General features: G+C 73.6%; 54 protein-coding genes and 1 riboswitch (1 of these 55 cut by a window edge). Of the genes, 31 read left to right on the forward strand and 23 right to left on the reverse strand.

What is annotated here, in order from left to right; all coding sequences use genetic code 11:
• The 4 genes from ACFW3D_RS24935 to ACFW3D_RS24950 form a co-directional block, all read left to right on the forward strand.
• The coding region (locus tag ACFW3D_RS24935) for a C40 family peptidase (protein WP_500507220.1) at positions 1-454 on the forward strand (454 nt) is incomplete at its 5' end.
• Between the two features lie 153 nt (positions 455-607).
• Positions 608-1,663 carry a C40 family peptidase gene (locus ACFW3D_RS24940; protein ID WP_500507222.1) on the forward strand — a complete coding sequence of 352 codons (1,056 nt, stop codon included), beginning with the start codon at positions 608-610 and terminating at the stop codon, positions 1,661-1,663.
• 31 nt (positions 1,664-1,694) lie between these two features.
• Positions 1,695-2,870 carry a hypothetical protein gene (locus ACFW3D_RS24945; protein WP_500507224.1) on the forward strand — a complete coding sequence of 392 codons (1,176 nt, stop codon included), beginning with the start codon at positions 1,695-1,697 and terminating at the stop codon, positions 2,868-2,870.
• Positions 2,867-3,976, forward strand: coding sequence for a M48 family metallopeptidase (locus tag ACFW3D_RS24950; RefSeq protein WP_500507226.1), 1,110 nt, complete (start codon positions 2,867-2,869; stop codon positions 3,974-3,976). The genes ACFW3D_RS24945 and ACFW3D_RS24950 overlap by 4 nt, the downstream gene beginning before the upstream one ends.
• Before the next feature lie 597 nt (positions 3,977-4,573).
• Here the strand turns inward: ACFW3D_RS24950 and ACFW3D_RS24955 are convergent.
• Complete coding sequence (locus ACFW3D_RS24955; protein ID WP_500507228.1) at positions 4,574-5,098, reverse strand: PadR family transcriptional regulator; 525 nt, start codon at positions 5,096-5,098, stop codon at positions 4,574-4,576.
• Positions 5,099-5,209: 111 nt separating this feature from the next.
• On the opposite strand from ACFW3D_RS24955, the gene ACFW3D_RS24960 reads away from it, so the two are divergent.
• Positions 5,210-6,610: an MATE family efflux transporter gene (locus tag ACFW3D_RS24960; protein WP_500507230.1), complete on the forward strand. Its 1,401-nt coding sequence runs from the start codon at positions 5,210-5,212 to the stop codon at positions 6,608-6,610.
• Here ACFW3D_RS24960 and ACFW3D_RS24965 read toward each other — a convergent pair.
• On the reverse strand, positions 6,492-7,742 hold the full coding sequence (locus ACFW3D_RS24965) for a glycosyltransferase 87 family protein (protein ID WP_500507232.1): 1,251 nt from the start codon (positions 7,740-7,742) through the stop codon (positions 6,492-6,494). The two genes, ACFW3D_RS24960 and ACFW3D_RS24965, sit on opposite strands and share 119 nt — an antisense overlap.
• Before the next feature lie 134 nt (positions 7,743-7,876).
• Between ACFW3D_RS24965 and ACFW3D_RS24970 the strand changes: the two genes are divergently transcribed.
• A complete protein-coding gene (locus ACFW3D_RS24970) occupies positions 7,877-9,007 on the forward strand; it encodes a glycosyltransferase family 4 protein (RefSeq protein WP_500507234.1) in 1,131 nt (376 codons plus the stop codon).
• A gap of 55 nt (positions 9,008-9,062) precedes the next feature.
• Complete coding sequence (locus tag ACFW3D_RS24975; protein ID WP_500507236.1) at positions 9,063-10,682, forward strand: GMC oxidoreductase; 1,620 nt, start codon at positions 9,063-9,065, stop codon at positions 10,680-10,682.
• A gap of 85 nt (positions 10,683-10,767) precedes the next feature.
• On the opposite strand, the gene ACFW3D_RS24980 is transcribed toward ACFW3D_RS24975, so the two are convergent.
• Positions 10,768-12,564, reverse strand: a complete 1,797-nt coding sequence (locus ACFW3D_RS24980; RefSeq protein ID WP_500507238.1) for an AMP-dependent synthetase/ligase — start codon at positions 12,562-12,564, stop codon at positions 10,768-10,770.
• Positions 12,565-12,848: 284 nt separating this feature from the next.
• On the opposite strand from ACFW3D_RS24980, the gene ACFW3D_RS24985 reads away from it, so the two are divergent.
• The 6 genes from ACFW3D_RS24985 to ACFW3D_RS25010 all read left to right on the forward strand — a co-directional run bounded on the left by ACFW3D_RS24985 (position 12,849) and on the right by ACFW3D_RS25010 (position 17,823).
• A complete protein-coding gene (locus ACFW3D_RS24985) occupies positions 12,849-13,616 on the forward strand; it encodes a metallophosphoesterase family protein (protein ID WP_500507240.1) in 768 nt (255 codons plus the stop codon).
• A gap of 97 nt (positions 13,617-13,713) precedes the next feature.
• Positions 13,714-14,157, forward strand: coding sequence for an SRPBCC family protein (locus ACFW3D_RS24990; RefSeq protein ID WP_500507242.1), 444 nt, complete (start codon positions 13,714-13,716; stop codon positions 14,155-14,157).
• A gap of 10 nt (positions 14,158-14,167) precedes the next feature.
• A complete protein-coding gene (locus ACFW3D_RS24995) occupies positions 14,168-15,397 on the forward strand; it encodes an ArsA family ATPase (RefSeq protein WP_500507244.1) in 1,230 nt (409 codons plus the stop codon).
• Positions 15,398-15,464: 67 nt separating this feature from the next.
• Positions 15,465-15,866 carry a DUF5304 family protein gene (locus ACFW3D_RS25000; RefSeq protein ID WP_500507246.1) on the forward strand — a complete coding sequence of 134 codons (402 nt, stop codon included), beginning with the start codon at positions 15,465-15,467 and terminating at the stop codon, positions 15,864-15,866.
• A 105-nt stretch (positions 15,867-15,971) separates the two neighbouring features.
• Positions 15,972-16,913, forward strand: coding sequence for an ROK family glucokinase (locus ACFW3D_RS25005; RefSeq protein ID WP_500507248.1), 942 nt, complete (start codon positions 15,972-15,974; stop codon positions 16,911-16,913).
• Between the two features lie 145 nt (positions 16,914-17,058).
• Positions 17,059-17,823: an endonuclease/exonuclease/phosphatase family protein gene (locus ACFW3D_RS25010; RefSeq protein ID WP_500507250.1), complete on the forward strand. Its 765-nt coding sequence runs from the start codon at positions 17,059-17,061 to the stop codon at positions 17,821-17,823.
• 12 nt (positions 17,824-17,835) lie between these two features.
• On the opposite strand, the gene ACFW3D_RS25015 is transcribed toward ACFW3D_RS25010, so the two are convergent.
• Both ACFW3D_RS25015 and ACFW3D_RS25020 read right to left on the reverse strand, forming a co-directional pair.
• Positions 17,836-18,408, reverse strand: coding sequence for a hypothetical protein (locus tag ACFW3D_RS25015; RefSeq protein WP_500507252.1), 573 nt, complete (start codon positions 18,406-18,408; stop codon positions 17,836-17,838).
• On the reverse strand, positions 18,401-19,186 hold the full coding sequence (locus tag ACFW3D_RS25020) for an alpha/beta hydrolase (protein ID WP_500507254.1): 786 nt from the start codon (positions 19,184-19,186) through the stop codon (positions 18,401-18,403). The genes ACFW3D_RS25015 and ACFW3D_RS25020 overlap by 8 nt, the downstream gene beginning before the upstream one ends.
• A 127-nt stretch (positions 19,187-19,313) precedes the next feature.
• On the opposite strand from ACFW3D_RS25020, the gene ACFW3D_RS25025 reads away from it, so the two are divergent.
• The 5 genes from ACFW3D_RS25025 to ACFW3D_RS25045 all read left to right on the forward strand — a co-directional run bounded on the left by ACFW3D_RS25025 (position 19,314) and on the right by ACFW3D_RS25045 (position 23,977).
• A complete protein-coding gene (locus ACFW3D_RS25025) occupies positions 19,314-20,027 on the forward strand; it encodes a lysophospholipid acyltransferase family protein (protein WP_500507256.1) in 714 nt (237 codons plus the stop codon).
• A gap of 111 nt (positions 20,028-20,138) precedes the next feature.
• A complete protein-coding gene (gene macS, locus ACFW3D_RS25030; RefSeq protein WP_500507258.1) occupies positions 20,139-21,293 on the forward strand; it encodes a MacS family sensor histidine kinase in 1,155 nt (384 codons plus the stop codon).
• A 17-nt stretch (positions 21,294-21,310) separates the two neighbouring features.
• Complete coding sequence (locus tag ACFW3D_RS25035) at positions 21,311-21,970, forward strand: response regulator (RefSeq protein WP_431959998.1); 660 nt, start codon at positions 21,311-21,313, stop codon at positions 21,968-21,970.
• Between the two features lie 184 nt (positions 21,971-22,154).
• On the forward strand, positions 22,155-23,183 hold the full coding sequence (locus tag ACFW3D_RS25040; protein WP_500507260.1) for a 6-phosphofructokinase: 1,029 nt from the start codon (positions 22,155-22,157) through the stop codon (positions 23,181-23,183).
• Between the two features lie 131 nt (positions 23,184-23,314).
• Positions 23,315-23,977, forward strand: coding sequence for a uridine kinase family protein (locus ACFW3D_RS25045; protein WP_500507262.1), 663 nt, complete (start codon positions 23,315-23,317; stop codon positions 23,975-23,977).
• A gap of 52 nt (positions 23,978-24,029) precedes the next feature.
• Here the strand turns inward: ACFW3D_RS25045 and ACFW3D_RS25050 are convergent, their stop codons facing one another.
• Positions 24,030-25,973, reverse strand: coding sequence for an anthranilate synthase family protein (locus ACFW3D_RS25050; RefSeq protein ID WP_500507264.1), 1,944 nt, complete (start codon positions 25,971-25,973; stop codon positions 24,030-24,032).
• Positions 25,974-26,256: 283 nt separating this feature from the next.
• Between ACFW3D_RS25050 and ACFW3D_RS25055 the strand changes: the two genes are divergently transcribed.
• On the forward strand, positions 26,257-26,841 hold the full coding sequence (locus ACFW3D_RS25055) for a Uma2 family endonuclease (protein WP_500507344.1): 585 nt from the start codon (positions 26,257-26,259) through the stop codon (positions 26,839-26,841).
• 22 nt (positions 26,842-26,863) lie between these two features.
• Here ACFW3D_RS25055 and erm read toward each other — a convergent pair whose 3' ends face one another.
• Positions 26,864-27,616: a 23S ribosomal RNA methyltransferase Erm gene (erm, locus tag ACFW3D_RS25060; RefSeq protein ID WP_500507346.1), complete on the reverse strand. Its 753-nt coding sequence runs from the start codon at positions 27,614-27,616 to the stop codon at positions 26,864-26,866.
• 253 nt (positions 27,617-27,869) lie between these two features.
• Between erm and ACFW3D_RS25065 the strand changes: the two genes are divergently transcribed.
• On the forward strand, positions 27,870-28,394 hold the full coding sequence (locus ACFW3D_RS25065) for an anthrone oxygenase family protein (protein WP_500507266.1): 525 nt from the start codon (positions 27,870-27,872) through the stop codon (positions 28,392-28,394).
• Here the strand turns inward: ACFW3D_RS25065 and ACFW3D_RS25070 are convergent.
• Positions 28,345-28,863 carry a hypothetical protein gene (locus ACFW3D_RS25070; RefSeq protein ID WP_500507268.1) on the reverse strand — a complete coding sequence of 173 codons (519 nt, stop codon included), beginning with the start codon at positions 28,861-28,863 and terminating at the stop codon, positions 28,345-28,347. The genes ACFW3D_RS25065 and ACFW3D_RS25070 overlap by 50 nt on opposite strands.
• 284 nt (positions 28,864-29,147) lie before the next feature.
• On the opposite strand from ACFW3D_RS25070, the gene ACFW3D_RS25075 reads away from it, so the two are divergent.
• On the forward strand, positions 29,148-30,497 hold the full coding sequence (locus ACFW3D_RS25075; protein ID WP_500507270.1) for a class II 3-deoxy-7-phosphoheptulonate synthase: 1,350 nt from the start codon (positions 29,148-29,150) through the stop codon (positions 30,495-30,497).
• A gap of 135 nt (positions 30,498-30,632) precedes the next feature.
• Positions 30,633-30,950 (forward strand): (2Fe-2S)-binding protein, encoded by a 318-nt coding sequence (locus ACFW3D_RS25080; protein ID WP_500507348.1) that lies wholly within the window; start codon positions 30,633-30,635, stop codon positions 30,948-30,950.
• Positions 30,951-30,979: 29 nt separating this feature from the next.
• On the opposite strand, the gene bfr is transcribed toward ACFW3D_RS25080, so the two are convergent.
• Positions 30,980-31,459 (reverse strand): bacterioferritin, encoded by a 480-nt coding sequence (gene bfr, locus ACFW3D_RS25085; RefSeq protein ID WP_500507272.1) that lies wholly within the window; start codon positions 31,457-31,459, stop codon positions 30,980-30,982.
• 161 nt (positions 31,460-31,620) lie between these two features.
• Here bfr and ACFW3D_RS25090 point away from each other — a divergent pair, with 161 nt between their 5' ends.
• Positions 31,621-32,235 carry a sulfite oxidase-like oxidoreductase gene (locus tag ACFW3D_RS25090; RefSeq protein ID WP_500507274.1) on the forward strand — a complete coding sequence of 205 codons (615 nt, stop codon included), beginning with the start codon at positions 31,621-31,623 and terminating at the stop codon, positions 32,233-32,235.
• 22 nt (positions 32,236-32,257) lie between these two features.
• Here ACFW3D_RS25090 and ACFW3D_RS25095 read toward each other — a convergent pair whose 3' ends face one another.
• The 6 genes from ACFW3D_RS25095 to thiO form a co-directional block, all read right to left on the reverse strand.
• Complete coding sequence (locus ACFW3D_RS25095; protein ID WP_500507276.1) at positions 32,258-32,782, reverse strand: DUF4396 domain-containing protein; 525 nt, start codon at positions 32,780-32,782, stop codon at positions 32,258-32,260.
• A gap of 100 nt (positions 32,783-32,882) precedes the next feature.
• A complete protein-coding gene (locus tag ACFW3D_RS25100) occupies positions 32,883-33,785 on the reverse strand; it encodes a deoxyribonuclease IV (protein WP_500507278.1) in 903 nt (300 codons plus the stop codon).
• Entirely contained in the window at positions 33,773-35,671 is a 1,899-nt protein-coding gene (pknB, locus tag ACFW3D_RS25105) for a Stk1 family PASTA domain-containing Ser/Thr kinase (protein ID WP_500507280.1), read from the reverse strand. Before pknB ends, ACFW3D_RS25100 begins: the two co-directional genes overlap by 13 nt.
• A 187-nt stretch (positions 35,672-35,858) precedes the next feature.
• On the reverse strand, positions 35,859-36,662 hold the full coding sequence (locus tag ACFW3D_RS25110) for a thiazole synthase (RefSeq protein WP_500507282.1): 804 nt from the start codon (positions 36,660-36,662) through the stop codon (positions 35,859-35,861).
• A gap of 4 nt (positions 36,663-36,666) precedes the next feature.
• Positions 36,667-36,885, reverse strand: coding sequence for a sulfur carrier protein ThiS (gene thiS / locus ACFW3D_RS25115; RefSeq protein WP_500507284.1), 219 nt, complete (start codon positions 36,883-36,885; stop codon positions 36,667-36,669).
• On the reverse strand, positions 36,882-38,030 hold the full coding sequence (gene thiO / locus ACFW3D_RS25120; RefSeq protein WP_500507286.1) for a glycine oxidase ThiO: 1,149 nt from the start codon (positions 38,028-38,030) through the stop codon (positions 36,882-36,884). Before thiO ends, thiS begins: the two co-directional genes overlap by 4 nt.
• Positions 38,026-38,139, reverse strand: a riboswitch (TPP riboswitch). (Overlaps the previous gene by 5 nt.)
• An 82-nt stretch (positions 38,140-38,221) precedes the next feature.
• On the opposite strand from thiO, the gene ACFW3D_RS25125 reads away from it, so the two are divergent.
• The 5 genes from ACFW3D_RS25125 to ACFW3D_RS25145 all read left to right on the forward strand — a co-directional run bounded on the left by ACFW3D_RS25125 (position 38,222) and on the right by ACFW3D_RS25145 (position 42,773).
• Entirely contained in the window at positions 38,222-39,427 is a 1,206-nt protein-coding gene (locus ACFW3D_RS25125) for an NAD(P)/FAD-dependent oxidoreductase (protein WP_500507288.1), read from the forward strand.
• Positions 39,428-39,557: 130 nt separating this feature from the next.
• On the forward strand, positions 39,558-39,923 hold the full coding sequence (locus tag ACFW3D_RS25130) for an Rv2175c family DNA-binding protein (protein WP_500507290.1): 366 nt from the start codon (positions 39,558-39,560) through the stop codon (positions 39,921-39,923).
• 46 nt (positions 39,924-39,969) lie between these two features.
• Entirely contained in the window at positions 39,970-40,674 is a 705-nt protein-coding gene (gene thiE, locus ACFW3D_RS25135) for a thiamine phosphate synthase (RefSeq protein WP_500507292.1), read from the forward strand.
• A 159-nt stretch (positions 40,675-40,833) separates the two neighbouring features.
• The gene (gene metF / locus ACFW3D_RS25140; RefSeq protein WP_500507294.1) at positions 40,834-41,751 is read left to right on the forward strand and encodes a methylenetetrahydrofolate reductase [NAD(P)H]; all 918 of its coding nucleotides are present in this window, start codon (positions 40,834-40,836) and stop codon (positions 41,749-41,751) included.
• A gap of 56 nt (positions 41,752-41,807) precedes the next feature.
• Positions 41,808-42,773, forward strand: coding sequence for a hypothetical protein (locus ACFW3D_RS25145; protein ID WP_500507296.1), 966 nt, complete (start codon positions 41,808-41,810; stop codon positions 42,771-42,773).
• Positions 42,774-43,023: 250 nt separating this feature from the next.
• Here ACFW3D_RS25145 and ACFW3D_RS25150 read toward each other — a convergent pair whose 3' ends face one another.
• From ACFW3D_RS25150 to ACFW3D_RS25170, 5 genes are all read right to left on the reverse strand, one after another.
• On the reverse strand, positions 43,024-44,553 hold the full coding sequence (locus ACFW3D_RS25150) for a phytoene desaturase family protein (protein ID WP_500507298.1): 1,530 nt from the start codon (positions 44,551-44,553) through the stop codon (positions 43,024-43,026).
• A gap of 10 nt (positions 44,554-44,563) precedes the next feature.
• Positions 44,564-45,178, reverse strand: a complete 615-nt coding sequence (locus tag ACFW3D_RS25155; RefSeq protein WP_500507300.1) for a DUF4126 domain-containing protein — start codon at positions 45,176-45,178, stop codon at positions 44,564-44,566.
• Between the two features lie 288 nt (positions 45,179-45,466).
• Positions 45,467-46,078, reverse strand: coding sequence for a TetR/AcrR family transcriptional regulator (locus ACFW3D_RS25160; protein WP_500507302.1), 612 nt, complete (start codon positions 46,076-46,078; stop codon positions 45,467-45,469).
• Between the two features lie 43 nt (positions 46,079-46,121).
• Positions 46,122-48,236, reverse strand: a complete 2,115-nt coding sequence (locus ACFW3D_RS25165) for a YhgE/Pip family protein (RefSeq protein WP_500507304.1) — start codon at positions 48,234-48,236, stop codon at positions 46,122-46,124.
• Entirely contained in the window at positions 48,208-49,002 is a 795-nt protein-coding gene (locus ACFW3D_RS25170; RefSeq protein ID WP_500507306.1) for an ATP-binding cassette domain-containing protein, read from the reverse strand. Before ACFW3D_RS25170 ends, ACFW3D_RS25165 begins: the two co-directional genes overlap by 29 nt.
• Positions 49,003-49,200: 198 nt before the next feature.
• On the opposite strand from ACFW3D_RS25170, the gene ACFW3D_RS25175 reads away from it, so the two are divergent.
• The 3 genes from ACFW3D_RS25175 (at position 49,201) to ACFW3D_RS25185 (ending at position 51,196) form a co-directional block, all read left to right on the forward strand.
• Entirely contained in the window at positions 49,201-49,692 is a 492-nt protein-coding gene (locus ACFW3D_RS25175) for an SAV_6107 family HEPN domain-containing protein (protein WP_500507308.1), read from the forward strand.
• An 87-nt stretch (positions 49,693-49,779) separates the two neighbouring features.
• On the forward strand, positions 49,780-50,550 hold the full coding sequence (locus ACFW3D_RS25180) for a methyltransferase (protein WP_500507310.1): 771 nt from the start codon (positions 49,780-49,782) through the stop codon (positions 50,548-50,550).
• A 235-nt stretch (positions 50,551-50,785) separates the two neighbouring features.
• A complete protein-coding gene (locus ACFW3D_RS25185) occupies positions 50,786-51,196 on the forward strand; it encodes an SCO2097 family morphological protein (RefSeq protein ID WP_500507312.1) in 411 nt (136 codons plus the stop codon).
• A gap of 204 nt (positions 51,197-51,400) precedes the next feature.
• Here the strand turns inward: ACFW3D_RS25185 and ACFW3D_RS25190 are convergent, their stop codons facing one another.
• The 3 genes in view from ACFW3D_RS25190 to ACFW3D_RS25200 are tightly spaced (at most 34 nt apart) and all read right to left on the reverse strand, a layout consistent with a single transcriptional unit that may run on beyond the window.
• On the reverse strand, positions 51,401-53,947 hold the full coding sequence (locus ACFW3D_RS25190) for a transglutaminase TgpA family protein (RefSeq protein WP_500507350.1): 2,547 nt from the start codon (positions 53,945-53,947) through the stop codon (positions 51,401-51,403).
• A complete protein-coding gene (locus tag ACFW3D_RS25195) occupies positions 53,947-55,290 on the reverse strand; it encodes a DUF58 domain-containing protein (RefSeq protein WP_500507314.1) in 1,344 nt (447 codons plus the stop codon). The genes ACFW3D_RS25190 and ACFW3D_RS25195 overlap by 1 nt, the downstream gene beginning before the upstream one ends.
• A gap of 34 nt (positions 55,291-55,324) precedes the next feature.
• Positions 55,325-55,798 carry the 3' end of an AAA family ATPase gene (locus ACFW3D_RS25200; RefSeq protein WP_500507316.1) on the reverse strand. It continues 504 nt past the right edge of the window, so 474 of the gene's 978 nt are visible here — the last part of the coding sequence; its start codon lies off the right edge, out of view; its stop codon occupies positions 55,325-55,327.

The following is a 55,798-nucleotide window of genomic DNA, read 5'->3' on the forward strand; positions in this document are numbered from 1 at the left end:
GCTGCTCAACTCGCTGACCGCCGCCCAGCGCGCGTCCCTGGCCGCCGCGGAGAGCCGCGCCAACCGCTCCAACGAGCGCGTGGACCTGGGCAACGTCCCGCCCGCCTCCTCGCTGGCCGCCGCGGCCCTCTCCGCCGCCAAGACCAAGCTGGGTTCGCCGTACGTCTACGGCGCCACCGGCCCGAGCTCCTTCGACTGCTCCGGCCTCACCTCCTGGGCCTACGCGCAGGCCGGCGCCGGCATACCGCGCACCTCCCAGTCCCAGGCCAACGCGGGCACGCGCCTGTCGATGAGCCAGCTGGCGCCCGGCGACCTCGTGATCTTCTACGGCGACCAGCACCACGTGGGTCTCTACGCGGGCAACGGCATGGTCCTGCACGCGCCGCGCACCGGCACCGTCGTGCGCTACGAGTCCATCAACAACATGCCGTTCCAGTTCGGCGTCCGCATCTGAGAACCGGCGGAAGCACCGGAGCCCGTTGAACCTATCGGGTGATCTCGTACGGTGACGGCCGGGCGGTGACCTGCGCAAGCGGGGCGCGGTCCGGCCGCCCGGCGGTACCCGGTCTTTGAACTCCCGGTGTCCGGCTGACTACTGTCAGCCGACGTGCCATCCCATCGACGCATCCCGCAGCCCGGCCGGGCCCCGCGTACCTCAAGGGCCACGGTCCTGACGGCGGCGGCCACCGCCGCCGCCGCGATGGCCGGTGCGGCCACCACCGCGCAGACGGCCGCCGCCGACCCGGCGGACACCTCCGTCGACGTCGCGGCGCGCATCGACCACCTCTACACCCAGGCCGAGCGGGCCACCGAGCAGTTCAACGCCGCCCGCGAGAACACCCAGCGGCTGCGGCGCGAGGTCGAGGTGCTCCAGGACCGGGCCGCGCGCGGCCAGGAGCGGGTCAACCGGCTCCGTGACGACCTCGGCACGCTCGCCGGGGCCCAGTACCGCGGCGGGGGAGTCGACCCCACCCTCGCCCTGCTGCTCTCGCCCGACCCCGCGACCTACCTCGACCGGGCGGCCACCCTCGACCGGATCAGCAGCCGCGGCGACGCCCGCCTCGGCGAACTCCGCTCCGCCCAGCGCTTCCTGGACCAGGAACGTGCCCGAGCCACCGACCGGCTCGGCGAGCTCGAGCGGGCCCGCACCAGCCTCACCGCCCGCAAGAAGGCCGTGCAGCGCAAGCTGATGGCGGCCGCGCGCCTGGTCAACTCCCTCTCCCCGGAGGAACGGACCCGGCTCGCCCGCCGTCTGGAGGCCCGTGCCTCCCGTTCCGGCCGCACCGTCGACATCCCCGACCTCGGCCCGCTGTCCCTGCGCGCCGCGACGGCCGTCGCCGCCGCTCGCTCCGCCGTCGGCGCCCCCTACGTATGGGGTGCCACCGGCCCCGGCTCCTTCGACTGCTCCGGGCTGATGGTCTGGGCGTACCGCCAGGCCGGCGTGGGCCTGCCCCGCACCTCGCAGGCCCAGCTGAACGCCGGACGGCACGTGCCGCTCGGCCAGGCGCGCCCCGGCGACCTGGTCATCTACCGCGGCGACGCCAGCCACGTCGCCATGTACGTCGGCGACGGTCAGGTCATCCACGCCCCCTACCCCGGTGCCCGGGTCCGCTACGACCCCGTCGCCATGCTGCCGATCTCCGCGGTGACCCGGCCCACGTGACCGTCGCCGCCGGGACCGTACGATCGGCGGCGTGGCACTCTTCCGCTCGCCGACCCGCGCCGTGGCCGCCGCGCTGTGCAGCGCGGCGGTGCTCCTCGCGGGCTGCGGGCCCTCGGGCGGCGGGGAGGCGGAGCACGCGCGCCCCGGGGACCCGGTCGTCCGGCAGTTGCTGGACCGGCGGGCCGACGCGGTCCTGGACCACGACGAGAAGGCGTACCTGGCCGACGTGACGCCCGCCCGGCACGCCGCCGAGCGCCAGGTCTTCCGCAACCTGCAGCAGCTCCCGCTCGCCTCCTGGTCGTACCGGCTGGTCTCCACGGAGGGCGCCGACCCGGTGACCGCGCGCGTCCAGTTGCGCTACCGCCTCAAGGGCTACGACAGCGCCCAGGTCACCACCGACGAGTCCCTGCTGCTGCGCACCGACGGCGGTGGACGCTGGCGGGTGGCCGGCGACGGCGATCCCGGGAGCCTGCTGTGGGAGCAGGGCGCGCTGCACGTCGTCCGCGGCAGCCACAGCCTCGTCCTCGGCACCGGAGACCGGGCGGAGCTGACCGGGTACGCCACCGACGCGGACCGTGCCGTCCCGCAGGTGCGGCGGGCCTGGGGCGGGCAGGGCTGGACCGGGCGGGTGGTGCTGGAGGTGCCCTCCTCCCTGCGGCACATGGGGCAGCTGCTGGACGCCCCCGCGGAGACGTACGCGGGCGTCGCGGCCGTCACCACCGGCGAGGCCGGCGGCAACGGCACCGCCCCCGCCGGACGCGTCATCGTCAACCCCGAGGCCTTCGCCGGGCTGTCGGCCTTCGGCCGCCAGGTCGTGCTCACCCACGAGACCACCCACGTCGCCACGCGCGCCGCGACCACCTCCCGCACCCCGATGTGGCTCTCCGAGGGCTTCGCCGACTGGGTCGCCTACCGGGACTCCGGGCGTGCGGCCGGGAGCCTGGCACCCGAGCTGCGCCAGGACGTCACGGCCTCGGGCCCGCCCGGACACCTCCCCGCGGACGGCGACTTCGCGCCCGGCGCGCCCGCGCAGGCCCAGGCGTACGAGGGTGCCTGGCTGGCCTGCCGGCTCATCGCCGACACCTGGGGCGCCGACCGGCTGGTCGCGCTGTACCGTTCCGGTGCGGATCTGCGCGGCACGCTCGGCATCGACGAGGACGACCTCACCGAGCGCTGGCGCGCCTACGTCGAGGGGGAGTTGGGATGAGCGGCACGGACGGGGACTTCACGCCGGAGGAGACCGCCCGCGGCAGGGCGCTGCGCCGCGAGCAGCTGCCCCACGTGCTCGGCGGCCGCCTCGCCGGGCTCGCGTTGCTGCTCGTGCTGGGGCTGAGTCCCGCGGGCGCCGCCCTCACCGGTCTGTTCGGCGACGACCGGGCCCTTCGCGTCCTGGCCGGCGGCCTCCTGCTGGTGCTGCTCCAGCAGGCCGTCACCCTGCCGTTCTCCGCCCGGGTCCGCGTCGTCCGGCGCCGCTACGGGCTCGTCACTCAGGGCTGGGGCGGCTGGGCCGTCGACGTCCTGCGCGGGCTGCTGGTCTCCGTGCCGCTCGCGCTGGCCGCGCTGTACGGCTACTACGGACTCGGCTGGGCCTGGGCGGCCCTGGGCGCCGTCTGCGCGGCCGTCGTGCTGTCCTGGCTCGCCCCGGTGGTCCTGGAGCCGCTCTTCAACCGCTTCCGGCCGATGGAGGACGGGCCCCTGCGCGATGCCCTGCTGGCGCTGGCCGAGCGGGACCGGATCCCCGTGCGGGCGGTGCTCGTCGCCGACGCGTCCCGGCGGACGACCGCGCTCAACGCGTACGTCTCCGGCTTCGGGCGCACCCGGCGGATCGTCGCCTACGACACGCTGCTCGGCACGGCCCCGGCGGCGGAGGTCGAACTCGTCGTCGCCCATGAACTCGGGCACGTCAAGCACCGTGACGTGCTGCGCGGAACTCTGCTCGGCGCCGTCGGCGCGGGAGCGGGGGTGTGCCTGCTCTCCGCGGTCATGGCCGGCTCCTCCTACGGCACCGGCGACCCGCGCGGGCTGTTCCTGCTCGCCGCGGTGGCCGCGGTGCTGTCGGCGTGCGCCGGACCGCTCGGCTGCGCGGTGAGCCGGCGCGTCGAACGGCGGGCGGACACGCACGCGCTGGAACTCACCGGGGACGCCGAGCGGTTCATCGCCATGCAGCGCAGGCTCACCGTCACCAACGTCTCCGACCCCGACCCCCCGCGCCTCCTGCACACCCTCTTCGGCACGCACCCCACCCCCGTCCAGCGCATCGCCGCCGCCCGCGCGTTCGCCGTCGCGGGCCAGGGCGCGGGCCAGGTGTACTGACCCGCAGCGTTGTTGCCGCGGGGCACGGGCGGGTGGCCGCCGGACGCGGTGTGACAGCGGTGCTGGGTGTGGAGGCAGTCCGTCAGGGCTTCGGTGCGTTCGACCTCGCCGGCCCCGCAGACAGGGGAAGCACTCGCGGTGCGGCCAGGAGCCGTCGGCCAGGGGCCGCCCGACGCGGTCGGCAGCGGCGGCACCGAAGAACGCCGCGGCGCGTGCCGCCCCCTGCGACGGCGCCGCGGCCGGGTGTCCCGGCGGCGCGCGCTCGCGGGACCGTTCGCCTCCGGACGCCGGGCCGTCCGGCGTGTGGGCTGCCTTCGTGTGCCGTCGGTGAGGTCCGGGCGGCCGGGGTGTGGGCCGATTCCGGAGGTACGGCTTCCCGGCTGCCCGGCCCCGTGGGCCTTCCGGGCCGGGCGCACGCACGGCTCGGACCAGCCGTCCGGTGCGCACCGGCCGTACGCGCTCGCGGGACCGTTCGCCTCCGGACGCCGGGCCGCAGGCGTGCGGCCCGCACCCGGAGGCAGCGCTTCCCGGCTGCCCAGGGCCGTGGGCCGGGGGCGTGGGCACCCGTCCCCCCACCCGGCCCCGTAGGGCCCCGCGTCAGGCGGTGAGGTCCGCCAGGGCCTCCGTGAGCCATTCGCGCTCCGCGCGACCCGTGGCGCGGGCGATACGCAGCATGCCCTGGCGGAAGGGGTCGGCCGTGTCCTCCGCGCGTACGGGTCTGCCGCGGTCGTAGAAGAAGCTGGCCGGGGTCTCCAGGAACTCCAGCCGGCGCCGCAGCACCGCGGCCTGGGCCGTGGTGTCGGGGAGGTGCCGCAGGAAGGCCAGCACGGCGAAGAAGCGGGTGGCGTCGGTGATCTCGATCGGCTTGGGGTCGCGGAGCCGGGAGAGCAGCCGCGTGCGTCCGGCGTCGGTGAGCGAGAGCACGCGGCGCGGTGCGGCGCCGACGCCGGGCTCGGTGTGCTGGCTGACCAGTCCGGCCGTGGCGAGGCGGTTGATGGCCGGGTAGAGCGCGCCGTCGCTTACCGGGCGGACATGACCGTTGAGTGCGGCGATGCGCTCCTTGAGCTCGTAGCCGTGCAGGGATTCCTCGTACAGGAAGCCCAGGATCGTGAGCTCCAGCACCGTTCGCCACCTTTCCCGATCATGCGTTCGGACTTGTCCGTCCGGGCCCATGATGATACCTCTAACCGAGCTACCTCGAATCGAGGTATCGCATTAGGGGGGGGGAGACCCATGACGCACCGCGCCCGACTGGCCGCGCTGGCCGGCCCGGTCTACCTGGAACTGCTCGCCGGCGTCGTCGCCGGGATCATCGACGTGCTGTGGGTGGCCCGGCTCGGCGGCGGGGGAGCGGCCGTCGCGGCCGTCGCGGTGGCCACGAACACCGAGAACGTGCTCCTCGGGATCGTGCTGATGGCCGCGCAGGGGACGACGGTGCTGGTCTCCCGGGCCGCCGGGGCGCGGGACCCGGCGGCGGTCAGGGCGGCGGTGCGCGGCGGCTGGGGGCTGTGCGCGCTGCTGATCCCGCTCGTGGCCGTGGGCGGGTTCGTGTGCCGGGAGCCGCTGGCGGCCCTGCTGCTCGGTGGGCACGGCGACCCGGCGGCGGTCCGCCTCGCGGCGGAGTACTTCGCGGTGTCGCTCCCCGGCACGGCGGTGTTCTACGCCCAGAACACCCTGGACGGCGTCTTCAAGGGCGCCGGCGACACCCGTACCCCGATGCGGCTCGCCCTGCTGGCGGGTGGGTTGATCCTGCTCCTCGACCCGTTCCTGATCCATGACCTCGGGGTGCGGGGTGCGGCCGTGGCCACCGTCGCGGGCCGGGCCGCCGCCCTGGCGGCCGGGCTGGCGCTGCTGCGCCGCAACCCCCTGGTGCGGCGGGCCGCGAGCGTCCCGCCCGCGGAACCGGTGGCGGCCGCGGTGCGCCGTACCGCCGTGACGGGGGCGCCGATGGCCGCGGACTTCCTGGTGCGGATGGCCGGCACGCTGACCCTGGTGGCGATCGTGGCCCGGCTGGGCGTCGCCCAGGTCGCGGCGTACGGGATCGCGACCAAGGCGGTGTACGTGGCGACGATGGGCTTCTACGCCGTGCGCCAGGCGGCCTCCATCCACACCGCGCACCACCTCGGCGCGGGCCGCGACGAACGGCGCGCGATCGGCCGCCAGGCCCTGCTCCTCGGCGCCGGACTCGGCCTCGCCGCGGCGGTCGTGCTGCTGCCCGCCGCGCCGTGGGTCATGGCCGCCTTCGGTGCGGAGCCCGGGGTGGCGGCGGCCGGGACGGCGTTCCTGCGCACCCTGGGGCCGTACCTGGTGCTGCTGGCGTGCTTCATCGCCCTGGGCGGCGTCTTCCAGGGCGGCGGCGGGGCGGCACTGCTGGTCCGGGTGACCCTGGTGGGCACGGCGGTGCAGCTGCCGCTGGCCTACGTGCTGGCCGTCCCGGCCGGACTGGGCCTCGTGGGCGTGGGCGGCGCGCTGGCCGCGGCCGCGGGGCTGCAGTGCCTGGCCGTGACGACGGCCTTCACCAGGTCAGCAGCTTCTCGGCGTCCTCGTCGTGCTCCGGCTGACGCGTCGCGGTTGCCTTGCGCGGCTTCTCCGGCAGGCGGGCAGAGGCCACCCACAACCGGCGGCAGGCGATGACCGAGGCGGCGACCAGCAGCCCGTTGCGGAGCAGCAGCAGTGTGATGCCGAAGTTCGTGCTGCCGACGACGTCGCCGAAGCGCACCGGGAACTCGTACAGGGTGAGCACCGTCGCCGCCAGCACCAGCGCCGCGGGCAGCGCCATCACACTGGCCCGCAGCGTGAGGCAGACGGCCGCCAGGCCGATCAGCCAGATCATGTACTGGGGGCTGATCACCCGGCTGGTCGTGGTGAACAGCAGGACCGCGGTGAACGCCGCGTCGAACGGCGTCTGCGGGCCGTACGTCCGCGCCCTCAGCCGCCACAGCAGCAGCCAGGCGAAGGCGGCGATGGTCAGCCCGAGCGCGATGTTGCTCACCAGGCCCACATGGGGCCCGAGGAACTCCATGGAGCCGTAGTTGAGCTGCACCTGCCCCTGCCAGCCGTGGTGCCGGGCGATGTGGAAGACCAGGGCGCCCAGGGACTCCACCTCGGTGCCCCGCTCGCCCTGGAAGCGCAGGAAGGCGAAGGCCCCCGGCATCCACAGCCAGAAGCCCAGGGCGAGGACGCCCGCCCCTGCCACGGCCGCGGTCCAGATGCGGCGGTCGCGCACCCCGGTGAGCAGCAGCACCGGCCAGACCTTGAGCATCGCGCCGAACGCGATCAGCGCGCCCGCGACCCTGGGACGGCGGACCGTCGCCAGCAGCGCGGCCATGGCGACGGCGGTGACCATCACGTCGTAGCGGGCGTACGCGGTGGGCCCCAGCAGCGGCACGCCGACCACCCACACCCAGGCGCCGGCCGCCCGCCGCCCCTCGCCGCGCGAACCGCGCAGCAGCAGCGCGAAGGCGACCAGGTCGGCGGCGCAGGCGAGCCAGAAGAAGGCGGTCGCGTACTCGAGGAACGGCAGCACCGCGGGGGAGAGCACCGCGAGCGCGGCGGCGGGCGGGTACTGCCAGGTGACGTCGTGGTGGGGGAAGGTGCCGGACCGCAGGACCTCGTACCAGCCGTGGTAGATCACCGAGACGTCGGTGGTCACGTCCAGCGGGGACAGGCTGAGCACCTTGAAGACGTAGAGCAGCAGCAGGACCCTGGTGGCCACCCAGGCGAGGACCGGCCCGACCGGGAGCCGCTTGCCGCTGTCGCCTGCCATGTCCACCTCGTCGAATCGGTTCTGCTGTGATGATGCACGATGCCGGTCTCAGCCGTGGACAGGCGTGTGGAGCTTAGACGCGCGGGGGGCCGCGGTCGGTTGCCGCGGACCGCACCGGATACCCTCGGCGACGTATGGACAAGACCCTGATCGTCACCAACGACTTCCCGCCACGTCCCGGTGGCATCCAGGCGTTCGTGCACAGCATGGCGCTGCGCCTCGATCCCGGCCGGGTGGTGGTGTACGCGTCGACCTGGCGGGACGGCTCCGAGGTCGCCGCGTTCGACGCCGAGCAGCCCTTCCCGGTCGTACGTGATCGTACGACGATGTTGCTGCCGACCCCGAGGGTGACCCGGCGGGCAGCCGCGCTGCTGCGCGAACACGGCTGCACGTCGGTGTGGTTCGGGGCGGCGGCCCCGCTCGGGCTGATGGCGCCCGCGCTGCGGAAGGCGGGGGCGCGCCGGCTGGTGGCGACGACCCACGGGCACGAGGCGGGGTGGGCGCAGCTGCCCGCGAGCCGCACGCTGCTGCGGCGGATCGGCGAGGGCACCGACACGATCACCTATCTGGGCGAGTACACCCGGTCCCGGATCGCCCGGGCGCTGACGCCCGAGGCCGCCGGACGCATGGTGCAGCTGCCGCCCGGCGTCGACGAGAAGACCTTCCACCCGGCCTCCGGCGGCGAGGCGGTGCGCGCCCGGCTGGGGCTCACCGACCGGCCGGTCGTCGTCTGCGTCTCCCGACTGGTGCCGCGCAAGGGCCAGGACACCCTCATCGAGGCGATGCCGCTGATCCTGGCCGCCCAGCCGGACGCCGTCCTGCTGGTCGTGGGCGGCGGCCCCTACGCGGACGACCTCAAGCGGCTCGCCGAGCGGACCGGGGTGGCGGAGTCGGTGCGGTTCACCGGGGCCGTGCCCTGGGAGGAGCTGCCCGCGCACTTCGGTGCCGGCGACGTCTTCGCCATGCCGTGCCGCACGCGCCGCGGCGGGCTCGACGTCGAGGGGCTCGGCATCGTGTACCTGGAGGCCTCGGCCACCGGGCTGCCGGTCGTCGCGGGCGACTCCGGCGGGGCGCCGGACGCGGTGCTGGACGGCGAGACCGGCTGGGTGGTGCGCGGCGGGGAGCCCGGGGAGGCCGCCGAGCGGATCCTGGCGCTGCTGGGCGACGCGGAGCTGCGGCGCCGGATGGGCGAGCGCGGCCGCAAGTGGGTCGAGGAAGCCTGGCGGTGGGATCTGCTCGCCGACAGGCTGAAGGCCCTGTTGTAAAAGACCATGAGCGTACGGTATGGGCGGAATCCTCCATTCCGCCCATGATGCGCCCATGACAGTAAACCTGACGCGCCGTCAGATACTGGGCATGGCCGCCCTGCAGACGGCATCCGTGATGGGACTCACCCGCATCGGGCTCTCCCCGGCCGCCGCGGCGGACCGGGAACCGGCCGGTCACGTGCCGGCCGTCGTCGTCGGCTCCGGCTACGGAGGCGCGGTCGCGGCGTTACGCCTGGCCGAGGCGGGCGTGAGCACCCTCGTACTGGAGATGGGGCGGGCGTGGGACACGCCGGCCTCCGACGGCAAGGTCTTCTGCAACACCGCCTCGCCGGACCGGCGATCCATGTGGTTCCGCACCCGCACCGCGGCCCCGCTCGCCACCTTCCTCTGGCTCGACGTGGTCAACAAGGACATCGCCCCGTACCCCGGCGTCCTGGACCGCGTCGACCACCCCGGGATGTCCGTCTACGTCGGCCGCGGCGTCGGCGGCGGCTCCCTCGTGAACGGCGGCATGGCCGTCACGCCGGACCGAGGCTACTTCCGGGAGGTGCTCCCGCAGGTCGACGCCGACGCCATGTACGGCACGTGGTTCCCGCTGGCCAATCGCATGCTCGGGGTCAACACCGTCGCGCCCGACTGGTTCGAGAGCACCGAGTGGTACCGGTTCACCCGCGTCTCCCGCGCCCAGGCCGCCAGGGCGGGGCTCGCCACCACCTTCGTGCCCAACGTGTACGACTTCGGGTACATGCAGCGCGAGGCCGCGGGCACCGCCACGAAGTCCGCCCTGGCCCAGGAGGTCATCTACGGCAACAACTTCGGCAAGCGCAGCCTCGACCGGACCTACCTCGCGGCCGCACTCGGCACCGGCAAGGTCACCATCGAGACCCTCAGCCGCGTCAAGGCGATCCGCCGCGAGCCCGACGGCACCTACGTGCTCACGGTCGCGCAGACCGACCTCACCGGCGCCGTCGTCGCCACCCGCGAGGTCGGCTGCGGCGCCCTGTTCCTCGGCGCGGGCAGCCTCGGCACCACCGAACTGCTGCTGCGCGCCCGGGACACGGGCGCCCTGCCCGACCTCAGCCCCGCCGTCGGCAAGGGCTGGGCGGGCAACGGCAACATCATGCTCGGCCGCGCCAACCACCTGTGGAACCCCACCGGCGCCCACCAGTCGACCATCCCCGTGATGGGCATCAACGACTGGAACAACGCCGCCAACCCGGTGTTCGCCGAGATCGCCCCGCTCCCCATCGGCCTGGAGACCTGGGTGAGCCTCTACCTCGCGATCACCAGGAACCCCGAACGGGGCACCTTCGTCTACGACCCGGCCACCGACGCCGCCGTGCTCAACTGGACCCGCTCCCAGAACCAGCCCTCCGTCACCGCCGCGAAGACCCTCTTCGACCGCGTCAACCGGGCCAACGCCACCATCTACCGGTACGACCTGTTCGGCGGCAACCGCGTCTTCGCGGACGACTTCTGCTACCACCCGCTCGGCGGCTGCGTCCTCGGCAGCGCCACCGACGCCTACGGCCGCGCGAACGGCTACGACGGCCTGTACGTCGTCGACGGCTCGCTCGTCCCCGGCTCGATCGGGGTCAACCCGTTCGTCACCATCACCGCCCTGGCCGAGCGCACCATGGCCAGGGTCCTGGCCCAGGACGGCATCACCTAGGAACGCCGGTGGCCGCCTTGCGCACGAGGCGTACGGCGGCCACCGTCAGCGTGGGTGAGGGCCCGTCGGAGAGGGCCCCCAGGGCTCACTTGCCGTAGATCGCGGCGATCTCGTCCGCGAAGTCCCGCAGCACCACGTTGCGCTTCAGCTTCAGCGAGGGCGTCACGTGACCGGACTCCTCCGTGAACTGCGTCGGCAGGACGCGGAACTTCTTCACCGCCTCCGCCTTGGACACCGCGGCGTTGCCGTCGTCCACCGCCGACTGCACCTCGGCCAGCAGCTCCGGGTCCTCGCGCAGTTCCGCGACGGTGCGGCCGGACTTGCCGTGCTGCTCGGCCCAGCGGGGCAGGAACTCCTCGTCCAGGGTGACCAGGGCGCCGATGAAGGGCTCGCCGTCGCCGACCACCATGCACTCGGCGACCAGCGCGTGGGCGCGGATCCGGTCCTCGATCACCGCCGGGGCGACGTTCTTGCCGCCCGCGGTGACGATGATCTCCTTCTTGCGGCCGGTGATGGTGATGTAGCCGTCCTCGTCGAGCGTCCCGATGTCGCCGGTGTGGAACCAGCCGTCGGTGACGGCCTCGGCGGTGGCCGCCTCGTTGTTCCAGTAGCCGGAGAACAGGTGCTCGCCGTGGAGCAGGACCTCGCCGTCGTCGGCGATGCGGACCGTGGAGCCCGGCAGGGGCTGGCCGACGGTGCCGATCTTGGTGCGGTCCCAGGGGTTGAAGGCGGTGGCCGCGCAGGACTCGGTCAGGCCGTAGCCCTCCAGCACCGTGAAGCCGATGCCGCGGTAGAAGTGGCCCAGCCGCTCGCCCAGCGGGGCGCCGCCGGAGACCGAGTACTCGGCGCGGCCGCCGAGCACGGCGCGCAGCTTGCTGTAGACCAGCCGGTCGAAGACCTTGTGCTTGAACTTCAGGCCGAGCGAGGGACCGCTCGCCGAGTCCAGTGCGCGGCTGTACTCGATCGCCACGTCGGTGGCCTTGTCGAAGATCCTGCCCTTGCCGCCGGCCTGCGCCTGGGCGCGCGCGGAGTTGTAGACCTTCTCGAAGACCCGCGGCACGCCCAGCAGCAGCGTCGGCCGGAAGGCGGCCAGTTCGCCGGTGAGGTTCTTGACGTCGGCGACGTGCCCGAGCTTGATCGGCGCCATGAGGGCGGCGACCTCGACCAGCCGGCCGAAGACGTGCGCGAGCGGCAGGAAGAGCAGGATCGAGGAGTCGCCGGTGCGGAAGAGCGGCTTCAGGCGCTCCACGACGTTGCCGCACTCGGCGAAGAACGCGCGGTGCGTGAGCACGCAGCCCTTGGGGCGCCCGGTGGTGCCCGAGGTGTAGACGATGGTGGCCGGGGAGTCCGCCTTGGCCCAGGCGCTGCGCTCGTCCACCGTCGCGTCGGCGACGTCCGTGCCCGCCGCGCCGAGGGTATCGACCGCACCCGCCTCGATCCGCCACAGGTGCTTCAGTTGCGGCAGGCGGTCGCGCACCGACTCCACGGACTTCTCGTGCGCCTCGCTCTCCACGACGGCCGCGACGGCGCCCGAGTCGCCGAGGATCCACTCGATCTGCTCGGCGGAGGAGGTCTCGTAGACCGGGACGGTGACGGCGCCCGCGCTCCAGATGGCGAAGTCGAAGAGGGTCCACTCGTACCGGGTGCGGGAGATCAGGGCCACCCGGTCGCCGGGCTGCACGCCCGAGGCGATCAGGCCCTTGGCGGCGGCACGGACCTCGGCGAGGAAGGCGGTGGCGGTGACGTCCGCCCAGTCACCGGCCGCGGTCTTCCGGGCGATGACGGGAACATCGGGGTGCTGAGCGGCGTTGCGGCGGATGAGATCAGTCAGGTTCCCGTCCGCGGGGACCTCGTAGAGAGCCGGAAGGCTGAACTCGCGCAAGACTGCTGCTCCTCATCGGCGCCGGCGGCGGTGCTGGCTGCGTCCACTGCATGGTTGAGCGTGGAACGGACGGCCTGGACGTTACCCACCGGTAAAGCTTCTGCGGTAGGGGGTGCCGTGTAGATGTTTTGTGTGTCACATCGTCGTCACACGCCGGACGGCCACCGCGGCACAGTGTGGATCCACTGGTCGGAAGCCTAGTCGAGGCCCCCGGTGACCCGCAGGTAACCGCGGCCCCGGTGCGCCCTCCCCAAGCCCGCGCGGCGCGTCCTAAAGTGATCGTCATGCGGGTCCATGTCGTCAGTGACGTCCACGGTGCCTCCGAGGCCCTCGCCAAGGCCGGCGACGGCGCCGACGCGCTGATCTGCCTCGGCGACCTGATCCTCTTCCTCGACTACGCCGACCACTCCCGGGGCATCTTCCCCGACCTCTTCGGCGCCGAGAACGCCTCCCGCATGGTCGGGCTGCGCACCGCGCTGCGCTGGGACGAGGCCCGTGCCCTCGACCGCGAACTGTGGGACGGCCTCGGCACCGACCGGCGCACCGCCATCGAGTCCGCCGTGCGCCGGCAGTACGCCGAACTGTTCGCCGCCTTCCCCACCCCCACCTACGCCACCTACGGCAACGTCGACATCCCCGCGCTCTGGCCGGAGTACGCCGGGCCCGGCACCACGGTGCTCGACGGCACCACCACCGAGATCGGCGGCCTGGTCTTCGGCTTCGTCGGCGGCGGGCTGCGCACCCCATACCGCACCCCGTACGAGATCGACGACGAGACGTACGCCGCCAAGGTCGAGGCCCTCGGCGAGGTCGACGTGCTGTGCTCGCACATCCCGCCCGCCGTCCCCGAGCTCTGCTACGACACCGTCGCCCGCCGCCTCGAACGCGGCAGCGAGGCACTGCTCGACGCGATCCGCCGGACGCGGCCCAAGTACGCGCTCTTCGGCCACGTCCACCAGCCGCTGGTGCGGCGGATGCGGCTGGGGAGGACCGAATGCGTGAACGTCGGCCACTTCAACTCCACCCGGACGCCATGGGCGCTGCAGTGGTGACCGCCCCGGCGGTCTCCGGCCACCCGACCAGGCGGTAGCCTTCACCAGCAGACATACAACAGCAGGTACGACGCGACGTCCCGGAGGGGCCACGGCGATGGCGGAACACACCAGGTCGAGCATCACGATCGACGCGGCCCCGGCCGATGTCATGGGCGTCATCGCGGACTTCGCCCGGTACCCGGAGTGGACCGGCGAGGTGAAGGAGGCGGAGATCCTCTCCGCGGGCGGCGACGGCCGCGCCGAGCAGGTCCGGCTCCTCCTGGACGCGGGCGCCATCAAGGACGACCACACCCTCGCCTACACCTGGGCCGGCGACGAAGAGGTCCGCTGGACCCTGGTCAAGTCCCAGATGCTGAGGACCCTGGACGGCGCCTACATCCTGGTCCCGCTGGAGGACGGCAAGCGCACCGAGGTCACCTACCAGCTGACCGTCGACGTCAAGATCCCCATGCTCGGCATGATCAAGCGGAAGGCCGAGAAGGTCATCATCGACCGCGCACTCGCCGGCCTGAAGAAGCGCGTCGAGTCCCAGGGCTGACGGGGCTGACATGCGGACGCTGCTGGTCACCGGTACGGGCGGCGCCGGGCGCACGACGGTCGCCGCCGCCACGGCCGTGGCCGCGAGCACGCCCGGGCGGCGCGTGCTGCTGCTCTCCGCCGACCGCGATGCCTCCCTGGAGAGGGTGCTGGGCGCGGTGCCCGCACCGTCCGGGGACGCCGGCGCACCGCCGGACGGCGCGGCCTCCCTGCCCATCGCCCCGGTCGCGTCCGTACCCGGCCTGTGGGCCGCGCGTATAGACGCGGCCGCCGCCTTCCGGGCCGACGCCGGAGCCGTCCAGCAACGCCTGGGCTCCCTCCTCGACCTGCTCGGCGCGGCCCCGCTGGACCCGGAGGAACTCACCGAACTCCCCGGCGCCGACGCCTTCGCGCTGCTGCGCGCCCTGCGGGACACCGCCGGCGGCTGGGACCTCGTGGTCGTCGACCTGCCGCCGGTCCACGACGCCCTCTGCGCACTCGCGCTCCCCGCGCAACTGCGCCGCTACATCGCCCGGCTGGTCCCTCAGGAGCGGCAGGCCGCGCGCGCCCTGCGCCCCGTCCTCGCCCAGCTCGCCGGCGTGCCCGCACCCGGTGCCTGGGCCTACGAGGCCGCCGCCCGCGCCGACCGTGAACTGGCCACCGCCCAGGCGGTGATCGAGGACGCCGCCACCACGGTCCGGCTCGTCGTGGCCCCCGGCACGCACGCCGCCGAAGCCGTGCGCCGGGCCCGTACCGGACTGGCCCTGTACGGCCACCGTCTGGAGGCCGTGGTCGCCAACCGGCTGCTGCCCGAGGGGTCCCCCGACCCCTGGCTGGCCGAACTGGCGGGCCACCGCCGCAAGGAAGTGCGCGCCCTGCGCGCGGAACTCGCCGGCACCCCCACCGCGGTGCACGAACTGCCGCACCTCGGCCGCGAGCCACGCGGTGCCGAGGACCTCGCCCGGCTGGCCGCGCAGCCGCCCGCCGACGCGCCCGAGGGCCCCGCCACGCCGCCGTGGACCACCGAGGACCGGCTCGCCGCCGAGGGCCACTTCCTCTGGCGGCTGCCCCTGCCGGGCGCGGCGCGCGACACCGTCGACCTCGTACGGCGTGGCGACGAACTCGTCGTCGACGCCGAGGGATACCGCCGCATCCTCCCGCTGCCCTCCGCGCTGCGCCGCTGCACCGTGGCCGGTGCCGCGCTCCGCGACGGCGCGCTGCAGGTCCGGTTCGCCCCGGATCCCGGTCTTTGGCCCCGCTGAGCGCTGAAAGCGCCGCCCTCGTTCGGGTACCGTCGTTGGTACCAAGCCGGAGCCTTACGGAGCCACCATGAGCGAATCCACGGACCGCGCGGGCCGCCCCGACACCGATTCCGACGCCTGGGCCAAGGCGAGCGCGGAGGACATCGCCGCCGAGAACGCCCGTCGGCGGCAGCAGAGCGGCCAGACCCCCGGCAGCGCCGGTGAGGAGCTGCGACGCCTCGCGGAAGCCGTCACCGACCGGTTGTCGGCGCTTCGCACCCCCGCCGCCGAGATGGCGGCGCAGGGGCTGATCTCCCAGGTCAAACAGGCTGTGGAGCCGATCGTCGAGCGCAACCCCGAGGTCTTCGACCACCTCGCCGCCGCGGGCGCCGAACTCCTGGCCGCCTACCGCGCGGCGGTGAGCGGGCACGAACGCCGCTGGACCTCCGGCGGGGACACCCCGCCCAGTGAGCGCATCGACCTGGACTGAACGGCGCGACACGGACCCGACACGGAACATCGGGCCCGAACAGGGCGCAGGTCGCCCTCCGGTACGGTTGGACGCAGCGGGGCTCGACCGAATACTGAGGGATACATGGGACTCACCATCGGCGTCGACATCGGCGGCACGAAGATCGCGGCCGGCGTGGTCGACGAGGAAGGCGCGATTCTCGAGATCGTCAAGGTGCCGACCCCGCAGACCTCCGAGGGCGTCGTCGACGCCATCGCGACAGCGGTGCACGACGTCAGCGCCAACCACACGGTCGAGGCCGTCGGCATCGGTGCCGCCGGCTACGTCGACGACAAGCGCGCCACCGTGCTCTTCGCACCCAACATCCGGTGGCGCCACGAGCCGCTGAAGGACAAGGTCGAGCAGCGCGTCGGCCTGCCCGTCGTCGTCGAGAACGACGCCAACGCCGCCGCCTGGGGCGAGTACCGCTTCGGCGCCGGCGCGGGCCACGACGACGTCATCTGCATCACCCTGGGCACCGGGCTCGGCGGCGGCATCATCATCGGCAACAAGCTGCGCCGCGGCCGCTTCGGCGTGGCCGGCGAGTTCGGCCACATCCGCATGGTGCCGGACGGTCTGCTGTGCGGCTGCGGCAGTCAGGGCTGCTGGGAGCAGTACGCCTCGGGCCGGGCACTGGTGCGCTACGCCAAGCAGCGCGCCGTCGCCCAGCCGGAGAACGCCGCGCTGCTGCTGTCGCTCGGCGACGGCACGCCCGAGGGGATCCAGGGCCAGCACATCAGCCGTGCCGCGCGCGACGGCGACAAGGTCGCGGTCGACTCCTTCCGCGAGCTGGCCCGCTGGGCCGGCGCCGGCCTGGCCGACCTGGCCTCGCTCTTCGACCCCTCCGCCTTCATCGTCGGCGGCGGAGTCTCCGACGAGGGCGAACTCGTCCTGGAGCCCATCCGCAAGTCCTTCCGCCGCTGGCTGGTCGGCGGTCAGTACCGGCCGCACGCCCAGGTCCTCGCCGCCCAACTCGGCGGCAAGGCAGGCCTCGTCGGCGCTGCCGACCTCGCCCGCCAGGGCTAGCCCCGGCGGTCACCCGCACGGCACCGGTGCCCCCGCCACTTCCCGCACACGGGAGTGACGGGGGCACCCGCCTTTCCCGGCCGCGCACCCGCGGCCCGGGCCGTTCCGCCGCCCCGCGCGACCGTGCCGCCGCTACAGTGAGCCCGTGAGCGAGGGCCCGCTGCCGGAGCTGCCGGCGTCCCGTACGGAGCCGGACGGCTCCGCCGTCGTCCGCGTGCTGAGCTACAACATCCGCTCGATGCGGGACGACACCGCCGCGCTCGCCCGGGTGATCCGCGCCTGCGACCCCGACCTGGCGCTGATCCAGGAGGCACCGCGTTTCCTCCGCTGGCGCAAGGCCGTCGCCCGCCTCGCCCGTGCCTCGGGCCTGGTCGCCGTCACCGGCGGGGCCGGCGCCACCGGCCCCCTCGTGCTGTCCTCTCTGCGGGTGCACGTGGAACGCGCCGAGGACGTCCTGCTGCCCCGCACCCCCGGCCTGCACCGCCGCGGCTTCGCCACCGCCGTCGTACGCGTCGGGGGCGCCCGGCTGTCCGTCGTCAGCTGCCACCTCTCGCTCCAGGCCCGCGAGCGCTACGACCAGGGCGGCATGCTGCTCGACAGGCTCGCCGCCATGGGCGAGCCCTACGCGGTCGTGGGCGGCGACCTCAACGACCGCCCCCACGGCCGCACCTTCCGCCGGCTCGCCGACGACCTGCAGGACGCCTGGGCGGCCCGGCCCTGGGGCGGCGAGTACACCTCCACCCCGCACGACCCGCACCAGCGGATCGACGCGATCTTCACGACCCCGGGCGTCGAGGTCCTCGGCTGCGGGGTCCCGCACGGGCTGCCGGGCATCACCCCGCACGACCTGAGGGCGGCCACGGACCACCTCCCGGTCCTGGCCGCCCTCAGGGTGCCCGCCTCCGCCTGACGAAGGCTCCGCTCAGACGACGGCGCCGCCGCCCGGCAGGTCGTCGTCCTCGTCGCCGCCCGGACGCATGCGCGTCACCAAGGTGGCGAAGCCGCCGAGGAAGCCACCGGCGCCGACGGTGAGCGCCCACCACGGCATCGGCTCCTGGAAGAGGACGAAACCGAAGATCAGCAGCGGCCCGCCCACGGCGGCGAGCCAGGCGAACTTCGTCGTCACGTCCGCCTCCGGGAGCGGCGGCGGCTCCGGCGGTTCGTAGTGGCCCTCGTCCGCTTCCTCGTCCAGTTCGTAGTCACGGGGACCGGACAGCACGGGATGGAGGACGATCCGCGTCGCGTCCGGCGCCGAGGGCAGCGCGGACGGGTCCGCCGCGCCCTCGTTCGCGTCCCGTTCGCCTTCGGCCCTGCCCTCGCCGTCCCGCTCCGCCGCCGGGACGTCCTCGGCCGCGGGCCACGAACCCGTCCCGGGCTCGGGGTCCTTCTCGTACGCCGCGACGAGCGCGGCCCACGCCGACTCCTCGTCCAGCGGCGCGCGCTCCGGCTCCTCGCCCTCCGGCACCTGCCGACGCTCCTCCTCGGGCTCAGCCACTGGCCGCGTCCTCCTTCCGCGCCTGCTCTCCCGCACCCGAGAGCCGCTCCACGAAGGCGTACGACTGCTCGAAGACCGTTTCCGCGTCGTGGTCCAGCGTCGCCACGTGGTAACTGCGCTCCAGCACCGTCTCCGTGACGTCCGTCGAGGACACCCGGCTCAGCACGACCGCCGAGTTCGACGGGTGCACCACGTGGTCGACCCGGCTGTGCAGCAGCAGGAGCGGCTGCGTCACCTGCGGCAGCTCGTGCCGCACCAGCTTCCAGAACCGGCTCAGCGAGTGCACCGCCCGCAGCGGGGTGCGGTCGTAGCCGACCTCCTCCGAACCCTCCTTGGCGATGTCGCTCGCGATGCCCGGCACGGAGGGGACGAAGTGGCGCAGCAGGGGGACGACCTTCAGCTGATGGCTGTCGGCCTTGACCGAGGGGTTGACCAGGGCGACACCGCCGACCGCGGCGCCGTGCTGCGCGGCCAGCCGCAGGGTCAGGGCCCCGCCCATCGACATTCCGAAGACAAACACGCGGTCACAGCGCTCGGACAGCGCGCGGAATTCCCGGTCCACCTCCGCGTACCAGTCCTCCCAGCCGGTCAGCTGCATGTCCTGCCAGCGCGTGCCGTGCCCCGGCAGCAGCGGTACGGACACGGTCAGGCCCCGCTCGGCCAGGTACTCGGCCCACGGCCGCATGGACTGCGGTGTGCCGGTGAAACCGTGGCACAGCAGGACGCCGACCTCACCGCCGTCGTGGCGGTACGGCTCGGCTCCGGGCATCAGCGGCACCGTACGTCTCCTGTTCGGTGGAATGCGCGAAAAGCGATACCTCACAGTACGCGGACGGCCGACACCGGGGGAGAGCACCGGCGGATCTGGCGTTAAGGTCTTCCCGTCAGACACAGGAGGTCATCGGTTGTTGTACGGCGTGATGAAGATCGCCATCGGCCACCCCCTGCGAGCCGCGTTCCGGCCGTGGGTGGAGGGCCTCGAGCACATCCCCAAGCAGGGACCGGCGATCCTGGCGAGCAACCACCTGTCCTTCTCGGACTCCTTCTTCCTGCCCGCCGTGCTCGACCGCAAGGTCACCTTCATCGCCAAGGCCGAGTACTTCACCACGCCCGGCATCAAGGGCAAGCTCACCGCCGCCTTCTTCAAGGGCGTCGGCCAGCTCCCCGTGGACCGCTCGGGCGCGCGGGGGGCCGGCGAGGCCGCGATCAACAGCGGGATAAAGGTCATCGAGGCCGGCGAGCTCTTCGGCATCTACCCCGAGGGCACCCGCTCGCCCGACGGCCGCCTCTACCGCGGCAAGCCGGGCGGTCTGGCCCGCATCGCGCTCGCCACCGGCGCGCCCGTGATCCCGGTCGCCATGATCGACACCGAGAAGATCCAGCCGCCCGGCCAGGTCATGCCCAAGCTGATGCGCCCCGGCATCCGGATCGGCAAGCCGCTGGACTTCAGCCGCTACACGGGCATGGAGCACGACCGCTTCATCCTGCGCTCGGTCACCGACGAGGTGATGTACGAGATCATGAAGCTCTCCGGCCAGGAGTACGTGGACATCTACGCCACCGCCGCCAAGCGGCAGATCGCCGAGGCGGCGAAGAAGCAGCAGCACGGCGAGTCCTAGCCGGACGCGCCCGGGGGAACGGGGGGACGGCCCATGGCCGGGGAGAAGACGGGCGCGACCGGGGACAGAACCGGCGGGCCGGCCGCGGCGCGGCCCGCGCGCGTCACACGCATGTCCGTGGAGCAACCGCTGTGGCGCGCCCTCACCGGCTACCGCCTGCTCACCGCCGCGTACGCCATCGGGCTCTACGCCGCCGCCTACCACGAGCACGCACACCCCCTGGCGGGCGCGGCCTACCTGACGGTGCTGGCCCTGTGGACGCTGGCCACCGTCGGCAAGGTGAGCTCGCCCCAGCGCTGCACCCGGCCCTTCCTCATCGCCGACCTCGGCGTCGCGCTCACCGGCATCCTCATCACCCCGGTCATCGAGTCGCACCAGCGCATCCTCGACGGCGGCCCCACCCTGCCGTCGATCTGGACCGCGGGCTCCGTGCTCGCCTTCGCCATCAAGGGCGGCTGGCGCTGGGCCGCCGCCGCCTCCTGCCTCGTCGGCGGCGCCAACATCGTCGAACGCGGTGCCCCGGCCCGCGACACCCTCCACAACGTGCTGCTGGTCGCCATCGCCAGCATCGCCATCGGGTACGTGGTCGAGGTCGCCCGCGTCAGCGAGCGCACCCTCGCCCGCGCCCTGCAGATCGAGGCCGCCACCCGCGAACGGGAACGGCTGGCCCGGGACATCCACGACAACGTGCTGCAGGTGCTCGCCATGGTGCAGCGCCGCGGCGCCGAGATCGGCGGCGAGGCCGAGGCCCTGGGCCGCATGGCGGGCGAGCAGGAAGCCGCCCTGCGCGCCCTCGTCACCGACGGTGCCGCCGCCCTGCCGTCCCCCCGCGACGGCACCGCCACCGGCACCGACGACGACGCCGGACAGGACCCGGACGCCCACCGCGACCTGCGCTCGCTGCTCGCCCCGTACGGCAGCGCCCGGGTCACCGTCTCAGCACCCGGCACCCCCGTCCTCGTCCCGGCCCGCGCCGCCCGCGAACTCGCCGCCGCCGTGGGCGCCGCGCTGGAGAACGTCCGCCGGCACGCCGGCGAGGACGCCCACGCCTGGATCCTGGTCGAGGACGAACCCGAAGCCGTCCTGGTCAGCGTCCGCGACGACGGTCCGGGCATCCCCGAGGGCCGCCTCGCCGCCGCAGAGGCCGAGGGCCGGCTCGGGGTCGCCCAGTCCATCCGCGGCAGGCTCCGGGACCTCGGCGGCACGGCGGGACTGGTGTCGGTACCGGGGCAGGGGACAGAAGTCGAGTTGAGGCTCGCGAAGTGAGGGAGGAGATTGGGGTCATGGCCGTGAAGGTGATGGTGGTCGACGACCACCCCATGTGGCGGGACGCGGTCGCCCGCGACCTCACGGAGGCCGGATACGTGGTGGTCGCCACCGCCGGCGACGGTCCGGAGGCGGTGCGGCGCGCCAAGGCTGCCATGCCCGAGGTGCTCGTCCTCGACCTCAACCTCCCGGGCCTGTCGGGTGTCCAGGTCTGCAAGGACGTCATCGCCGACAACCCCGCCCTGCGGGTGCTGGTGCTCTCCGCCAGCGGCGAGCACGCGGACGTCCTGGAGGCCGTGAAGTCCGGCGCCACCGGTTACCTCCTGAAGTCCGCGGGCCGCGAGGAACTCCTCGACGCCGTCCGCCGCACCGCGGTCGGCGACCCCGTCTTCACCCCCGGCCTCGCCGGCCTCGTCCTCGGCGAGTACCGCCGCCTCGCCTCCGACCCCGCCCCCGCCGCGGCCGACACCCCCGAGGCACCCCGGCTGACCGACCGCGAGACCGAGGTCCTGCGGCTCGTCGCCAAGGGACTCAGCTACAAGCAGATCGCCGAGCGGCTGGTCATCTCCCACCGCACCGTCCAGAACCACGTCCAGAACACCCTCGGCAAGCTCCAGCTCCACAACCGGGTCGAACTCGTCCGCTACGCCATCGAACGCGGGCTGGACGAGGAGTAACCCGTCCGACGCCACCGCGGGGGCGCGCCCGCAGCCGCGCCGCGCGCCGCCCGGAAGGGTGAAATCGGCGGGCCAACATCCCCGTGGATCAAGGGATTTCACCGAACGGCCCATCCCACCTGTGACGCCGGTCACGCTAGCGTCGTGGGCGCAGGCAAATGGTGCGAACGGGAAGGGATGGATCATGCGAGTTGGCGTGCTGACCGGCGGCGGAGACTGCCCCGGGCTCAACGCGGTCATCCGTGCCATCGTGCGCAAGGGTGTCCAGGAGTACGGATACGAGTTCACCGGTTTCAGGGACGGCTGGCACGGTCCCCTCGAGGGCGACACCGTGCCGCTCGACATCACCGCCGTGCGCGGCATCCTCCCGCGCGGCGGCACCATCCTCGGCTCGTCCCGCACGAATCCGCTCAAGGCGGAGAACGGCGTGCGCCGCGTCAAGGACAACCTCGCCAAGTACGAGGTCGACGCACTCATCGCGATCGGCGGCGAGGACACCCTCGGCGTCGCCACCGCCCTGTCGGACGAGTACGGCGTCCCCTGCGTCGGCGTGCCCAAGACCATCGACAACGACCTGGCGGCCACCGACTACACCTTCGGCTTCGACACCGCCGTCAACATCGCCACCGAGGCCATCGACCGCCTCCACACCACCGCCGAGTCGCACATGCGCGTCCTCGTCGTCGAGGTGATGGGCCGCCACGCCGGCTGGATCGCCCTCCACTCCGGCCTCGCCGGCGGCGCCAACGCCATCCTCATCCCCGAGCAGCGCTTCGACCTCGACCAGGTCTGCGCCTGGGTGGAGAGCCGCTTCAAGATCCGCTACGCCCCCATCGTCGTGGTCGCCGAGGGCGCCATGCCCAGGGACGGCGACGTGGTGCTCAAGGACCAGACGCTCGACTCCTTCGGCCACGTACGGCTCTCCGGCGTCGGCGAATGGCTCGCCAAGGAGATCGAGCGGCGCACCGGCAAGGAGGCCCGCACCACCGTGCTCGGCCACGTCCAGCGCGGCGGCACCCCCAGCGCCTTCGACCGCTGGCTCGCCACCCGCTTCGGCCTGCACGCCATCGACGCGGTCCGCGACCAGGACTGGGGCAAGATGGTCGCCCTGCGCGGCACGGAGATCGTCCGCGTCCCGCTCCGCGACGCGACGGCCCAGCTCAAGACGGTCGACCCGCGGCTCTACACGGAGGCCGGAGTCTTCTTCGGGTAAACACGGCGTTTCCTCGGCGCCGTCTGCGCTTTCCCCGCTTGCCATGGGCGATCACGCGGCCGTACATTCCCTGCACCCGGCTTGTCCGGCCGCTTCGTCTATCCCCCTTGAGCACATGAGGAGCGCCCGGCATGACGGGTGTACTGGCGGTCGCAGGCGGCACCGCATCCGGCAAGTCCACCCTTGCCGAGGCCCTGTCGCTGCAGTGTCCCGAGAGCATCGCACTGGTCCATCTGGACGACTACTACGTGCCCGCGCACGACCCCCTCAGGGGCGTGTGGACGGTCAGCGCCGGCGGGCACGCCATCCTCGACTGGAACCATCCCGGCTCCATCGACGAGGCCGCCGTCGGCGCCGCGATCGACGGGGCGCTGGCCCGGGCCGGTGTGCGCCTGGTGGTGGTCGAGGGCCTGTTCGCCCTGACCCTGCCGTCGGTGCGGGAACGCGCGGACTGGCGGGTCTACGTGGACGCCCCCGACGACGTCCGGCTGGCCCGCAAGATCCTCCGCAAGATCGAGGTCCAGCGGCAGGACCCGCGGTTGTCCCTGCTCAACTACCTGCAGAGCGGCCGGGAGCGGCACGTCGCCCACGTCGCGCCCTCCCGGGCGCTGGCCGACCTGGTGGTGGACGGCACGAACGAGGGCCCGGAGATGGTGGCGGCGGTGCTGGGCCTCGTCGGCCCGCTCCTGGCGCCCGTCCCCGGGTCCGTGTCCGACGCGGTCCCCGCCGTCCGCGCCCGCCGCCCCCGCGCGGTCACCGCGCGGACGCACCAGTTCCCCGCGGCGGCCGTCTGACCCGCCGACGGGCGCGGGGCCGGCCGGCGCACCCGGCCCCGCGAGCCGGTCGCTAGCCGGCGACCGTCACCCCCGCCAGGAGTTCCGCCACGATCGCCGTGCCGCCCAGGGTGAGCACGGACTCCGGGTGGAACTGGACGCCCGCGAAGCCCGGGCCGCGCATGGCGTGGACGTCGCCGGTGGCCCGGTCGCGGCTCAGGTCGACGCGGTGCATGGCCAGTTCCTCCGCCGTCGCATCGTCGCAACGGGCGGTGAAGGAGTTGTAGAACCCCACGGTCTCCGTCCGGCCGAACAGGTCGATCGGGGTCTGCGCGCCCTGGAAGGGGACGTCCTTGCGGACGATGTCGAGGCCGAGCTCGGCGGCGATCAGTTCGTGGCCGAGGCAGACCCCGAGCAGGCCGTGCCGGTGTCCGCGGACGAGTTCGGCGGTGAGGCCGCGCAGGAGCGCCATCTTGGGGTCGCCGGTGTCGGACGGGTCGCCGGGGCCCGGGCCGAGGACGAGCGGGCCCCGGTGGGCGAGGGCGGCCTCGCGCAGTCCCGGTGCGTCGAATCGGCGCACGGTGACCTCCAGCCCGGACGACCGGAGCACGTGCGCGAGCATCGCGGTGAAGGTGTCCTCGCCGTCCACCACGAGGGCGTGCCCCGACAGCGTGCCGGGCCGCTCCGTGGTTTGCATCCGCAGCCAGAACGGCGCGAGGCTCCTGCGGCGTCCGTCGAGCGCGGCCCGCACCCGGATGTCGTCGCCGAGTTTCGGCCGGTCCGCCGCCGGGACCTGGTGCGGTCCGGGCCGCACCCCCAGCGCGGCCAGCACGGCCGCCGCCTTGGCGTGCGTCTCGGCGACCTCCGCGTACGGGTCGGAGCGCCGCACCAGCGTCGCGCCCACCGGGACCTCGAGCCCGCCCGCGGCGTCGACGTCCGCAGTGCGGATCAGGATGGGGGAGTCCAGGGTCTGCGCGCCGCCCGCGTCCCGGCCGATCAGCGCGAGGGCGCCCGCGTAGTAGCCGCGGCCGCCCGGCTCGTGGCGCTCGATCACCCGGCAGGCGTTCTGCACGGGCGAGCCGGTGACGGTCGCGGCGAACATCGTCTCGCGCAGGACGTCCCGCACGTCCATGGTGCTGCGGCCGCGCAGTTCGTACTCGGTGTGCGCCAGGTGCGCCATCTCCTTCAGGCGCGGGCCGACGACGACGCCGCCGAGGTCGCCGACGGTGCACATCATCTTGAGCTCCTCGTCGACCACCATCGTCAGCTCCTCCACCTCCTTGGCGTCGCCCAGGAAGGCGAGCAGTCCCTCCGCGTCCGGCCCTTGCGGGGGATAGCGGTAGGTGCCGCTGATGGGGTTCATGACGACCGTGCCGCCGGCCATCCGCACGTGCACCTCGGGGCTCGCGCCGACCAGGGTCCGCTCGGGGGTGCGTACGACGAACGTCCAGTAGGCGCCGCGCTCGCCGTCGAGCAGCCTGCGGAAGAGCGCGAGGGCGTCCGCCGCCCCGAATCCGGGGATCTCGCCGCGGAAGGTGCGCCGGATGACGAAGTTCGCGCCCTCGCCGCGCCCGATCTCGTCCTCGATGACGCGCTCCACGATCCCTGCGTAGGTGTCGTCGTCGACGTCGAAGGACCCGCCCTCGACGCGTACCGCGTGCGCGGGCAGGGCCGCCATGAGCTCGGGCAGCGGCAGCTCGTACGTCTCCCGGGGGCGGAGCACGACCAGTGGCGTTCCATCGTCGCGCACGTCGAAGCCGCGCTCCCTGATCTGCCGGTACGGCACCAGCGCGAGCGCGTCGACCGCGGGCCGGGCCCCCTCGGGGGCACCGGTGGGCAGCGCGATGTCCGTCAGCCGCTCCGCCGTCCCGACCGGGCCGAGCAGTACTTCCACGCTGTCCGCGTCACGGCCGGGCGCTCTGCGCCTGAGCAGCGCGAAGGGTGGGCACGCGGGGTCCAGCAGCCGTTCGACGAGCGCGGCGGCGGAGGGTGCGGTGCGGGGATCGTGGTTCTCCACGGCGGTTCCTTCCGGTCTTCGGCGAGGGAAGGGACGGCCGCAGAAACACCGAAGGCCGCCCCTCGGGCGGCCTGAGCGTCTGCCTGTGCGTACGCGCTGCTAGTGGGCCGCCGGATCCGCGGTCCACCACCACTGCAGGTGCGTCTGCTGCGCGTACATGTTCCGCACCCTAACGCATGCGCTCATGACGTGGCGGCGGTGTCTCACGCTTTCGGGGCATCGTGGGGAGTACGGCCCCGGTACTCTCGGGGATGCGTCCAGAATCCCGTCCATGGGAGGAACCATGACCGCCGAACCGCTGCCGGCCTGGGCGATTCCGCCGCGTGGCGGCTTCACCTCGGACGACCTGGACCGCATTCCCGACCTCCCGCCGCACACGGAGTTGATCGACGGGAGCCTGGTGTTCGTGAGCCCGCAGAAGAGCTTTCATTCGCTGGCCATGTATCTGCTGGAGCAGGGCCTGCGGGCGACGGTTCCGGAGACCCTGCGGGTGCGGCGGGAGATGAGCGTCGTCCTGAACAGGCGCAACCGTCCCGAGCCCGACCTCGTCCTGGTCCGGGCCGAGGCGGCGAGTGACGGCGCGGACGAGACGGGGTACCAGGCGGCCGACGCCGTGCTGGTCGTCGAGGTGGTCTCGCCGGACTCCGAGGAGCGGGACCGCAAGCGCAAGCCGCAGCTGTACGCCGAGGCGGGCATCCCGCACTTCTGGCGGGTCGAGAAGGGCGAGGGCCGGCTCCCGGTCGTCTACGTCTTCGAACGGGAGCCGGCCACCGGCACCTACGTCGCCACCGGCATCCACCACGACCGCCTCAAGGTGTCCGTGCCGTTCGCGGTGGACATCGACCTCAGCGAGATCGAGCGGCTGTAACGACCGGTCGCGCCCGGCCGGCTCACCTCACCAGCCCCCACAGGGACGCCCACTGCGCCGCCGTGAGGTCCTTGGGCAGGGCGTGCGGCGGCACGCCCTCCGCGCGGAGCCAGTCGCGCAGTGCCGTGCGGTCGAAGTGGCCCGTGCGGGCGAGGACTTCGCGCAGGCCGCGGCCCGGGCCGGTGAACACCCGCTGTACGAGGGCCTGGTAGGCGCGCCGGTCGCCGGGGACGAGGGGCTGCGGGCGCCGGGTCATCGTCAGCAGGCCGCCGTCGACGGACGGCGCCGGGCGGAACGCCCGTGCGGGGACGCGGGAGTGGAGGGTGAAGTCGTACCAGGGCCACCAGGAGGCGGTGAGCATGGTGGCGCCGCCGACGCCCGCGCGGCGGCGGGCGACCTCCCACTGGACGAGCAGCACCGCGGCCTCCCAACGGTCGGCGGCCAGGATCCGCCGCATGATGGTGGTCGTCAGGTGGAAGGGCAGGTTGCCGACGATGACGTGCGGCTCGCGCGGGAAGCGGTAGCGCAGGACGTCGGTGTTGACGACGTGCGCGCCGTGCGGGAGCCGCCGCTGGAGGCGCTGCGCGCGCCGGGGGTCGATCTCGACGGCCGTGAGGGGGCGGCCGGTACGGCTGAGGGGGAGGGTCAGCGCGCCGTCGCCGGGGCCGATCTCGACGATCGGCCCCCTGGTGGCGGCGACGAGGGCCTCGATGGAGGCGATGACCGTGCGGTCGGTGAGGAAATTCTGGCCGAGCTCGTGCCGGCCGCCCACCATGGACCGGTGGTGAGGCATGGGTGTGCACTCCGCGACATAAGAGGTTCCGACGATGGACCCGATGCCACGGCGAAGAGCGCCGCGGCTATGCCCGGCGCAGCCTGATGCAGTAGGTGCAACCCATGGGCCGCACGGTATCCCGGCCCCGTTCGGTCCCGCACGTGGTTTTCCGTGCCGCCTGTGTGGACGCTCGCGTATGGGGTGGAGCGTCCGGGCCATGTTCCGTCCCACGGGGCGCCGTTTCACTGGTCGCATGACTTCCCGAGACGCCGTCCTCGTCGCCGCCACCGTCGCCGTCGGCCTCATGGCCGGGCTGTTCTTCGCCTTCTCCGTCGCCGTCATGCCGGGTCTCGCCAAGGCGGCCGACCACACGCTCGTGGACGCGATGCAGCGCATCAACGTCGCCATCCAGAACGGCTGGTTCCTGCTGGTCTTCGGCGGTTCGCTGCTGCTGTGCGCCGCCGCGGTGGCGCTCTGCCTGCGTGACGGGGGCGGCGGTCCGCTTCCGTGGGTGATCGCCGCGACCGTGCTCTATTTGTCGGTGCTCGTCGTCACCTTCGCGGCCGGCATCCCGCTGAACGACCGGCTGGACGCGGCGGGCGACCCCGGAGGTCTCGCCGATCCCGCCGCCGTGCGGGAGCGGTTCGAGGCGGCCTGGGTCCGCTGGAACCTGGTGCGCACCCTCCTGTGCACGGGCGCGTTGGGGTGTCTGGGCCGGGCCCTCGTCCTCAGCGGCCGGGTCGCGGCGGAAGCGGCGCTTCGCACAGGGCACATGTGAAGTCGCCGTCCTTGACGAGGTTGCGCTCGCCGCACCGGGGGCAGTGCCGGAAGACGACGGCCTGGGTGAACCACCCGGGGTGGTCGAGGCCGGCGCGGTCGAGGGACGCCGCCAGCGGCGGCCAGGAGGCCCCGGGGTCGGGGCAATAACCGGTCGACTGGTTGCTGACCTCGGTCACCTCCCATCCGCCGTCTCTCCGTACGACGAACGCGATCTCCCCGGCGGCAAGCACGGGTCCGCCCCCGGCGCACGCCACGTGCTCGCTGCGGCGCGGCGCCAGGAGGAGAGTTCCGGTCAGGTCGACGACGTAGGTGAAGGGCTCCTCGCGCTCGTCCGGTCCGGTGCCGTCCAGCCACTCCCACAGGTCGTCCGGTGACCGCACCGTCCGGCCCGCCGCGCCCGGCCGGACCACGGCGGTGCGGATGTCGTCCGGTCCCACGTACGTGAACGCCTCGGACGGTGTCGGCATGGCGGCGGCCCCCTTCCGTACCGGCTGCGGAGTGTGCTGGGGCCGAGCGTATGCGCCCGGCCGGGGTCGTCTCACTGGGTGGACCCCGCGGCGGGCGCCCGGGCCGGACGCGCCGTGGCCGTGCGCCGGGCGGCGCCGGTGCGAGGGCCCTGGGAGGGCGCGGCGCGCGAGCCCCGGAAGCCCGCCCCGGGCGTCCCGGAAGGGGCTCGGCGGGGTTCACCCGGTCGTCTCATCCTCTGGTCCGATGCGCAAAGGAACGGACACGACCACGTAATGTGGGCACCGTGACCGTGAACGCTGAAACCCACGCCGGGCGCCAGACCTGGCGCTCACTGCCCGCGGCGCAGCAGCCTGAGTACCCCGACCCCGAGGCTCTGCGCGAAGTGATCGCGGACCTCGAGTCGTATCCGCCGCTCGTCTTCGCAGGCGAGTGCGACCAGCTGCGCGACCGCCTGGGGGCCGTGGCCCGTGGTGAGGCGTTCCTGCTGCAGGGCGGGGACTGCGCGGAGGCCTTCGACCAGATCGGGGCCGACCAGATCCGCAACAAGCTGAAGACGCTGCTGCAGATGGGCGCCGTCCTCACCTACGCCGCGTCCGTGCCGGTCGTGAAGGTGGGCCGGATCGCCGGCCAGTACAGCAAGCCGCGTTCGAAGCCGACCGAGACCCGGGACGGGGTCACGCTCCCCACCTACCGCGGCGACTCGGTCAACGGCTTCGACTTCACCGAGACGGCCCGCGTGCCGGACCCGGAGCGGCTGAAGCGGATGTACAACGCGTCCGCGGCGACGCTCAACCTCGTGCGGGCCTTCACCACCGGCGGCTATGCCGACCTTCGGCAGGTGCACGCCTGGAACCAGGACTTCGTGAGGTCCTCGCCGTCCGGGCAGCGCTACGAGGCCCTCGCCCGGGAGATCGACGGCGCGCTGAACTTCATGCACGCCTGCGGCGCGGACCCGGAGGAGTTCAAGACCGTCGAGTTCTACGCCTCCCACGAGGCGCTCCTGCTCGACTACGAGTCGGCGCTGACCCGCGTCGACTCGCGCACCGGCCGGCTGTACGACGTGTCCGGCCACATGGTGTGGATCGGTGAGCGCACCCGTCAGCTCGACCACGCGCACATCGAGTTCGCCTCGAAGATCCGCAACCCGCTCGGTGTGAAGCTCGGTCCGACGACCACGCCCGAGGAAGCGCTGGCGCTGATCGACCGGCTGGACCCGGACCGCGAGCCCGGCCGGCTGACCTTCATCACGCGCATGGGCGCCGGCAAGGTCCGCGAACTGCTGCCGAACCTGGTGGAGAAGGTCACCGCCTCGGGCGCGCAGGTCGCCTGGGTGTGCGACCCGATGCACGGCAACACCTTCGAGGCGGCCTCGGGCCACAAGACGCGCCGTTTCGACGACGTGCTCGACGAGGTCAAGGGCTTCTTCGAGGTGCACCACGGCCTCGGCACCCACCCCGGCGGCATCCACGTGGAGCTCACCGGCGACGACGTGACCGAGTGCGTGGGCGGCGGTGACGAGATCTTCGTCGACGACCTGCACCAGCGCTACGAGACGGCCTGCGACCCGCGGCTCAACCGCAGCCAGTCCCTCGACCTGGCCTTCCTGGTGGCGGAGATGTACCGCGGCCAGTAGCGGCGGCCGTCCCACCACGGACCCCGGGAGGGGCGCGGATCACATCGATCCGCGCCCCTCGTCGGTTTTCAGCCACTCGACCGGCGGGTAAGGTTAGGTTAACCTCAGGCCGGGATCGAGAGAGGGGTGAACCGCGTGTACGTCTGCTCGTGCTTCGGCATCACCGAAGAGCAGGTCAAGCAGCATGCGGACGCCGGCCGCTGCACCCCTCGCCAGATCGCCTCCGCCTGCAAGGCGGGCACGGACTGCGGTTCCTGCGTACGCCGGATACAGGCGATTCTCGGCCGCGGCGAGGGCTGCGCCACCCGTACGAAGCTCGACACGGCGAAGCCCGGGACGCCCGTGGCGCCCGCCGTCGCCCCCGCTCCGGCCTCCCTGCCGGTCCCGCCCGTGCTGCCGGTGGTGCCGGTTCCGGTCACGGCTCCGCTGCCCGCGGCCGCCAGCGCCGCCTGACCGGGGTTCCGCCCCGGCCGTCGGGCCGCTCAGCTGTCGGGCTGCTCGATGACCTGCGCGATGTACAGCGGCTCCCCGAGCTTGTCGATGAGCTCGAGCTGGGTGTCCAGGTAGTCGATGTGGTGCTCCTCGTCGGCGAGGATGTCCTCGAAGATGTTGGCCGAGGTGATGTCGCCCTTGGCCCGCATGACCTCGATGCCGCGCTTGAGGCGGTCGATCGCCTCGACCTCGACCTGGCGGTCGGCCTGGAACATCTCGGTGACGGTCTGTCCCACCCGGACGTGGAAGAGCCGCTGGTAGTTCGGCAGTCCCTCGAGGAAGAGGATGCGGTCGGTCAGCACCTCGGCGTGCTTCATCTCGTCGAAGGACTCGTGCCGCGTGTACTTGGCGAGCTTCGTCCAGCCGAGGTTCTCCTGCATCTTGGCGTGCAGGAAGTACTGGTTGATCGCCGTCAGCTCGCCCGTCAGCTGCTCGTTCAGGAACTCGATGACCTCGGGGTCGCCCTGCATGACAAACCCATCCTTTCCGGAGGAATCCACGCGATGGGCGCATCTTCGCACCGTGGGTGGAAGCGATCCAGTAAGTTCACACTTACTCCGGTGACCCGGGTTGTCGTACTTTGCCCGGGTGCTGGTCGGTAGCACTACATCCGGTCTGTCACCATGGACGCATGGGTCAGTCCGAACGCCGCGAAGGGGAGCTTCCTCCCGGGCAGCGGCTCCAGCGGGGCTGGCCGGTCACCCACTACGGTCCGGTGCCCAGGTTCAAGCCCGAGCGGTGGGAGTTCCAGGTCTTCGGCGCCACGGCGGACGGCGGCAAGCGCGCCTGGGGTCACGAGGAGTTCGCCGCGCTGCCGTACAGGACGGTCATGGGCGACTTCCACTGCGTGACCAAGTTCAGCATGCTCGGGGTCGAGTGGGGCGGTGTCTCGGCCGCCGAGATCCTCAGGCTCGCGCCGCCCGCGCCGGACGTCACGCACGTCATGGTGTGGGCCGAGTACGGCTTCAGCTCCAACCTGCGGCTGGCGGACTTCGCCGACCCCAAGTCGATATTCGCGACCCACCGCGGCGGTGAGCCGCTGACCGCGGAGCACGGCTTCCCGGTCCGGCTGATCGTGCCCCACCTCTACGCCTGGAAGGGGCCCAAGTGGGTCCGCGGCGTGGAGTACATGACGTCCGACCGCCGCGGTTTCTGGGAGGAGCGCGGCTACCACAACATCGGCGACCCCTGGAGCGAGCAGCGGTACTCGTACCAGGAGGAGCCCGGCGACGGGCCGGAGCTGTAGCCGCCGGGCTCCTGCCGCCGGATCAGTGGTAGCCGTGGACGACCGCGTGGCCCTTGCCGCGGCCGATCATCCACTTGTTGACCGGCGTGGTCACCAGGAAGGCGACCGCGAAGGCCAGTGCGAGGCTGAGCCAGAACAGCGCGTCCGACAGCGTGGCGTCCATCGCGCCCGGGAACAGCAGGATCGTCCCGTTGTCGGCGATCTCCATGAAGACGATCGAGACGGTGTCGGCGGCGAGCGCCACCCGTACGGCGCTGCGCAGGTCGAGGCCGGCGCGCAGGACCCCGCGCATGGTGAGCGAGTAGCCGAAGACGAAGGCCAGCACGATCGCCAGGGCCATCGTCGGGACGTTGTGCCAGCCGAGGGCCGTGCCGATCGCCATGCCGAGGACCTCGCCGATGGCGCAGCCGGTGAGGCAGTGCAGCGTGGCCCGGACGGCGGTGCCCCAGGAGGCCGGGCCGGTGTGGTGCTCGTGGTGCGCGGCTTCGTTCTGGGCGGCTTCGTGGTGCGCGTGCTCTTCGTGGTGGGAGTGCTCGACGTGCTGCATCCTGCGTCCCCCAGGGATGAGTACCGGTGTCGTCGTGCGGTGCTTCCCTCAGAACGATATACCCCCCCGGGGTATTCCCTGCCGGTCGGATCGGGCCCGCTCAAGCCGGACGCAGCGACTTCAGCACGGCCACGTCCGTGGCCATCCCGGTGCCCTTGGGGCCACCGTTCGGCGTCTCCACGATCAGCGGGACGCCCTCCGTCGCGGGGTGCCGGAAGAGTTCCTCGAAGGCGGCGGAACCGATGTGACCTGCACCGATGTTCTCGTGGCGGTCCTTGTGGGCGCCGACGACGTCCTTGGAGTCGTTGGCGTGGATCAGCTTCAGCCGTCCCTCGCCGACCGTCGCCACGAGTTCGTCCAGCGTCGCCTTGACCCCGCCGGCCGCCGCGAGGTCGTGCCCGGCCGCGAACACATGGCAGGTGTCCAGGCAGACCCCCAGCCGCGGGTGGTGGTCCAGGGCGTCGAAGTACGGACCCAGGTCCTCCACCAGCGAGCAGAGTGAGAACCCCTGCCCCGCGGTCGGCTCCAGCAGCAGCCACGGGTCGTCGTCGTGCGTGAGCTCCTCCAGCAGCGGCAGCATCCGCTCCCGCACCTGCCCCAGTGCCGTGGCCCGGGAACGGCCGCCGGTCGCCGAACCGGTGTGCACGACGGCGCCCAGGGCGCCGATCGCCCGCCCCCGGCGCAGCGAGTGGCGCAGCGAGTCGACCGAGTGGTCGACGGTCGCCGCGGTGTGCGAGCCGAAGTTGATCAGGTAGGGCGCGTGGACGTAGGCGGGGAGCCCCTGCGCGGCGCACCGCTCGCGGAACTCCTCGTCCTGTCGCGGGCTGCCGGCCGGGGTCGCCCACCCGCGGGGGTTGGCGACGAAGACCTGCACGGCCTCGGCGCCCATCCGAGCGGCCTCCGCCAGTCCGGTGGCGGCCAGGCCGCCGGCCACCGCGACATGGCCGCCGACGGGGTTGCGGAGCGCGGCGGCGCCGCCCTCGGTCGTGGCTATCGCACCCACAGTGTGATCGTGCTGCCCTTCGGTGCCTCGGTGCCGCCGGCCGGCGACTGGTTGTTGACCTGGCCGGTGAAGAAGAACTGGATCACGCGGACGTCGAAGCCCGCGGCCTCCAGCTTCGCCTTCGCCTCGTCGATGTCCAAGCCTTCCACGTCCGGGACGTCGACCATCTCCTGGCCCTTGGAGACCTTCAGGGTGACCGTGTCCCCGGCCGCCAGCCGTGTGTTCGCGCCGGGTGTCTGCGCGGCGACCGCGCCCTCGTCCGCCTGGTCGGAGAAGACCCGCCGCGGGTCCACCTTCACCCGCAGCCCCGCGTCCTCCAGCTGCCGGCGGGCGTCCTCCAGAGGCTGTCCGACCAGGTCCGGGGCGTCGACCGGCACACCCTTGCTCACCACCAGTGACACGGCCGAGTCCGGCCGGCGGCTGGCACCCGAGCCGGGGTCGGTGGAGATCACCCGGCCGCGCGGCACCTCGTCGCTGAACTCCCGGGACACCGTCCCCGGGCTCAGGCCCGCGGCCTTCAGGCGCCGCTTGGCCTCGGCCAGTTCCTCGCCGACGACGCCGGGCACCTTCACCCGCTCCGGGCCCTTGGACACCGTGATCGTCACCGTGCCGTTGTCCCGGATGCGCTCGCCGGTGCCCGGGTCGGTGGAGGCCACCTTGCCCTTGGTCATCGTCGGGTCGAACGCCTCGACGACCTCGACCCGCAGCCCGGCGTCGCGCAGCTGCCGTTCCGCCTGCGCCTGGGGCAGCCCGACGACGGCGGGGGTCCTGGTGAACTGGCCGTCGTTGATGTACCAGATGCCCGCGCCGACCCCGAGGATCAGCAGCAGGGTCGTCACGACCGCGATCGCCGCGGGACGCCGCCGGGACCGCGGCCCCGGCCGGGCGGCCGCGCGGGGCTGCTGCCGGGTGGGCTCGGGCGGCAGCTCCAGGCGCGCGGTGCGGTGCACCACCGCCGTCGGCTCCTCGGAACCGGGCGCGGCGGCGGGGACCGGCTCGGGGGTGCGTGCGGCCGGGGGCACAAGGTCCAGCTGCCCGGGCGTCATGCCCTGGCGCACCGCGTGCAGCCGCCGCAGCAGCTCCGCGGCGTCGGCCGGACGCCGGGCGGCGACGCGCGCGGTCGCCTCGGCCACCAGTGCGTCCAGCTGCGGCGGCAGCCCGGGGGAGGCGGCGGACGGGGCGGGCACGTCCTCGTTCACCAGTTGGTAGATCACCTGCACCGGAGTCCCGCCGCGGTGCGGCTTGGCGCCGGTCAGCATCTCGTAGAGCAGCACCCCGCAGGCGTACACATCGGTGCGTTCGTCGGTCGTGTGGCTCTCGACCTGCTCCGGCGCCATGTACGAGACGGTGCCGAGGACGCCGCTGGTGGAGGTGTTGGTGTGCGTGCCCGCGACCCTGACCAGGCCGAAGTCCGCCACCTTGACGCGGCCGTCGTCCCCGATCAGCACGTTCTCCGGCTTCATGTCGCGGTGCACCAGCCCCGCCCGGTGCGCCGCGCCGAGCGCCGCCAGCACGGGCTCCAGGATGTCCAGCGCGGCGCGCGGCGGCAGCGCGCCGCGGTCGCGCAGCACGTCGCGGAGGGTGCAGCCGGCGATGTACTCCATGGCCAGGTAGACGTAGGTGCCGTCGGCGCCCTGGTCGTAGACCTGCACCACATTGGGGTGGTCGAGGCGGGCGACGGTCTTGGCCTCGCGGATGAAGCGCTCCACGAAGCCGGGCTCGGCGGAGAGGGCGGGGTGCATGACCTTCAGGGCCAGCCACCGGTCCAGGCGGGTGTCCAGCGCCCGGTACACCGTCGACATGCCGCCGACCGCGATCCGGGACTCCACCCGGTAGCGGCCGTCGAGCGTCTGCCCGACGAGCGGGTCCTGAAGCGTCCTGTCCACGAAGGTGGAGTTTACGGTGCCGACATGACCCTTCTGGGCTAACGCGCCCAGGTTGTACCCCAGCCGTGCGGTACCGCGACCGGCCCGTGACACGGCGCCGGGGCGGTGCCCCGGGCGGCCGCGGCCCCGGTCCGGCGGGGCCCGGCGCGGGTTCCGCGCAGGTCGCGGCCGCGCGCCGGGCCGCCGGTCAGGAGCTACCGAAGGCGGGACGTTCCGGGTCGAACGTGGCGAGTCCCACACCGGGGGAGGACGCGGTCGCGTGGTGGCGGCGCGGGATGCGCCCCGCCCGGTACGCCAGGCGCCCGGCCTCGACGGCGTGCCGCATCGCCTCCGCCATGAGCACCGGTTCCCTCGCCCGGGTGACGGCGGAGGCCAGCATGACGGCCGCGCAGCCCAGCTCCATCGCCAGGGCCGCGTCCGAGGCCGTGCCCGCCCCCGCGTCCAGGACCACCGGCACCGTCGCCCGCTCGACGATCAGCTCGAAGTTGTGCGGGTTGCGGATGCCGAGCCCCGATCCGATGGGCGAGCCCAGCGGCATGATCGCCGCGCAGCCCACGTCCTCCAGCTTCCGGGCGAGCACCGGGTCGTCGTTCGTGTACGGGAGCACCGTGAAACCGTCGTCCACCAGGGTCTCCGCCGCGTCCAGCAACTCCACCGGGTCCGGCAGCAGGGTGCGCTCGTCGGCGATCACCTCCAGCTTCACCCAGTCCGTGCCCAGCGCCTCCCGTGCCAGGCGGGCGGTGAGCACGGCCTCGCCCGCCGTGTAGCAACCGGCGGTGTTCGGCAGCACGCGGATGCCGTGCCGGGCGAGCACGGACAGCACGGACCCCTTGACCGTCGGGTCCAGCCGCCGCATCGCGACCGTGGTCAGTTCGGTGCCGGAGGCGAGCAGCGCCTGCTCCATGATCTCCAGGCTGGGCGCACCGCCCGTGCCCATGATCAGCCGGGAGCCGAAGGCGGTGCCGCCGATGGTCAGCGGGTCGTCGGCCATGGGGTCAGCCTCCCTGGACTGCGGTGAGGACCTCGACGCGGTCGCCGTGGCGGAGCGGGGTCGCCGGCCACTGCGCGCGGGGGACGACGGTCTCGTTGAGCGCGGCCGCCACCCCGGACGGGGCGGCCGTCAGGGTCGCGACCAGGCGGTCGAGGGTGACGCCCTCGGCGACCTCCCGCGCCTCGCCGTTGACGGAGACGGACAGAAGGAGGGGCGCGGTCATGCGTGCTGCTCCTGGAGGGCGAAACGGTCGGGGGAGAAGGGCCGGGCCTGCGCGGGGACCTCCGAACCGGTGAGGACCTCGGCCATCACGTCGCCGGTCAGCGGGGTCAGCAGCACACCGTTGCGGTGGTGCCCGGTGGCGAGCACCAGTCCGTCCAGCGCGCCGCGGCCGAGCAGCGGGGCGTTGTCGGGGGTGCCGGGGCGCAGGCCCGCCTGCGTCCCGGTCAGCGGGAGTTCGGTGATGCCGGGGAGCAATTCGTGGGCGTCGCGCAGCAGTTCGTACACGCCGCCGGCGGTGACGGTGGTGTCCCAGCCCATCTCCTCGCTGGTCGCGCCGACGACCAGTTCGCCGTTCTCGCGCGGCACCAGGTAGACGTGGCCGCCGCGCACCACGGCCCGTACCGTCCGCGACAGGAACGGCGCGTAGGCCGGCGGCACCCGCAGCCGCAGCACCTGCCCCTTCACCGGCCGTACGGGCGGCAGCACCCGTGCGGGCAGCCCCTCGATCCGGCCGCTGAGGCTGCCGGCCGCCAGCACCACCTGCCCGGCGGCGACCCGGCTGCCGTCCTCCAGGACGACCCCATGCGCGCGGTCGCCCGTGACCTCCACCCGGGCCACCCGCGACCGCCGGAACTCCACCCCGGACAGCTCGCAGGCGCGCACCAGCGCCGCGGCCAGCCGTCGCGGGTCGACCTGGTGGTCGCCGTCGACCCGCAGCCCGCCATGCACGCCGGGGGCGAGCATCGGCTCCAGCCGGCGGCACTCGCGGCCGCCGAGCCGCTCCGAGGCCAGGCCCAAGGACTGCTGGAAGGCGTGGAGTTCGCGCAGCTGCGCGCGGTCGTCCGCGTCGAGGGCGACGGCGAGGGTGCCGCAGGTGCGGTACCCGACGTCGAGCCCCGTGGTCTCCTCCAGCTCGGCCACGAAGGACGGATAGCGCCGCGCCGCCGCGAGGTTGAGCTCCAGCAGCGCCTGCTCGCCGTACTGCACCTCCGTCACCGGGGCCAGCATCCCCGCGGCCACCTGGGCGGCCCCGCCGCCCGGTTCGGGGTCCGTGACCGCCGTCCGCAGACCGCGCCCGCCGGCCCGCCACGCGGTGACCAACCCGATGATCCCGCCGCCGATCACGACGACGTCATGACGCCGCATGATGTTCCGCTCCTCCCTTCGCCGGCATGACCCGGATCAGGTTCGTACGGTCGGCGGCCGCTCCAGCCGCCCTCTCAGCCCGGTGCGCCGGGCTCCCGCGAGTACTCCTGAACCACCTTAGTACGCACCATCCGCGGCGAGTAGGGCACCGGTACCGGCCTGCGAGCGGTCGGCGGCGTTACGGTGATCGCGTGACCAGCAGCAGCGAGCAGCGTGTCGTCGTCGTCGGGGCCGGGATGGCCGGAGTGCAGACCGCCGTGTCCCTGCGCGAACAGGGGTGGGGCGGGACGATCACGCTGATCGGCGCGGAGCCGCACGCCCCTTACGACCGGCCGCCGCTGTCCAAGGGCGTGCTCTTCGGCGCCGAGGAGGGCCCGGCGCTGGACGTCGACTTCGCGGGCATCGGCGTCGAACTTCTGCTCGGGCGGCACGCGAGGGCCCTGCTCCCCGGCGAACGGCAGGTCCTGACCGACGGCGGGCCGGTCGGCTACGACAAGCTCGTCCTGGCCAGCGGCGCCGAGCCGGTCATGCTCCCGGGCAGCGAGGGCACGCCCGGCGTGCACGTGCTGCGCACCCTGGACGACGCCACCGCGCTGCGCCCGGTGCTGGAGGGCCGGCACCGGGTCGTGGTGGTCGGCGCGGGCTGGATCGGCGCCGAGTTCGCCACCGCGGCACGTCACGCCGGGTGTGAGGTGACCGTCGTGGAGGCCGCCGACCGCCCGCTCGCCGGGGTGCTTCCGGCCCGCATCGCCGAACGGATGCGCGGCTGGTACGCGGAGGAGGGCGTCGAGCTGCGCACCGGCGCGGTCGTCTCCTCCGTCGAGCCGAACGCGGTGCACCTCGCCGACGGCAGCGTGCTCGCCGCCGAGGCGGTCGTCGTCGGGATCGGCGCCCGGCCCGCCACCGGCTGGCTGGCCGGTTCCGGCGTCGAGTTGGGGCCGGACCGTTCCGTCCTCGCCGACGACCGGCTGCGCACCTCGGTGCCGGACGTGTACGCCGTGGGGGACTGCGCCTCCTTCCCGTCGGCGCGGTACGGGGAGCGGCTGCTGATCCACCACTGGGACAACGCGGTGCAGGGGCCGCGCACGGCCGCCGCGAACATCCTGGGCGGCGACGAACCCTACGACCCCGTGCCCTACTTCTGGTCGGAGCAGTTCGGGCGGTTCGTGCAGTACGCCGGCCACCACGTGGACTCCGACCCCATGCTGCTGCGCGGTGACCCGGACGGGCCCGCCTGGTCGGTGCTGTGGCTGCGAGACGGCCAGCTGGTCGCGCTGTTCGCCGTCGGGCGGCCCCGTGACCTGGCGCAGGCGCGCAAGCTCATCGCCCGCGGCGCCCACCTGGACGAGGCCCTGGCGGCCGACCCGGCGGTCCAGCTCCGGGCCGCGGTCGTCTGAGCCGCCGGCCGTGCCGGCCGTGCCGGACGGGCCGCTGCGGCGTCGGCGGGGCGTAGCGGACCCGTCAGGACGGAGCAACGGGTGGCGTGAGCGGTTCCATGGTGTCGGTCCGGGATGGCACGCTTGTCCTGTGACCGAGATCGACGCAAAGATTGACTCCCTCGTCCCCTCCTGGCTGTACGTCCCCGACGTCGCCGAGCGCCTCGGCGTGGAGGTGACCCGGGTCCGCCAGCTCATCAAGGAGGGCCAGCTCATCGCCGTGCGCCGCGGGGAGAACCGGGTGCTGATGGTCCCCGCCGACTTCATCGGCGACGAGAAGATCGTGAAGGGCCTCACGGGCACCCTCACCGTCCTCAAGGACGACGGGTTCAGTGACGCAGAGGCCCTGGAGTGGCTGTTCACCCCGGACGAGAGCCTGCCCGGCACCCCCGTCCAGGCGCTGCGTGAGAACCGCGGCACCGAAGTGAAGCGCCGCGCGCAGGCGCTCGCCGTCTGACCGTACGACCCGCCACCGCCGCAGCCATCCCAGGGGGACCGCCCGCATGAGCACCGGTACGAGCACGAGCAGCAGCACGAGCACCCGCACGAGCGGCAGCGCCCGCGCCCAGCTCGCCGACGCCCGGCTCTACCTGTGCACGGACGCGCGCAAGCGCCACGGCGGCCTGGCGGAGTTCGCGGCGTTCGCGGACGCCGTGCTGGCCTCCGGGGTGGACGTGATCCAGCTGCGCGACAAGGGCCTGGAGGCCCGCGAGGAGCTGGAGTACCTCGCGGTCCTCTCGGAGGAGTGCGGACGGCACGGCAGGCTGCTCGCGGTGAACGACCGCGCCGACGTGGCGCACGCCGCCGGGGCGGACGTCCTGCACCTGGGCCAGGGCGACCTGCCCGTGCCGGCCGCCCGCGCGATCCTCGGCGTCGAGGTGGTCATCGGGCGCTCCTGCCACTCCGAGGCCGAGGCGGCCGCGGCCGCCGAGGAGCCCGGTGCGGACTACTTCTGCACCGGGCCGGTGTGGCCCACCCCGACCAAGCCCGGCCGGCCCGCGCCCGGCCTCGGCCTGGTCCGCTACGCGGCGGGCCTGGGCACGGACCGGCCGTGGTTCGCGATCGGCGGGATCGACCTGTCCAACGTGGAGCAGGTGCTCGACGCCGGGGCCCGCCGGATCGTGGTCGTACGGGCCGTGACGGAGGCGGACGACCCGGGTGCCGCGGCGGCCGAGCTGGCCAAGCGGGTGCGCTCGTACGACGGCTGAGCGAGGTCCGGGCGGGGGCCCGCGCCGGTCGTACGGGGGCCGGCTGCCGGGCTGTGCGGTGCGCAGTCGTCTCGCGTTGCGAGCGCGGGATGTCCAAGGGGTGAACATTTGGGCGTCGCCTGTTGGGACGGTCCAGGTCGCGCCGATAGCCTGAGGCGCATGGCCCTCGGAACCGCCTCCACCAGGACCGATCACGCGGTCACCATTCGTGAGCTGCTGGCCTCCGGCGAGCGCTCGTACTCCTTCGAGTTCATGGCGCCGAGGACCGAGAAGGGCGAGCGGACGCTGTGGAACGCCATCCGCCGCATCGAGGCCGTGGGTCCCACCTTCGTCTCCGTCACCTACGGCGCGGGCGGCACGTCCCGCTCCGGCACCGTCCGGGCGACCGAGCGCATCGCCTCCGACACCACCCTGACCCCGGTGGCCCATCTGACGGCGGTGAACCACTCCGTCGCCGAGCTGCGCAACATCATCGGCCAGTACGCGGACGCGGGCATCCGCAACATGCTCGCGCTGCGCGGCGACCCGCCCGGCGACCCCATGGGGGAGTGGCTGCGGCACCCGGAGGGTGTCGACTACGCCTACGAACTGGTGCGTCTCATCAAGGAGTCGGGCGACTTCTGCGTGGGCGTCGCCGCCTTCACCGAGATGCACCCCCGCTCGACCGACTGGGAGAGTGATACGCGTCACTTCATCGAGAAGTGCCGGTCGGGCGCGGACTACGCCATCACCCAGATGTTCTTCAACGCCGAGGACTACCTGCGGCTGCGTGACCGGGTCGGGAAGGCGGGCTGCGAGACCCCGATCATCCCCGAGATCATGCCGGTCACGAACGTGCGGCAGATCGAGCGCTTCGCCCAGCTCGGCAACGCGCCTTTCCCGCAGGAGCTCGCGGACCGTATCCTCGCGGTCAAGGACGATCCGGCCGCGGTGCGGGCGATCGGGGTCGAGTACGCGACGGAGATGTGCGGGCGGCTGATGGCCGAGGACATCCCGGGGCTGCACTTCATTACCCTTAATCACTCCACGGCGTCGTTGGAAATCTACGAGAATCTGGGACTGCACCAGAGGTCGTGAGGGCGGACCCGCTGCCCCTGTGGGCCGACGACGGTGAACGGTGAGGAAGTGCGCTCATGGCCTACACAGTGCTCTACATCGCCTTCGGGGTGGTCGCGCTGTGGCTGCTCGGTGAAGTGCTCCTGCAGTACAAGGCGCGGTTGAGGTGGCGGCTGCTGGCCTTCGCGGGGTTCCTCGGTGTCGTCCTGGGCGTCTACCTGCCCTCGGTCCTCGTCATCGTGGTGGGTGCGCTCGCCTTCGGCGCCGGCCAGACCTTCGTCACGCTCTCCTACCGCCGCGGCTTCGTCGAGGGCTGGGCGCTGCGGTCGCCCAAGGAAGGCGCCGACGACGAGGACGACGAGGAGGCGCCGCCGCTCCCGCGCCGTGCCGCCGGCCGCCGCGGGCGGGGCGCGGACCGCGAGGAGGCTCCGGCCGAAGCCCTGTCGACGCCGTACGAGGAGCCCGGCAACGAAGCCCCCGCCGGCGCGGGCGTCGGGCAGTCCTACGACAGCTACGCCACCGCCGGCCAGGCCGCCGCGGCACCCGCCGGGATGGACTCCACGCAGGTCTACCAGCCCATGCCCATGCACGAGGACAGCGGCGAGTACCCGATGTACAACAACAACGGGCAGCCGAACTACGCCCAGGACCCCTACGCCGGTGCCGGTTACCAGAACTACGACGCCACCACCGGCTACGGCGACTGGAACGGCGGCCAGCAGCAACAGCAGCCCGCCGCCGCCTCGTACGACGCCTACGGACAGCAGCAGCAGACCGGCGGCTGGGAGCAGCAGCAGACGGCCTACGGCAACTACGCGGGCGGCTACCAGGACCCGTACCAGGGCCAGACCCAGGGCCAGGGCGTTCCTCAGCAGCAGTACGGCTACGACACCCCGGCGGGCGGTGTGTGGGTGCCGCAGCAGGGCGGAGAGCAGCAGCCCTACGTCCCGCAGCAGCAGAACACCTACGACCAGCAGGGCCAGCAGCAGGGGCAGCAGGGCCAGGGACAGTACGACCAGTACGACCCCTACCGCTACAACTAGCTCCCAGGGCGGGCCCGTCGGCCGAAGCCGGCCCGCTCCGGCCCGGAAGTCCGGCAGCCCGGCGTCGCCGAGGATCTCCACGTCCGAGGCGGCGACGGGCCGTCGCCTCCGGCAGCTCCTGCGGCCACGCGTCGAGGGTGAACTCCGTGCCGGGTGCCGGGGGCGGTCGAGGCCCGCGGCCCCCAGGACGCGGCCCGGCAGCCCGGTCACCGCAGAGGGCACGACCGGCGCCCGGGAGCCGGAGGCTCCCTCAGCGACTGCCGCCCGGACCGCCCGCTATGAGGTCGGCGGCGATGGCACCCGACATACCGGTGTGGGCGAGGCCGCCACCGGGGTGGGACCAGCCGCCCACCAGGTACAGGCCGGGGACGAGCAGCCGGTTGCCGGGGTGCAGATGCGCCCCTTCCGCGCCGGCCAGGGCCGGGCGGGGGAGCCGGCCGCCCGGAGTGCCGGTCTCCTCCTCGGTGTCGGCGGGTGTGTGCACGGCCCGCCACAGCAGGCGGTCCGTCAGACCGGGCAGCACCGCCGCCGCGGCCGCCTGCGCCGCGTCCGCGGCGCGCTCGGCCGGACCCGGCGCCCGCCAGTCCACTCCGGAGGGGCCGTGGGGCGGGACCGTGACGCCGAGCGTGACCGACTCCGAGGCACCGTCGGGCCGCAGGGTCTCGTCGTCGGGGCGCAGCACGGTGACCGTCGGGCGGTCGTAGAACTCCCCGCGCGCCAGGGCGGCCGCCTCGGCCTCCGGGTCCGCCGAGTGGACGACCGTACGGTGCACGGCATCCGAGGGCCGGGCCCCGCGCAGCGCCAGGCAGACCGTGAGGCGCCCGGGGCCCTCGCAGCGGGGACCGGGGCCGGTGCCTTCCCACAACCGGTCGGCCTGCCGGGCTTCCCCGGCGCCGCGCGAGAGCAGCGGGGGCAGCAGCCACGGGGCGACGCCGGCGACCACGGTGTCGGCCTCCACCCTTGTGCCGTCGTCGAGTTCGAGACCGGCCGCGCGGCCGTCCTTCTCCACGATCCCCGCCACCCCGGTCCCGAAGTGGAACTCCACCCTCCGGGCAACGCACCGCGCGTGCACGGCGTCGGCCAGCGCCCGCATGCCGCCGCGCACGTACCAGCTGCCGAAGGTCTGCTCCAGGTACGGCAGCACGGCGGCGCTCGCGGGCGCGTTGCGCGGGTCGAAGCCGTACGCCAGGGCGTACGAGCCGAGCAGCGCGGCGAGCCGCGGATCCTCCAGCTCACGCCGGGCGACGTCGGCCAGGGTGGGCGCGCCGCGCCGGAACAGTCCGCGGCGCACGGGAGGCGCCGGATACGGATCGCGGCCGAGCGCGGACGGATCGCCCGCGAGCGCGTCCTCCAGCAGGGGCCGGCGTGTGGCGTCCCAGACCTCCCGGGCCCGCACCAGCAGTTCGCTCCAGCGCTCGCCCGCCCCGCTGCCGAGTGCCGCGTCCAGGGCGGCGACGACCCCGCCGCGCGACGCGTTGGGCAGTGACACGGACGTGCCGTCGGCGAAGAGGTGGTGGCTCGCCGGGTCGACCTGGCCGAGGGTGACGCTGTCCTCCAGGCTCTCCCTGCCGGTCTTGAGGAACAGGTCGCGGTAGACCGCGGGCAGGTGCAGCAGGCCGGGGCCGGTGTCGAACCCGAACCCCGCGCGCTCCAGCCGCCGCACCGCGCCCCCGTGGGTCCCGGCGCGTTCGTAGACCGCCACCCGGTGCCCGCCGGTGGCGAGCCGGGCGGCGGCCGCCATGGCGCCCATCCCCGCGCCGATCACCGCAATCCGTGCCATGAGGGGGACTCTAACCCCAGCCACCGACAACGCCGCGACCGGCCTTGCGTCGTTCCCTGCGGGCCTTCCAGCGCTGCCAGGCACGGCGGATCCGCGACAGTATGAAGAACACCAGGACGATGCCCAGCACCAGCAGCACCGCCGCGATGCACGCCGCGGCCACCGGGTGGAAGAGCGCGAAGACGATGATCGCGGCGACGCCGACGTCCTCGGCCAGGCTGATCACGATGTTGCTCGCGGGCTCCGGCGAGGTGTTGACGCCCAGCCGCAGCCCGGCCTTCACCAGATGGCTCAGCAGCGCCGTCGTCCCGCCGACCGCGCCCGCCGCCAGCTGCGGCAGGGAGCCGTCCTGACCGGCCAGCAGGGCCGCCACCACGCCGCCGGCGACCGGCCGGACAGCCGTGTGCACGGCGTCCCACGTGGTGTCCACGTAGGGGATCTTGTCCGCGACCGCCTCACAGAGGAACAGGATCCCCGCGGCGACCAGCACGTCGGTGCGCTCCAGCGCCGGCGGCACCTCGTCGCTGACGCCCGTGACGCCCATCAGGCCCAGGAGGAAGATCACGGCGTAGGCGTTGATCCCGCTCGCCCAGCCGCTGGTGAACACGAGCGGAAGTACCGACATGGGCCGTGATGCTACCGAACCCCTGGAAAACCACCGCTGCCATTGAGCGATACGACTCGGTAATGAGTACCTGTACTCAGATCCCCGGTTGAGTACCCGCACGGATGAGCGCGGACCGGCCGGGACGCCAAGGTGGAGGCAACGGAAGGGCACGGCACCGGCACCGCCGACACGGGGCGGCGGAACGGCGCGGCGCCCGGCCGGAACGGGGGTGCGCGGGGGAGCGCCGTCCCGGAACGGCCCGACGGGGGATCGGGCCGCGCCGGGGCGCGCGCCGCCGTGCGGGGCTCAGGCGCGGGCGTGCCCCGCGACCCGTCCCTGCAGCAGCCGTGACAGGGCCGCGTGCACGTCGTCGATCGACCGCTCGGGCTGGAAGGACAGCCAGTCCAGCGCCGCGACGAGCACCATCCCGAAAAGCGCGGCCGCCGTGAGCGGCACGTCGATCTCCTCGGAGAGCTCGCCCGCCGCCACCGCGTCGCGCAGCGTCTGCTCCACGACGGCGACCGCCTCCTTGCGCAGCACCATGAGCGTGTCCTGCCAGGCGCGGTTGGTCCGCCACAGCTCGGCCACGTACAGCTGCGTGAAGGACGGGTACTCGGCGATGAAGGCGAGCCCGGCCCGGATCATCGCGTCGATGGCGTCCACGTGACCGCCGCCGCGCGCGGTGACGCCGGCGCCCGCCTCCCGCAGGGAGGCCGTCAGCAGGCCGACGCCGTGCCGCAGCAGCTCCTCGAAGAGCTCGTTCTTGCTGGCGAAGTTGTAATAGACGGTGCCCTTGGCCACCCCGGCGCGCTCGGCGATCTGGTCGACCGTGGTGGCGGAGAAGCCCTGCTCGGCGATGAGCGTGACCGCGGCCTGGAAGAGCCTCTGCCGGGTGGCCTGCCGTCGTGCACTGTTCATGACGACGATTCTCTACGGTCCGGGCGCCCTCGGCGGCGCGCCCTCACAGGGACAGCTCCGGATGCAGCCGGTCCACCGTCCACACCTGCTTGCGGCGGGCCGACACCGCGGTGAGCGCCAGCGCGCCCGCGGTGAAGGCGAGCAGCACGAGGACCGCCCGCCACACCGGGCCGAGCCCGCCGCCCGAGACGAGGTGACGCAGCCCCTCGACGACGTAGGTCATCGGCAGGAAGGGGTGGATCGCGTTGAAGAAGTCCGGGCTGGTCTGAACCGGGTAGGTGCCGCCCGCCGAGGTGAGCTGCAGCATGAGCAGCGCCAGGACCAGCACGCGCCCCGCCGGTCCGAAGCGGGCGTTGAGCCACTGCACGATGGCGGCGAAGCAGGCGGTCACCAGCACCAGGAAACCGACCGTCCCGGCCGCCCGCACCATCTGCAGGCCGATCGCCCAGTGCAGCACCGCCATCAGGGCCAGCGTCTGCAGAACCCCGATGGCCACCACCGGCAGCCATCCGGCGAGTGCGATCCGCAGGGCGGGGGCGCCCGCGGCCATGGCGCGCCTGCTGAGCGGCGGCAGCAGCATGTACGCGACCATTGCGCCGACCCACAGCGACAGCGGGATGAAGTAGGGGGCGAAGCCCGTCCCGTAGTTGGGCGCCTTGTGCAGCGACTGCGCGGCGAGCCGGACCGGGTCGGCCATCACCTCGGTGCGGCCGGCGCGCTCCTCGCCGTCGTAGTCGGGGATCCGGGACGCGCCGTCGTGCAGTCCGACGGCGAGCTGCCCGCTGCCGTCGGTGAGCCGGGTCAGGCCGGTCGTGAGCCGGTTGCTGCCGTCCGACAGCCGGTACATCCCGCCCGCCAGGGTGTCGGCCCCCGAGGCCAGTTCGCGGAGCCCGGCGTCCAGGGCCCCCGCGCCGGCCGAGGCCGTCCGCAGGCCCTTGGCCACCGTGTGGGCGCCTTCGTTGAGCCGGTTGACGCCGTCGACGGCGTTCTGCAGCTTCGTGGCGAGCGCCGGGTCGGACAGCTCCACGGCCGCCGAGTGCAGCGTGCCGAGGTCGTCGCCGAGCTCGTCGAGGGCGGCTGAGTGCCCCTGCACATAGGTGTCGAGACGGCGGGCTACGGCCGCCACGTCGGCGGCGGCGTCGACGCCCTGCTTCAACGTCCGGCACTGCGGGGTGACCGCGCCCAGGGGGCACTGCTCGGTGAAGACGTCGTGGATCGCGGAGGAGGCCGCCTCCGCGTCCCGGGCCGCCCGCGCCGACTGCCGCGGTAGATCGTCGATGCCGTCGCGGGCGGCCTGCGCACCCCGGGCGACGACCCGCGCCACCGCGTTGATCTCCTTGACGTGCTGCCTGACGAAGGTCAGTTCGTCCGAAGCGCCGTTGACCTTGTCGGCCAGTGCCTGGGTTCCCGCGGCGACCTGGCCCGCGCCGGTGTCGAGCGCCCCCAGCCCGCCGGCGAGCGAACCGCTGCCCTCCTTGGCCGTGTGCAGGCCGCCGGCGAGCTGCCGTGCCCCGTCCTCGGCTGTGGAGATGCCGTCGCCGAGCCGCTTGGAGCCGGTACGGGCGGTGCCCGCGCCCTTGGTGACGTCGTCGGCCCCGTCGGCGGCCTTGACCGTCTCGTCGTGGAGGTCGGAGAAGGCCACGAAGATCCGGTCGTAGAAGTTTCTCGAAGCCTTGGTGGAGGCGGCGGACCGCACCTCGGAGAAGACCGTTCGGGAGATCTGCCCGACGATGTAGTTGTTGGCGTCGTTGGTGCGCACCTGGAGCGCGCCGGTGCGCGGCCGGTCGCCTGAACTCGACGCGACGCGCGCGCTGAAGTCCCGCGGGATGGTGAGCGACAGGTAGTAGGCGCCGTCCTCGACACCCTTGGCGGCCCCGGCGGCGTCGGTCTCGTGCCAGTCGAAGGTGTCGCTGTCGCGCAGGCCGTCCACGATGGAGTCACCCGCGGCGAGCCGCCGCCCGTCCACGGTGGTGCCCTCGTCGGCGTTCACCAGGGCGACGGGGATCTTGTCCAGCCGCCCGTAGGGGTCCCAGAACGACCACAGGTACAGGGCGCCGTAGAGCAGCGGCAGGAGCAGCAGCGACACCATGGCCGCGCGTGGCAGCCGCCCCCTGCCGAACTTCCTCAGCTCAAGCGCTGCCAGCCGCGGCGTGCGCATCGGCCGCCCCCTCCTCGTCGGTGGTGTCCTCGTCGTGCCCGGTGCCGTGCCCGGCGCCGCTCTCCGCGGCGGCTCCCCCGGTCGCCTCGCCGTCCGCGGCGGGCGGCTGGGTACGCACCACCACGGCGCCCTGCGGCGCCTCGGTGCACACGGCCAGCACGGTCGTGCCGTTCGCGGCGACGCCGCGCAGCATGGCCCAGGCCCGTTCGCGTTCGGCCGGGGCCAGTTTGTGGTCGGTGTCGTCCACCGCCAGCACTTCGGGGCGGGCCAGCAGCGCGAGGGCGGTGCCCAGGCGCAGGGCCTCGAGCCGTTCCAGGTCCCGGGCGGCGGTGCGTTCGGCCTTGGGCAGCGCCGACAGGTCCAGCCCGGCCGTCGCCAGCGCCTCGTCGACGCGCGCCCCGCCGGTTCCGCCGGGCCGCCGCAGCAGTTCGCGCAGCGGGCCGCCGAACCGCCTCTGCAGCAGCACGCGTTCCCGAAGGTGCTCGCCGACGGTGAGGGCGGGGTCGAGTTCCGAGACCCCGGCGACCGGGCCGAGTGCGGCGACCCGGCGGACCGCGGCGAGCTGCCCGGGCAGCCGGAGCCCGGCCACCTCGGCCCGGCCCTCCGTGGCGCGCATGCGCCCGGTCAGCGACAGCAGCAGGCAGGTCCGGCCCGAGCCGGAGGCGCCCTCGACGGCTATCAGACTGCCCGCCGGCGCGGTGAAGGTGACGTCCCGGAACACCCGGCCCCGGGGCCCCTTGAGCCCGAACCCCTCCGCGGTGATCACGCGGCCGCCCCTTTCTTTGAACTGACCAGTCAGTGCAAAAACCCTACCCTACGGGCCCACGGGACCGTGAATCCAGGGACGTTGTCCGGTCGCGGCGGGCGTTTGCGCAGGTCAGCCTGATTGTCAGAGGTGTGCTTCACGATGAGTGGTGAAGGCAGGGAAGTGTCGGACACGTCATGCGAAGACAGGAGGTATGTGATGACCGCGTCAGTCCGCAGCGGCGCCGTCGCCGGCGGCAGTGCCGCCGACGTCCACCCCGTGCTGCGCAGGGCCACCGCCCCCGCGGCCGCCCTCGACCTGCTCGTCCAGGCCCGGCGGGGGCTCGACGAGGCCGCCGTCCTGGAGATCCCCAACGACCGCTTCGCCACTGCCCACTTGGCCGCCCTGCGCACCGCTGCCGCCGTCCTCGCCGTACGCGGCCGCCCCGAACCGACCAGGCGGCGCCGGCAGCGGATACGCAGCGCCTGGGAGGTGCTGCCCGAGGTCGCGCCCGAACTGGCCGAGTGGAGCGCCCTGTTCGAGGCGGGCGCCGGTCAGCGGGCGCGCGCCGAGGCCGGCATCCAGGGCGCGGTCAGCGCCCGCGAGGCCGACGACCTCCTCCGCGCGACGGAGATGTTCCTGCGGCTCGTGGAGCGCATGCTGGCGCTGCAACCCGTGCTGGACCGGCCGCAGACCGGCCGTCCCGCTTGATCGGCCGCCGGGCGGCAGCCCACTAGAGTGGGTCCCAGGCTGGGCCGACCGGTCCCCAGCCCCGCCCGTCCGCGAGGAGCCGTCCGCATGTCCCGTCCAGGAGGGGCCGAACCGCTGCGGCCCCGCGCAGCCCTGCGTACCGCCGTGGTCTGGGAGGTCCTGCGCGACGCGCTGGACCGGCAGGCCAAGGCCGCCGGACGGGACGTCCTCGACGTGCTCGACACCGGTGGCGGCACCGGCAACTTCGCGGTGCCCGTGGCCAGTCTGGGCCACCGGGTGACCGTGGTCGACCCCAGCCCCGACGCCCTCTTCGCCCTCGAACGCCGTGCGGCGGAGGCAGGCGTGACCGATCGTGTCCGCGGGGTGCAGGGCGATGCCCACGGGCTGCTCGACGTCGTGCCGGCCGGCAGCCACGACGTCGTGCTCTGCCACGGCGTCCTGGAGTACGTGGACGACCCGGCCGAGGGCGTGCGCAACGCCGCGGGCACCCTGCGCGCCTCCGGCGCCCTCAGCCTGCTCGCCGCCAGCCGCCACGGTGCGGTGCTCGCCCGGGCGCTCGCCGGTCACTTCGGCGAGGCCCGGCACACCCTGGACGACCCCGACGGCCGCTGGGGCGAGGGCGATCCGATGCCCCGGCGCTTCACCGCCGACGAGCTCACCGCCCTGGTCACCGACGCCGGGCTGCGGGTCGGCTCGGTGCACGGCGTCCGCGTCTTCGCCGACCTGGTCCCCGGTGTCCTGGTGGACACCGAACCGGGCGCGATGGACGCCCTGCTGAGGCTGGAACTGGCCGCCGCGGAGCAGCCCGCCTTCCACGCCGTGGCGACCCAGCTGCACGTGCTGGCCGAGCGCGGCTGACCCGCGGCGGGGGGCGGTTGCCCCTGCCGCTTCCGGTCACCCAGCGGGAGGAGTCCGTCACACGCCCCCCGATTCCCGGTTCAGGGCCGTATGCTGGCATGACGTGGCGTTCGACGGGGAAAACACCCCCCGTCGGATTGGCGTAGTGGGGCGGGTTTCACGGGGGCGATTCCCTGCCTATCCTGGAAGGGTCGTACTGGTCGCTCCCCCCGCGACCGACGAGGAGGAGGACTCCGTGCCGCTCTCGGAGCACGAGCAGCGCATGCTCGAGCAGATGGAGCGAGCGCTGTACGCCGAAGATCCCAAGTTCGCGTCGGCGCTTGAGGGAAGCGGGCTGCGCACCTACACCAGGCGGCGCGTCTACCTGGCTGTGGCGGGCTTCCTGGTGGGCATCGGGCTGCTCATGAGCGGCATGATCGCCCAGCAGCCCTGGATCAGCGTCGTGGGCTTCCTCGTGATGCTCGGCTGTGCCGTTCTCGCCGTCACCGGCTGGCGTCGTGCCGCCAAACCGGGTGCGGCGGCCGCGCCCGCGGAGCACCCCCAGCAGGGTGCCGCCGGACGCGGCCGCCGCAACCAGCCGCGGCGCAAGATGATGGACCGTATCGAAGAGCGCTGGCAGCGGCGCCGGGACGAACAGGGCCACTGACACACGGACGAAGACGAAGGGGCGGGGTTCCGGTCGGAACCCCGCCCCTTCGTCATGCCGCCCGGCCGTCGCCGTGCGGGGCAGCGCGATCCGGGTCAGGTGATGCGGCGTGCGGCGGACCGGATGCGCACCGCGCAGGGCCGGTGTCTCCCGGGTACGCGCTCGGAACGGGGCCGGCCACCCGGCGGCCGGCCCCCGGGTCCCTCAGGAGGTCCGGCGCTGCCGCAGCGGCCGCATCACGGCGTCGCCCACACCGCGCAGCCGGGCCGAGACACGGGCAGAGGCCGCCGACCAGCGCTCCGCGGACCGCCATACGACCCGCACCGTGGAGCGGGGGAGCAGTACGGCACGGATCCGCGTCATGGTGTCCGCGTTCCTGCGCAGTCCCTCCCGCACCAGCTGGACGTCCTTCGCCGAGCCCGTTGTGGTCGGCGGGCGGGGCGAGAACAGGGCCTGCTCCACCACGGTCGCCAGACGCTGCGCGGCCTCGGCCGAGGGCCCCTCCAGGCCGCCGTCGCGGACGAGGCGCCCCGCGACCCTGCGCGGGGTCTCGGACTCGTCGGGCCGCAGACCGTAGTCCCAGGCGGTGTCGATCAGCTCGAGCCAGGCTGCCAGGGTCCGGGCACCGTCCTGGGCGCCCATGGCGTCCAGCTCGCCGGGGGTCGGCGCCCGCGGGGCCCCGTCCTGCCCGTCCCCGCCGTCCACCGCCACGCCAGGGGCGCGCCCGGTCAGCTCCAGCCACGCGGCCAGGGCCGCAGCGTCGTGTCCGCCGCGCAGCCGCTGGAAGCGCTGCCTGCGCCGCCAGAGCAGCGGCAGCAGCAGGACGAGCACCACCAGCGGCACCAAGGCCCAGAGGAGGAAGAGCAGCGCCCAGTCGAGGAGGACCCCCGGCCACAGACTCTCGTCATCCCCGCCGGCGCCCGAGGCCTGCCCCAGGGGGTCGCAGTTGCCGAGCTGGGCGTCCTTGCCCACGCAGGCCGGGGAGACGGTCGGGCCGGTGCTCGCCCCGGCCCCCGCCGACTGCTCCGGGGTGTCCGGCGCCGCGGGCCCGGTGTCGGGGGTGGTCGCCTCCTGGGTGTAGCCCGGCAGGGTGCCACGGGTGGGCGTGGGCTCGAACCGCGTCCAGCCGACACCCTCGAAGTACAGCTCGGGCCAGGCGTGCGCGTCCTTCAGCCCCACCGCGTACGCGCCGTCCGACTCGGCGGTGCCGGGCGTGAAGCCGACCGCCACCCGCGCCGGGATGCCGAGGGTCCGCGCCATCGCCGCCATGGTGAAGGCGAAGTGGATGCAGAACCCTTCCTTGTTGCGCAGGAAGCGGGTGATCGCCTGCACGCCGGTGCCGGAGCGCACCGAGGTGTCGTACGAGAAGGCGCCCGAGGTGAACCACCGCTGCAGCGCGAGGGCCCGCTCGTAGTCGTTGCCGGCGTCCTTGGTGACGTCCAGTGCCGTCTGCGCCACCACCTTGGGCAGCGAATCCGGCACCTTGGTGTACTCGTCCCGCAGCTCGGCGTCGGCCGGCGGCGCGCTCGCCAGCTGCTGAGCGGTCGGCTCCAGTTCCAGGCTGCTGACCTGGTACTGGGTGTCGGAGGTGGTCTGCCCCCGGTCGCCGATGACGGTGCGGCCGGTGGGCTCGTAGCGCCAGCGCCCGTCCACCTTCACCTGGGTGGCCGGGTACGGCAGCGGCAGCCACATCTGGACGTAGCTCTTGTCCGCCGCGACCGAGGTGGCGACCTCCGTGGCCTTCACGTCGGGGCCGAGCCCCTGCGGGCCGGGCAGCACCTTGGGCACGCCGGTGAGGGAGCGCTGGGCGGGCTCCCACTTGTCGCCGGTGAAGCGGTCGAGCGCCACGATCCGCAGGTACATGTCGGCGTTGGAGACGGCGTTCGTCCGGTAGCGGAGCACCACCCGGTCGTCGGACTGGTTCAGGTTGTCCTGGAGCGCGACCACGGGATTGACCGCGGAGATCGTGCCGCCGCCGCGCCCGTTGCCGGTGCCGGAGCCCCCGGTCGGCAGCAGCCCCGCGCCCGTGGCGGGCAGCGCCCACGAGGCCACCAGGGTGATGCCGAGCGCCATCGCCCCGACGCGGCGCCCGGTCCGCACCGGTGCCACCGCCCCGGTCGGCCCTCCGTAGCCGGCGCGCGCCCCGGATCCGACGCCGCCGAAGACCCGCCCCCAGCGGGAGATCCGGTCGCGGCCCTCGGCCAGCAGGAGCAGCAGGTAGCCGACGGCGGCCAGCAGGAAGTACGGCCAGCGGGTGCCGTCGCCCCCGGCCAGCCCCGCAGCGATCGAGTACAGGGCGAGCAGCGGCAGCCCGGCCGGGGCCGCGCTGCCGTACGTCACCGCCAGCGCGTCCACGGCCAGTCCGATCAGCAGCACCCCGCCGAGCAGCAGCAGCCGGATGCCCGGGGTGACCGGCGCCGGGATGGCGAACTGGGTCACGTCCTGCATCGCGGCCGTCAGCAGGTTGCCGAACTGGGTGTAGGCGGCGGGCCCGGGCAGGAACCCGAACAGGGCCTGCTCGCTGGCGAACATCAAGGTCAGCACCAGCAGTGAGGTCACCGCCTGGGCCAGCACCGTCAGCGGCCGGGCCAGCGGCACCCGCCGGGTGAGCGCGCCCACGCCGGTCTGCAGCAGCACCAGGAAGACGGCCTGGAGGATCCACGAGTTCGGCGTCGCCAGCGGCAGCAGCGAGCAGGTGGTCATCAGTGTCGCCGCCGCCGCGCAGAGCGCGAGCCGTCCCCGTCCGCTCATCATCGCGTCCCCGCCTCCTCGCGCGACCGGTGCCGGTCGGCGCGCTGCCACAGTTCGGGCAGCCCGTCGCCCGCGGCGGCCGGGAGCACCGTCCAGCCCGCCTCGTGCAGCATCCGCACGGCCCGTGCCGAGGCGTCCTCGGCCGCGTCCCCGTCGACGCCCGGCCGCACGACCTGCGGCCGGGCAGCCCCGTCCTCGTCCAGGGCCCCCCAGGCCGCACTGTCCAGGACGAAGGCGACGGCCGCCCCCGCCCGCTGCCGCATGCGTCCCGCCATCGCGGCCTGCTCCTCGTCGAGGTCCCCGAAGAAGGCCACCAGCAGGCCCTCGCTGCCCGTACGCAGCACGTCGAGCGCACGGGAGAGCCCGGCGCCGTCCGAGTGGTCGACCACGGCCAGGGTGTCCAGCATGGCGCCGGCCGCGTCCGAGGAGTCGGTGCCGCCGAAGCCCTCGGCCCCGGGCACCGTGCTGCCGGTGTCGGTGAGCAGCCGTACGGAGTAGCCGCGCTCCAGCATGTGCATCGCCACCGACGCCGCCCCGGACACCGCCCACTCGAAGGCCGAGTCGGGTCCGGCGCCGAAGTACGCCACGGCCCGGGTGTCCAGCAGCACCGTGCACCGGGCGCGGTGCGGCTGTTCTTCGCGCCGCACCATGAGTTCGCCGTACTTGGCGGTCGAGCGCCAGTGCACCCGGCGCAGGTCGTCGCCGTGCCGGTAGCCGCGCGGGATCACGTCGTCCTCACCGGCCAGGGCCAGCGCCCGGGTGCGGCTCTCCCCGTAACCGGAGGAGTCGCCCTTGAGCTTGACCGGCGGCAGCGGCTCCACCCGGGGCACCACGGTCAGCGTGTCGTACGCGCTGAAGGAGCGGGTCAGCTCGCACATGCCGAAGGGGTCGGTCAGCCGCAGCTGCAGCGGCCCCAGCGGGTAGCGCCCGCGCAGGTCGGAGCGGACCCGGTAGGACACCTCGCGGTGCCCGCCGGGCTCCACCCGGTCCAGGATGAAGCGGGGCCGGGGCCCCAGCACGTAGGGCACCCGGTCCTGGAGCATCAGCAGCCCGGTGGGGAGCCGCGACACGTTGTCCACCCTCAGGTGCACCCGCGCCTCCGACATCGCCGGCACGCGCGAGGGCGACAGCCGGCGGCTGCCCGCGACGCGGTAGCGGGTGCGGTACAGGACCGCCACGCAGACCAGCGGCAGCACGGCCAGCAGCAGGCCGACCTTCAGCAGGTCCGGCTGCCCCAGGACATAGGCGCAGACGGCCGCCGCGATCCCCGCGGCGAGGAACGAGCGGCCCCGTGTGGTGAGGCCGCCCAGTGCGGCCCGGAAGCCGCTTTCACGCTCGGTCACGCGGCACCTCCAGCGCCCCCGCCCGTCGTCCGGCTCACCGGCTGCCGTACGGGTCCGGGACCGGCGTGCGCTGCACGATCTCCGCCACGACCTGCTCCGGCGTGCGCCGGTTCAACTGGGCCTGCGCGGTCGGCAGCAGACGGTGCGCCAGCACGGCCGCCGCCAGCGACTGGACGTCGTCGGGGAGCACGTAGTCCCGGCCGTCCAGGGCCGCCGCCGCGCGTGCCGCGCGCACCAGGTGCAGGGTCGCGCGCGGGGAGGCGCCGAGCCTCAGGTCCGCGTGGTCCCGGGTGGCCGAGACCAGGCTCACCGCGTAGTGCCGCACGGCCGCGGACACGTGCACCGTCCGTACCGCTTCGACCAGTTTGACGATCTCGTGGGCGTGGGCGACCGGCTGCAGGTCGTCCAGCGGGCTGACGCCCGCGTGCACGTCGAGCATCTCCAGCTCGGCCTCCATGCTCGGGTAGCCGATGGAGACCCTGGCCATGAAGCGGTCCCGCTGCGCCTC

This window comes from Streptomyces sp. NPDC058864 (genome assembly GCF_042742985.1).
GTDB lineage: Bacteria > Actinomycetota > Actinomycetes > Streptomycetales > Streptomycetaceae > Actinacidiphila.

Excerpts from the sequence above, each read along its gene's own strand:
- ACFW3D_RS24965 (WP_500507232.1), bottom strand. The coding sequence starts at position 7,742 with ATGGCAGGCGACAGCGGCAAGCGGCTCCCGGTCGGGCCGGTCCTCGCC.
- ACFW3D_RS25090 (WP_500507274.1), top strand. The coding sequence starts at position 31,621 with ATGGGTCAGTCCGAACGCCGCGAAGGGGAGCTTCCTCCCGGGCAGCGG.
- ACFW3D_RS24970 (WP_500507234.1), top strand. The coding sequence starts at position 7,877 with ATGGACAAGACCCTGATCGTCACCAACGACTTCCCGCCACGTCCCGGT.
- macS (WP_500507258.1), top strand. The coding sequence starts at position 20,139 with ATGTCCGTGGAGCAACCGCTGTGGCGCGCCCTCACCGGCTACCGCCTG.
- ACFW3D_RS24995 (WP_500507244.1), top strand. The coding sequence starts at position 14,168 with ATGCGGACGCTGCTGGTCACCGGTACGGGCGGCGCCGGGCGCACGACG.
- thiO (WP_500507286.1), bottom strand. The coding sequence starts at position 38,030 with ATGCGGCGTCATGACGTCGTCGTGATCGGCGGCGGGATCATCGGGTTG.
- ACFW3D_RS25165 (WP_500507304.1), bottom strand. The coding sequence starts at position 48,236 with ATGCGCACGCCGCGGCTGGCAGCGCTTGAGCTGAGGAAGTTCGGCAGG.
- ACFW3D_RS25000 (WP_500507246.1), top strand. The coding sequence starts at position 15,465 with ATGAGCGAATCCACGGACCGCGCGGGCCGCCCCGACACCGATTCCGAC.
- ACFW3D_RS25055 (WP_500507344.1), top strand. The coding sequence starts at position 26,257 with ATGACCGCCGAACCGCTGCCGGCCTGGGCGATTCCGCCGCGTGGCGGC.
- ACFW3D_RS25045 (WP_500507262.1), top strand. The coding sequence starts at position 23,315 with ATGACGGGTGTACTGGCGGTCGCAGGCGGCACCGCATCCGGCAAGTCC.
- ACFW3D_RS25175 (WP_500507308.1), top strand. The coding sequence starts at position 49,201 with ATGACCGCGTCAGTCCGCAGCGGCGCCGTCGCCGGCGGCAGTGCCGCC.
- ACFW3D_RS25110 (WP_500507282.1), bottom strand. The coding sequence starts at position 36,662 with ATGGCCGACGACCCGCTGACCATCGGCGGCACCGCCTTCGGCTCCCGG.
- ACFW3D_RS25040 (WP_500507260.1), top strand. The coding sequence starts at position 22,155 with ATGCGAGTTGGCGTGCTGACCGGCGGCGGAGACTGCCCCGGGCTCAAC.
- ACFW3D_RS25065 (WP_500507266.1), top strand. The coding sequence starts at position 27,870 with ATGACTTCCCGAGACGCCGTCCTCGTCGCCGCCACCGTCGCCGTCGGC.
- ACFW3D_RS25150 (WP_500507298.1), bottom strand. The coding sequence starts at position 44,553 with ATGGCACGGATTGCGGTGATCGGCGCGGGGATGGGCGCCATGGCGGCC.
- ACFW3D_RS25035 (WP_431959998.1), top strand. The coding sequence starts at position 21,311 with ATGGCCGTGAAGGTGATGGTGGTCGACGACCACCCCATGTGGCGGGAC.
- thiE (WP_500507292.1), top strand. The coding sequence starts at position 39,970 with ATGAGCACCGGTACGAGCACGAGCAGCAGCACGAGCACCCGCACGAGC.
- ACFW3D_RS25070 (WP_500507268.1), bottom strand. The coding sequence starts at position 28,863 with ATGCCGACACCGTCCGAGGCGTTCACGTACGTGGGACCGGACGACATC.
- ACFW3D_RS24990 (WP_500507242.1), top strand. The coding sequence starts at position 13,714 with ATGGCGGAACACACCAGGTCGAGCATCACGATCGACGCGGCCCCGGCC.
- erm (WP_500507346.1), bottom strand. The coding sequence starts at position 27,616 with ATGGTGGGCGGCCGGCACGAGCTCGGCCAGAATTTCCTCACCGACCGC.
- ACFW3D_RS25145 (WP_500507296.1), top strand. The coding sequence starts at position 41,808 with ATGGCCTACACAGTGCTCTACATCGCCTTCGGGGTGGTCGCGCTGTGG.
- ACFW3D_RS24950 (WP_500507226.1), top strand. The coding sequence starts at position 2,867 with ATGAGCGGCACGGACGGGGACTTCACGCCGGAGGAGACCGCCCGCGGC.
- ACFW3D_RS25160 (WP_500507302.1), bottom strand. The coding sequence starts at position 46,078 with ATGAACAGTGCACGACGGCAGGCCACCCGGCAGAGGCTCTTCCAGGCC.
- ACFW3D_RS24985 (WP_500507240.1), top strand. The coding sequence starts at position 12,849 with ATGCGGGTCCATGTCGTCAGTGACGTCCACGGTGCCTCCGAGGCCCTC.
- thiS (WP_500507284.1), bottom strand. The coding sequence starts at position 36,885 with ATGACCGCGCCCCTCCTTCTGTCCGTCTCCGTCAACGGCGAGGCGCGG.
- ACFW3D_RS25180 (WP_500507310.1), top strand. The coding sequence starts at position 49,780 with ATGTCCCGTCCAGGAGGGGCCGAACCGCTGCGGCCCCGCGCAGCCCTG.
- ACFW3D_RS25190 (WP_500507350.1), bottom strand. The coding sequence starts at position 53,947 with ATGAGCGGACGGGGACGGCTCGCGCTCTGCGCGGCGGCGGCGACACTG.
- ACFW3D_RS24975 (WP_500507236.1), top strand. The coding sequence starts at position 9,063 with ATGACAGTAAACCTGACGCGCCGTCAGATACTGGGCATGGCCGCCCTG.
- ACFW3D_RS25005 (WP_500507248.1), top strand. The coding sequence starts at position 15,972 with ATGGGACTCACCATCGGCGTCGACATCGGCGGCACGAAGATCGCGGCC.
- ACFW3D_RS24960 (WP_500507230.1), top strand. The coding sequence starts at position 5,210 with ATGACGCACCGCGCCCGACTGGCCGCGCTGGCCGGCCCGGTCTACCTG.
- ACFW3D_RS25155 (WP_500507300.1), bottom strand. The coding sequence starts at position 45,178 with ATGTCGGTACTTCCGCTCGTGTTCACCAGCGGCTGGGCGAGCGGGATC.
- metF (WP_500507294.1), top strand. The coding sequence starts at position 40,834 with ATGGCCCTCGGAACCGCCTCCACCAGGACCGATCACGCGGTCACCATT.
- bfr (WP_500507272.1), bottom strand. The coding sequence starts at position 31,459 with ATGCAGGGCGACCCCGAGGTCATCGAGTTCCTGAACGAGCAGCTGACG.
- ACFW3D_RS25095 (WP_500507276.1), bottom strand. The coding sequence starts at position 32,782 with ATGCAGCACGTCGAGCACTCCCACCACGAAGAGCACGCGCACCACGAA.